Here is a 41,633-nt window from a genome sequence, read left to right as displayed (position 1 = left end):
TTTCTCACCCCCTCGAGGGGGTAAGGCCCCCGGCAGACCACCGGGTTGATAGGCCAGAACTGGAAGTCCGGTAACGGATGCAGGTGACTGGTACTAATAGGCCGAGGACTTACCACAAAGAAGCTACGCGTCCACTGTGCAGTATCTGAAACAACACACAGATACTCATTTCAACCCCACCGGTCACCCAGCAGGGTGCACCCGTTGAGGGAACAAAAGAAATTGAGTGTGTGACAGTTTCATAGAGTTACGGCGGCCATAGCGGAGGGGAAACGCCCGGTCCCATTCCGAACCCGGAAGCTAAGCCCTCCAGCGCCGATGGTACTGCACCCGACAGGGTGTGGGAGAGTAGGACACCGCCGAACATCCGTTACCGAAAGCCCCCCAACCTTGTTGGGGGGCTTTCGGCATTCCAAGGCACGAACACCGATGCCGCACATGTCTTTTCACCCCGGCGCACCGCCGGCCAGGACCTGCAGTGCGCGGGACGCCAGATGCAGATTCAGGCGGGTGTCGACGCTGCGGAGGTCACGCCCGGTCAATTCGTGAATGCGGGACATCCGGTATCGCAGGGTGCTGCGGTGGATCCTGAGTGCCTGTGCGGTTTCGTCGTACTTGCCACCGCATTCGAGGTATTGGGCCAGCGTGGCCGTCATCGTGCTGCGGTGTTCCCGGTCGTAGTCGAGCAACGGGCCGAGCCATTCCTGCACGAATGCCTCGACGTCTCCGGTGCTGCTGTGCGAGTCGAGGATGCGGTAGACGCCGAGTTCGTCGAACAGCGCGACGCCGCGGGGCGACAGCGACTGCTTTCTGATCTCGAGCGCCCGTATCGCGTGGGTGTACGAGTCGGGTAGGCCACTGGGGGACGTGCATTCGGATCCGACACCGATCACTCCGACCGCGGGCCCGAGCGACTTCTCCAACGCCGTGAAGATGAGGTTCACATCTGTTTTTGCGTCCATCACGGCGGCGAGGATCCCGGTTCGGTGTTCGTTACCGTGGACGAGGAGGGCCGACGAGTCGGAGGACGTCAGGTGGCGCCGTAAGGCTTCCGTGACGGACTCGACGGGTGTGTCCGGCCCCCAGTGCACTGCCAGGACGCGTTGCGGGGTGTGCAGGTCGTAGCCGAGTGCGTCGGCGCGCGAGTAAGCGCTGTCGTCGTCGGTGCCGCCGAGCAGGTCGGCGCCCAGGTCGCGGCTGAGCCGCGCCTCCGTCTCGGCCAGTGATCTGCGGTGCGACATGTCGACGGCGAGCATCGTCGCGGCGTGTTCGAGGGCCACCGTGTCGAGATCGGTTGCCCGATGTTCCGGGTCCGACAGGTAGAGGACGCCGAGAAGTGTCTGGCCGGGCCGGACTATCTGCACGATCCGATTGTCGTGCCGGAGCGGGTGCCCTTCCATCGCGGCACGGCGCAGGACGTCGACTCGGTTCCCGCCGCCGATCTTGCGGTACCGCGGGGCCTTGTCCGGGCCGGCCCAGACGCGGAGATTGCCGAAGGCGTCCTCGACTCCGACGGCGAGTCCGGTCATCAGGTGGAGTGTCTCGGCGATGGCGGTCTCGTCGGCGCCGGTCGCTGCGAGGCGCCCGAACGTGTCGTGGATCTTCGCTTGCTCCTCGAGCCGCAGGGCCCGCGCTCCGAGCGCGGTGATCTCGTCCGTGGCCTCACGTAATTGACGTTCGTGTGTGGCTGCCCGGGAGCGAAGCGATGCGGCGCGCAGGGCCGACCCGGTGTGCTGAATGAGCAGCTCGAGGAGGGTGGCCTGCACCGGGGTCGGCGGGTAGTCGGCCCGGAGGGTGAGCGACACCGGCCTCGACCACGAATCGTCGAGCAGCACGCGTTGACGCCAGACGTCGTCGGATTCGTCCGTCAGAACCGACTCGGATTCCACCGTGAAGGGACCGAGTTCAGGGAGAGCTTCGACCAGCAGGGCGAGAATCTCGTCGCGGTTCCCGCAGTCGTGCATGTGCGCGGTGACGGCCACGACCGCGGACAGGTTCGTCGCCCGCGGCGTGTGATCCACCCTCGGGTCTGGGGCTGCTTCCAGATCCATGGCTTGGAACTACCCCGTTTTGCGCCGTCGAAACCGGGACGCTGTCCGCTGAGGCCGGATTTCGGGGGATTCTTTCGTTCCGCGGTGACCATGTGGCGAGACGGATCAGCCGCCAATCTTGGTTACTGAGGGGTGGCACAATGACCCAATCCAATAATTGGCACGATCCCGATCTGAACATGATTCGCGATGTCGTCGCGCACACGTCGGACGGGTGCGAGGGCTGTCTCGCACTCGGTACCCGCTGGGAGCACCTGATGTTGTGCCTGACGTGCGGCTATGTCGGATGCAGTGACGGATCACCGATGCGGCACGCGCGACACCACGCCGAACGCAGCGGTCATCCGATCGTCCAATCGCTTCACGCGGGGGACAACTGGCGCTGGTGCTTCGTGCACGACGCCCAGATCTGCACGCCGTATCCGGCGACCGGGGCCCGGGTGGTCGCACCGAGCCTGGTGCCCGGACCGTCGGAGGACCTCAGACACGGTCTCCGTATCGCGAAATCGCAGTGACGATCGCCGACCAGACGGCGTCCGCCTGAATCTCCGGGGGAGCGTCGTCGAGCCAGCGTGGGCGCACCGGGGTTCCGCCGGAGCACGGCGGCACCGGAAGCGGTCCGGGAACTGCGGAGTAGGCGTCCGACGCCGACACCGGGGAGTGCGAAGCGTCGAACGAGGAACGGGTCGTCTCCTCGTGTGCGCCGTGCCTGAGTTGGAGAACCTCCTGTCCCTCCCGTCCGCGCAAGAGGAAGAAGAGCAGCGGGTCCTCGTCGAGCACCCACGCTGCCTGATACAGCACCGCGGCAGCGTGACGGCACGGCACGTCCCACTCCTCGCAGGTGCACGTCGCGTCGGCATCGAACATCGACGGTACGAGTGACACGTCGACGGCAGCGAGGTCGTCGTCGAGTTCCCGAGGGAGCGTCCCACTCGACAACTGGGCGACGTGACCGCTCCGCGACGCGAGGGTGGCGAGCACCTCGCCCCACTGGCGCTCGTCCAGCTGGTCCACCCGGATCCGCACGTGCAGGCTTTCCTCGTCCGTGTGCACGTCCGCGGAGACGAGCCCGGCCGCGAACGTGAGCGGACCGACCACTCCGCCACGGGCGTAGGCGCGTCCGCGTTTCAGCGTGTCCGAGTCGAGCGCGGCGTGCTCGACGTCGTCGACCCACCGCTGCGCCCACCAGGTCTTGCCGCGGGTGCGTCGGCCCTTCTGCGCCGGGAATCGGGGAAGCGTGACGGCGTCGGTCACAGGTCACCTCCGAAGTCGTAGTCGGGGCTCAGAGCCACCAGCCGGGTGAGTTCGCGGTCGGTCAGTTCGGTGAAGGCGTCGGCGCCGTGTGACAGGACAGAGTTGGCGAGCTGCCGCTTGGAGGCGAGCATGCCGGCGATGCGTTCCTCGATGGTTCCCGCGGTGACGAGCCGGTGGACGACGACCGGGTGGGTCTGCCCGATGCGGTAGGCGCGGTCAGTGGCCTGGTCCTCGACCGCCGGGTTCCACCAGCGATCGAAGTGGACGACGTGATCGGCCCGGGTGAGGTTCAACCCGGTACCGGCGGCCTTGAGGGACAGGATCAGGACGGGGATGTCGCCGTTCTGGAAGCGTTGGACCAGCTCCTCCCGGGCGGCGACGGAAGTGCCACCGTGCAGGAATTCGCAGCCCACCCCGCGCGTCGTCAGGTGCCGCCGCAGCAGCCGCCCCATCGCGGTGAAGTGGGTGAACACCAGCGAACGCCCGCCCTCCGACAGGTTGGTGTCCACCAGTTCGTCGAGCAGACCGATCTTGTGGGAGCGGCCGGTGAGCGCGGCGTGCTCCTCGCCAAGGTACTGGGCGGGGTGATTGCAGATCTGCTTGAGGCCGGTCAGCAGCGACACGATGCTGCCGCGCCGCCCGATGCCGTCGCTCGTCTCGATCTGCTCCATCGCCTCGCGGACGAGGGCCTCGTACATTCCGGCCTGTTCCGGGGTGAGCGTGACATCCAGATCGATCTCCGTCTTCGGCGGAAGCTCGGGGGCGATCCCCGGATCGGACTTCGTGCGCCGGAGGACGAACGGCGAGATCAACGCCGCCAACTCCGCCGCGCGGTCGATTCCGTCCTCAGCGGCCGAGCCGTCGTAGCGGCGGCGGAACTGCGCGTACGGACCGAGGAGGCCCGGTGTGACGCCGTCGAGGATCGACCAGAGGTCGCTGAGTCTGTTCTCCACCGGTGTCCCGGTGAGGGCGACGCGGGCCAGGCCCGGAATCGTCCGCAGGGCCCGGGTGACGGATGCCGCGCGGTTCTTCAGGTGCTGCGCCTCGTCCGCGACGACCAGACCCCACACAGTCCGGGCGAGTACGTCGCCATCGAGCCGCATCGTCGCGTACGTGGTGAGGACGACGATGTCGCCGCCGGGTGTGACCGTCTCACCGGGCGGACGCCGCTTCGGACCGTGGTGGACGAGGACACCGGTGCCCGGTGCGAAGCGTTCGATCTCCCGTCGCCAGTTCCCCAGCAGTGACGCGGGACAGACCACCAAGGTGGGTCCAGCCGTTTCCGGCGTCTGCTGACGGTGCAGGTGAAGTGCGATGAGAGTCAACGTCTTTCCCAGGCCCATGTCGTCGGCGAGACAGGCGCCCAGGCCTCGTGACGTGAGCCCGGCCAGCCAGCGGAACCCGGTCAGCTGGTAGTCCCGCAACTGCGCGCGCAGGGCTGCCGGGGCCGGCACGGCCTCCGGATCCTGGTCGGACAGCTCACGCGCCACCGCCGCGGCCGCGCCGTAGGAGTCGACGCGGACGTCCTCCTCTCCGCGCCGGGCCCGGCCGGTCAGCGACGCCCGCAGGGCCTCGATCGACGTCATCGTTCCGGTCCGCCGCTGGAGGGTCTTTCGTATCAATGCCGAGTCCGCGACGACGTATCGGTTGCGGAGTTTCACGACCGCGCGCTCCGCCGACACCAACTCTTCCATTTCTTCACGGGTCAGAACGTCGTCCCCCACCGCGATGCGCCAGTCGAAGTCGAAGGCGCGGTCGCCGCCGAAAGCGGCTGCGCCCTCGCGGGACCCGGGTTCGCCGAGGATCATGCGGGTCGAGGTGCGCGCGACCAATTCGCGCGGCCAATGGATCTCGACTCCTCGTTCGCGCAGCCGACGGCCGGCGTCCCCGGCGAGGGAGGCCAGGTCGTCGTCCTCGAGTCGGATGCGGTGCGGCGCCTCAGCTCGCAGCAGGTCTTCGAGCGGAGCCCAATCCTGGGCGGCGCGGCGGAGGGCGTCGAGGACCGCGATCCGGGGGTCGGAGGCGAACGCGGACTCGGCGAGCGTCGGATGCCGCCACAGGTCGACGGCGTCGCACACCACCCCGGGGCGCGCGAGACCGTGCACCTGGACCGTGGCGTCGAACTCGCTGTCCGAGAGGTCGCCCTTGCCGGGATCGACGGGGTCGATCCGCAACGACAACGCGATCGCATCGGGTGCCAGGGCGTCCGCCCAGGCCCGGAGTTCGGGCGAGGTCTCGGCGTTCCACCCCAGGTAGGGCCCGTCGTCGGCCGGCGACACGAGTCGCGGGATCGTATCGACGGCAGCGGTGAGGAAGTCGCGCAGCACGTCCACCGCGGCGGGGAGGCGAACTCCGGCGGCGGACGGATCCCCGAGCGGAATGGCGCGCGCTTCCGGCGGGAGCGCGGCGGCCAGCAGCCGCAGATGCGACTCGTCCTCGTCGTCGAGAACGCCCAGCCGCCAGCTGTCGCGGCCACCCGGCGTGACCGCGGGAAGGACCTTGCCCGCCCCGACGTATCCGAGAGCGGTCCGGGTGCAGGCGGCCCAGAACGCGACCGATCGATGGGTTGTCTCGCCGGGTCGCAGTGCCAGGAGCATCGGCAGCGCGTCGGCGAGCGAGACGCTCTGCGTCGGAACGCGTTCCACGGTGCTTCCGATTGCCATCCGGGTGTGGGAATCGATACTCGGTGGCAGCGGCCCGTCCGGGGAATCACGCCAGAACGCCAGGCGGGAGTCGCGCGGAGGATCGGACGGCACGAAGGTGGCCGCACAGGCGGCGAGGATGGGCCCTGCTGTCACTACTGCGCCTTTCGCCTGGTTTACAGTACGCCGTACGTCAACGAGGCGGCGGACGGAATTGTTCCCGGGCGCCGTGGGAAGATCTCGGCATGGGTAGAAGCGCGACACCGGAGGGCGACCCCGCCCGCACCATGGAGCTGCTGTGGGGTGGCGGCAGTACGCCGATCTCGCGCCCCCGCAACGGGAAGCCGAGCCTGACGCTCGACCGGATCGTCGAGGCCGCCATCTCCGTCGCGGATGCGGAAGGGCTGGACGCCGTCTCGATGCGCCGGCTGGCAGCCGAACTCGGCGCCGGCGCGATGTCGCTGTACACGCACGTTCCCGGAAAGACGGAACTGGTGGAGGTGATGCTCGATCGCGCGCTGTCCACACTCGAGCCGGCCGACGACACCGATGCGGGGTGGCGCGAGCGTCTCGCGGCCGCCGCTCACGACTACTTCCAACTGCTGTGCGCCCACCCGTGGATGCTCGGCGTCGTTGCGCTGAGCCGGCCGGTTCTGGGGCCCGGCGGGATGGCCAAGTACGAGCGGGAACTACGTGCGGTCGAGGGGCTGGGACTGTCGGACCTCGACATGGACTCCGTCGTCACGCTTCTCGACAGTTTCGTCGCGGGCGCGGCGCGCGCCGCGGTGGATGCGGCCGCGCTCGCCGCCCAGGGGGAGGCGGACAGCGAATGGTGGCAGCGCGTTGCTCCGCACTTCGAAAAGGTCTTCGACCTCGACCGGTTCCCGCTGGCCGCCCGGGTCGGGGCCTCGGCGGGGGAACACCACGACGCTGCGTACGCGCCTGCCCACGCCTTCGAATTCGGGCTGGCCCGGCTACTCGACGGAGTCGGCGCCCTCATCGTCGACGGCGGAACCGGCGGGGAGTAGTTCGGCGGGAACGGCCAGCGTGGTCGGTTCGACACGGCCGCGCAGGGTGACGGTGTCGGTGAGTTGCCACCGCCTGCGCTCGTCGTCGGATGCCGCGTCGATCGCCCGCTCGGACGCGACGACGTGTCCGGACACGTTCTTGGCGAGTTCGGACAACCGCGCCGCCTCGTTGACCGGATCGCCGATCACCGTGTACTCGAAACGTTCGTGGGCGCCGATGTTTCCGGCCACGGCGCGACCAGCCGCCACTCCGATTCCCGCATCGCACTCCGGTACCTCGGCGGTGAGCCGTTCGCGGAGGGCCCGAGCGGCGGACAGCGCGGCGCCTGCATGGTCGTCGAGCGCCACGGGTGCCCCGAAGATGGCCAGCGCTGCGTCACCTTCGAACTTGTTGACGAACCCGTCTCGCCGATCGACCTCGTCGACGACCACGTTGAAGAAGCGGTTGAGCAGGTCCACGACCTCCCCGGGCGACCGGGTGGCTGCGATCGTGGTGGACCCGATGATGTCGACGAACAGGACCGCCACGTCACGTTCCTCCCCGCCGAGTTCGGGGTTGTGGCGGAGGGCCTGGGACGCCACTTCCTGCCCGACGTGGCGCCCGAACAGGTCGCGGATCCGCTCGCGTTCGCGGAGTCCCTCGGCCATCCGGTTGAACCCGGTCTGCAGCGCGCCGAGTTCGGTGCCGTCGTACACGACGACCTCGGCGTCGAGATCGCCCTCCGCCACCTTCGCCATGCCCAGCGACACCGAGCGGATGGGTGCCTCGGTGGCACGGACACTGATCACGACCAGCAGCAGGCCGAAGAGCAGGATCACACCACCCAGCGCGAGGATCGACACCGCGAGGCTGGTCGGACTCGCCGGCCGGATGAAACTGAAGATCGCGATGAGCATCAGACCGAGCACGGGAACACCCGTCCCGAGGATCCACGCCAGTGCGGTGCGGCCGGTGATGCCCAGGGTTCGGCGGGGTCGCGGTCCGTCCGATCCCAGTGCCCGGGCGGCGATGGGGCGGAGGGCGAACTCCGTCAGCAGGTAGCAGAACGCGGAGACCGTGATCCCGGCCAACGCAATCGTGAACGCGACCTTCGGAATGGTCTGGGGATCGATGATGCCGTACAAAGTCGTGAAGAACACCAGCCCAATGCCCCACAACGCCGCCTGGACACGCGTCAGACGCCACGGTGCGCGAAACGCCGCCGACCGGTCGTGGTCGGTGGGCACGTCGTCCTCCGTCGCCCACCGGAGATCCGACACCAGTCGCTTGGTGCCCCACGTCACGCCGACCAGGACCGCGCACAGCACGAACACGGGCACCGCGACGAAGTTGGCGATCACGAACTCGCTCGACCACACACTCGGGCCGGGGACCACGACACTGACGAGCAGGCAGGTGATCACCGCGCCGACCAGGTTGGTGAACACCAGCGGGGCGGTCAGCAGCAGCTGGACACGGATCCGCCGCCTGCGGGGACTCTCGTCCGGTGACCCGAGCAACCACGACCCCAGCGGGGCGACGGATCGACGGGGGCTGCGCATAGTCATTCGAGACTAGTCGGCGCGATCCCTTAGGGTGGGCGGGTGCGCCTAGTGATTGCCAGATGCCGAGTCGACTACGTAGGCCGTTTGACGGCACATCTGCCCACCGCTCGTCGCCTGTTGTTGATCAAGGCCGACGGTTCCGTGAGCATCCACGCCGACGACCGCGCCTACAAGCCGCTGAACTGGATGAGCCCGCCCTGCTGGCTCGTCGAAGACACCGTGGAAGACGCCGAAGCGCTGTGGGTGGTGACCAACAAGGCCGGTGAGGAACTGCGGATCACCATCGAGGAGATCGAGCACGACTCCCGTCACGAACTCGGTGTCGATCCGGGGCTCGTCAAGGACGGTGTCGAGGCGCACCTGCAGGAACTGCTCGCCGAACACGTCGAAACGCTCGGCAGCGGTTACACGCTCGTCCGGCGCGAGTACATGACGGCCATCGGTCCCGTCGACCTGCTGTGCCGGAACGCCGACGGGGCTTCCGTCGCCGTGGAGATCAAGCGCCGCGGAGACATCGACGGTGTCGAGCAACTCACCCGGTACCTCGAACTGCTCAACCGTGACCCGCTGCTGGCGCCGGTGAGCGGTGTCTTAGCCGCCCAGCAGATCAAGCCGCAGGCCAAAACCCTTGCCACCGACCGCGGAATCCGGTGCCTGGTGCTCGACTACGAAGCGCTGCGCGGCACCGAGAGCACCGAGTTCCGGCTCTTCTGAGGCCTAGGCTGAACCCGTGCCCCGTCGTAAACCGCAGCGGAAGAACACACGCCGCAACGCGCCCCCGGACACGTCCGAGGGCTCGCTGTTCGGTAGTGCAATGATGCGTCAGGAATCCGGGCCCGCGGGCTACGCCGACGAGAGCTTCATCGTGCGCACGATCCCCGGGGCCCGGGCCACCAAGTCGTACCGGTGCCCCGGCTGCGATCACGACATCCGGCCGGGCGTCGCCCACCTCGTCACCTGGCCGGCCGAATACGGCGGAGCCGAGGACCGGCGGCACTGGCACACCGGGTGCTGGTCGGGACGCAGCACCCGGGGCCTCACACGCAGGTGGTCCTAGCTTCCCGTCTTCACGGTCCGCTGATCCGCCGTCCGGTTCGCCGGGTTCTTCTCGACGGTGGACAGCACTGCAGTGTCCTCGTCGGAGTTGTCCGTCTCGTCCGCGGAGTTCTTCCCGGACTCGTTCTGCGCGGACTTCCGGTCCGCGCCACCGGCCGTTGCCGACTTGCTGTTCGTGTTCTCGGTGAAGCGCTTCTCCGAGCCCGATGCCGCGGTGTCGGGCTGCGCGTCCAATAGTTCGCTCTCCCGGTTGACCGACGCCAACATTGCGGGAACGGAATCGAGCTGTCCCCGAATCCCCAAGAGCTGCGCCAGGATCCGGCCGCGGAGTACGCGAAGTTCTTCCGCCAGTTCCTTGGCGTGGGCGATCTTGCGCTCCGACTGGTCGGTGGCCGCCTGCAGCCTGCGCTCCGCCTCGTGTGTGGCGTCCGCGAGACGACGCTGCGCCTCGGCCTTGCTGGTGGACTCGAGCTCGTTGACCGCCGTGATCGTCTTCTGGCGGCGCTCGGACATCGCGAGGTCGAAGTCTTCCTGCACCTGCGATCGACGCAGTTCGGCCTCGGCAGCCAGGCGGTCGCGCTCGGACTGAGCGGCCTCGACGATCTTCGCCGCCTCCGTGCGGGCCTTCGCCATGGTCTGCTCGTGCTGAATCTCGAGAGCGCTCCGGCGGTCTTCGAGTTCCGCGACCAGCGACTCGTACTGGCCACGGAGCTGCGCGCCCTCCTGCTCGGCGACGGAGATCATCTCGGCGGCGTCGGCCTCGGCCTTCGCGCGCACCTCGGACGCCTCGTCCGACGCGAGCCGGAGCATGCGCGAGATACGGTCGCTCATTCCCTCCGCGGTGGTCGGCGGAACGGACAGGCGGTCGACATCCTTGCGCAGATCGTCGATCTCGTCCCGCGCATCGTCGAGCTGCTTGGCGAGATCCCGCGCCTGCGCCGCCGCGGCGTCGCGGTCGGCGGCAGTGACGCGGAGCTCGGCGTCGAATCGCTCGAAGTAGTTGCGTACCTCGTCCCGGTCGAATCCCTTGCGCACGGTGGAAAAGGGAAGGGGGATCGAACCACGGTCCTGCTCGTTTACCATGGCCGCCAATCTACCTGGGCAAAGTAGAACTTGTCTCTGCGCCTGGTACCCGGCGGCCGGCCACAGCTCTAGTGGGTCGCAGACGGCTCGACGAGCTCCACGAGAACTCCGCCCGCATCCTTCGGGTGGACGAAATTGATGCGCGAATCGGCGGTGCCGCGGCGCGGTGCGTCGTACAGCAGCCGTACACCGCGCTCGCGCAACTGGGCGGAGATGGCGTCGATGTCCGTGACGCGGTACGCGAGCTGCTGGAGACCGGGACCGCTGCGATCGATGAACTTGGCGATGGTCGAGTTCTCGTTCAACGGTGCGAGAAGCTGCAGCGCGGTGCTGCCCTCGGGGGAGCCGACCACGCTCAGCATCGCTTCGCGCACGCCCTGCTCCTCGTTCACCTCTTCGTGCGTTGACACCATGCCGAGGTGTTCGGAGTACCACGCGATGGCGGCGTCGAGGTCGGGAACCGCGATGCCGACGTGGTCGATGGCGGTCACCAGGTCCGAGGACAGCGGTGACGTGGTCTGGGTGGGGGAGGACTGTGTCATGCTCCCGACGTTAGCGCTACCGTTTCGGTAGTTCTCGTCGGGATGTGACTTCCGTCGCCCCGCACCTGTCTATTTGTCTCACGCGGAGGAAATCGTGACCAGTTCTGTGATCGTCGCCGGAGCCCGGACCCCGATGGGCCGGTTGCTGGGTTCGTTGAAGGATGTGTCGGGTTCGGATCTGGGTGGCGTGGCGATTCGTGGTGCGTTGGAGAAGGCGGGCGTCGCTCCCGAGCAGGTCGAGTACGTGATCATGGGTCAGGTGCTGACGGCGGGGGCGGGTCAGATCCCGGCGCGGCAGGCTGCGGTGGCCGCGGGGATCGGGATGGATGTGCCGGCCCTGACCATCAACAAGGTGTGTCTGTCGGGGATCGACGCGATCGCACTGGCGGATCAGCTGATCCGGGCCGGCGAGTTCGACGTCGTCGTCGCCGGGGGTCAGGAGTCGATGTCGCGCGCCCCGCACCTGCTGGAGAAGTCGCGGGAGGGTTTCAAGTACGGCGACGTCACGATGCGCGACCACATGGCCTTCGACGGGTTGTACGACATCTTCACCGATCAGGCGATGGGGAGTCTGACCGAGGCGAAGAACGCGGAGGACGGGCAGCGGATCAGCCGCGAGGAGCAGGACGCGTTCGCGGCAGCGTCGCATCAGAAGGCGGCCCGGGCCTGGAAGGACGGGGTGTTCGACGACGAGGTGGTGCCGGTGCCGGTGCCGCAGCGCAAGGGTGATCCGGTGCTGGTTGGCTCCGACGAGGGCGTGCGCGGCGATACGACGGTGGAATCCCTGGCCAGGCTGCGGCCGGCGTTCAGCAAGGACGGCACGGTCACCGCAGGGTCGGCGTCGCAGATCTCCGACGGTGCGGCCGCTGTCGTGGTGATGAGCAAGGCGAAGGCGCAGGAACTCGGGGTGTCGTGGATCGCCGAGATCGGCGCGCACGGGGTGGTGGCGGGTCCGGATTCGACGTTGCAGTCGCAGCCGGCGCGGGCCATCGCGAAGGCGTGCGCCAAGGAGGGGATCGACCACAAGGAGCTGGATCTGGTGGAGATCAACGAGGCGTTCGCCGCGGTGGGGATCGCGTCGACGCGGGAGCTGGGGTTGGATCCGGAGATCGTGAACGTCAACGGCGGGGCGATCGCGATGGGGCACCCGCTGGGGATGTCGGGGGCGCGGATCGCATTGCATCTGGCGTTGGAGCTGCGTCGTCGCGGCGGGGGTGTGGGCGCTGCGGCGCTGTGCGGTGGTGGCGGCCAGGGTGACGCCCTGATCGTGCGCGTCCCCAAGGCGTGACACGACGACAGTCCGTGGTGGTGTATCTCACACCACTACGGACTGTCGTAGATGGTCGGGCACAATGGTCGGCATGGCGAACGTCTTCGATCTCAGCACCACGGCCAAGCGCTTCCGATTTGTCGCAATTCTGGAGGCCTTCACCTGGCTCGGCCTCCTCATCGGCATGGCCTTCAAGTACCTGCCTGCCGACGGCAACGAGATCGGCGTGAAGATCTTCGGCCCCATCCACGGCGGCGTCTTCGTCCTGTACCTGCTCATCTCGCTGTGGACCGCCCGCAAGCTGAGCTGGAATCTGGTCACCACCTTCTGGGCGCTCGTCGCCAGCGTCCCGCCGTTCGGCACCGTCGTATTCGAGGTCTGGGCGGCCCGCACCGGCCGGATGGGCGAACTGTCCCGGTCGAGCGCAGTGAAGAGTGAACCGTCGTTCGTCTGATCCACTCCGCGGTAGGCACGGCCCGCATTCCGGTGCGCGCTCAAATCGTGACAAACTGGTGGACGTGACTCGACCAGGTTCTCGTCCGTCAGCGCGTTCCTCAGCAGTGGCCGCAGCCATGAGCGGAGCAGTCGATCTCTCCGCCCTCAAGGAGCGTGCGGCCGCTCCGCCCCCGCCGGCGCCCGCACCCTCCGGGGACGGCGCCGCTCCGGCCGCATCCGGGAGTACCGGACTCGCCCCCGTCATCGACGTCACCGAGGCGACGTTCGAGGCGGAGGTGCTCGTCCGGTCCCAGCAGGTCCCGGTGGTCGTCGACCTGTGGGCCACCTGGTGCGAGCCGTGCAAACAACTCTCACCCCTGCTCGAAAAGCTGGCACACGAGGCAGGCGGCACCTGGGTGCTCGCCAAGGTCGACGTCGATGCCAACCCGCGCATCGCGCAGGCCTTCGGCGTCCAGTCCGTCCCGACCGTCGTCGCCATCGCCGGCGGACAGCCGCTCGCCGACTTCCAGGGCGCTCAGCCCGAACCTCAACTGCGCCAGTGGCTCGCCGCCGTCCAGCAGGCAACCGCCGGAAAGCTGTCCGGACCGCCGGCCGCGGACGGGAACGCCGACGAGCCCGAGCCGGAGGACCCGCGCTTCGTGGCCGCCGAGGCCGCGCTCGACGAAGGCGACCTGTCGGCAGCCGAAGCCGAGTTCCAGAAGATCCTCGACGAGGAACCGGCCAACACCGAGGCGCAAGGCGCGATCCGCCAGGTGCGTTTCCTCGCCCGCGTGCAGTCCGTCGATCCCGGCGCCGTCGCCGCGGCGGACGCCGCCCCGAACGACATCGACGCCCAGCTGCAGGCCGCGGACGTCGAGGTCTATTCCCAGGCCCCGGACGCGGCGTTCGCCCGGCTCATCGGAGTCGTCGCCCGCAGCGCCGGCGACGACAAGACGCGGGTACGGACACGTCTGCTGGAACTGTTCGAACTGTTCGACCCGGCCGAACCGGTCGTCATGACCGCGCGCCGGAAACTCGCCGCCGCACTGTACTGACGAGAAAACCGGGGTGAGTGCCGACGGCACTCACCCCGGTTTTCTCGTCTGATGGTCAGCTTCGAACGCGCTCCACCCGTCCGACCAGGAAGACGTACGACGCGATCCCGACCGCGGTCACCACGGTCATGTAGACGAATCCCGGCGCGAAGCTGTCGTCGGTGACGAGCAACCCGATCACGATGGGTGTCGCGATCGACGACAGGTTGCCGATGAAGTTGAACATTCCACCGGTGAGCCCGAGCAGTCGTTCCGGCGCGAGTGCCGACACCAGCGACCACGTGATCGACGCGAGCCCGTTGCCGAAGAACGCGATGGACAGGAACACGATCACCATCGCCGTCGAGTCGGTGAAGTTGGCGCCGATCATCGCAACGGTCAGCAACAGTCCCACAATGATCGGGCCCTTGCGGGCGACTCCGAGAGACACCCCCTTGCGTAGCAGGAAGTCGGAGAAGACTCCGGAGAACAGCACACCCACGAGTGCCGCGACGAACGGCAGCGAGGCGAGGAATCCGGACTTGATGTAATCCATGTCCCGGTACTCGACGAGGTACGTGGGGAACCAGGTGAGGAAGAACCACAGCGTCGACGTGAGGCAGAACTGCCCCAGGTAGATTCCCCACAGCTTGCGCCGGCCGAGGACGGTGGCGACATCGTTCCGGGTCACGGCCGGACGTTCGGGCTGCTGCTCGTCCAGGAGGTCGACGAGTCCGCCGCCGTCGCGGATCAGGTCGATCTCGGCGTCGTTCGCCCGCGAATCGCGTGGCTCGCGGTAGAACGCGTACCACACGGCACCCCAGACCGCCCCGATCGTTCCGGTCACGATGAATACCCAGTGCCACGACAGCACGGACTGCAGCCAGGACAGGAACGGCGTGAGCAGGGCCAGTCCGATGAACTGCCCGGACGTGTAAAAGCCGATCACCGTCGCACGTTCCCGCTCGGGGTACCAGGCCGTCGCGACCCGATTGTTGATCGGATACGCGGGCGCCTCGAACACACCGACCAGCAGGCGCAACGCGATGAGCGCCACGAAGCCACCGATGACCCCCATGAACGCGGTCGCGACCGACCACAGGATGAGGCAGCCGGGGTAGAGCAGTCTCGGGGGAATCCGGTCGACCAGCCATCCACCGGGAATCTGCAGCGCCGCATAGGTCCAGCCGAACGCCGACAGGAGAAGTCCCTGCTGCGCCTTGGTGAGGTCCATTTCGTCCGCGATCGCGGGCATCGCGATAGACAGGTTCGCCCGGTCCATGTAGTTGATGACGACGGTCACGAACAGCATCACCGCGATGAGAACGCGCGCCTTCGACGCCTGCGCGGCCACCGTAGTGGACTTGCCGATCTTCTGGGTCTGCACCATTGCCCTCACCACTCCGCGAAGGATCCGTCGCTGTGGCGCCAGACCGGGTTTCGCCAGCGATGTCCTTCGGCGGCCCGCTCGATGACGTACTCCTCGTTCACCTCGATGCCCAGTCCCGGACCGGTGGGGATCCGGACCTGACCGTCCGCGTAGGTGAACACGGACGGGTCGACGAGATAGTCGAGGAGATCGTTCGACGTGTTGTAGTGGATGCCGAGGCTCTGTTCCTGGATCGTCGCGTTGTAGCAGCCCGCGTCGATCTGCAGGCACGTCGCCAGGGCGATCGGCCCGAGGGGGCAGTGCAGCGCGAGTGCCACGTCGTACGCCTCGGCCATGTGCGCGATCTTCCGGGCCTCGGTGATTCCGCCGCAGTGTGACGGATCCGGCTGGATGATGTCCACGGCCCCGGACGCGAGGACGGTTTTGAAATCCCAACGGGAGAACAACCTCTCACCCAGCGCGATCGGGATCGGCGACTGTCGCAGCACGTCGACGAAACCGTCGACGTGCTCGGAGAGGACCGGTTCCTCGACGAACATCAGCCGGAACGGTTCGAGTTCCTTCAGCAGCACCTTGGCCATCGGCTTGTGCACCCGGCCGTGGAAATCGACGCCGATGCCGATGTTCGGGCCCACTGCGTCCCGTACCGCGGCGACGTTGGCGAGGCACCGGTCCACCTTGTCCCAGGAGTCCAGGTACTGCAGTTCCTCCGTGCCGTTCATCTTCACGGCGGTGAACCCCCGGTCGACCACCTCGCGTGCCGCCTTCGCGGTGTCCGACGGGCGGTCGCCGCCGATCCAGGAATAGACCTTGATCCGGTCGCGGACGCGGCCGCCGAGAAGCTCGTACGCCGGCACGCCGAGGGCCTTGCCCTTGATGTCCCACAGGGCCTGGTCGATGCCAGCAAGCGCGCTCATGTGGATGCCGCCGCCGCGGTAGAAACCCGCGCGGTACATGACCGTCCACAGGTCCTCGATCTGCGTCGGATCCTGCCCGATCAGGTAGTCGGACAGTTCCTCCACTGCGGCGGCGACGGACGCGGCCCGGCCTTCGAGCACCGGTTCGCCCCAGCCGACCACGCCGTCGTCCGTCTCGATCCGCAGGAACAGCCACCTGGGGAGTACGGCGTACGTGGTGAGTGACGTGATCTTCATGAGTCCTCCTGTGCGGGGCTGTGGTGGTGGCCCCGGTGGTCGTGGGTGTCGGTTCAGGCGGCTTCGGCCGACCAGATGTTCATCAGGGTGAGGGCGCGGTCGCGGACGGTGTCGGCGCCGTCCCCGGGCCGGTACAGGCAGGTTCCGAGTCCCGCGCCGCCCGCTCCCGCGGCGGCCCACTCGGCGAGGTTGGTGCGGTCGACGCCGCCGACGGGGAGCAATTCGACCTCCGTCGGCAGGACCGCCCGCCAGGCCTGCATCCCGGCTGTCCCGACCGAGTCGGAGGGGAACAGTTTGATGCTGCGCGCTCCCGCACCGACGGCGCGAAACGCCTCGGTCGGAGTGGCGGCTCCCGGATAGGGGCGCAGGTTTCGGGCAACGGCGGCGCCGATGACCTCGACGTCGGTGTTGGGGGAGACGATGATCCGGGAGCCGGCCGCTTCGGACCGGATCACGTCGTCGACGCTCAGCACGGTCCCGGCCCCGATGACGCAGACGTCGCCGACGGCCGCCGCCAACCGCTCGATCGAGTCGAACGGTCGCGGCGAGTTCAGCGGGACCTCGATCGCCGTGAACCCGGCGTCGACGAGGGCCGAGCCGACGGCGACGATCTCCTCCGGGGTGATGCCGCGCAGAATGGCGATCAAACCGGTGGTTGTAGTGACTGTGGTGCTCATAGTGACTCCTTCTCGGGATTCGTGGATGGCGCCGGGTCGACCAGCCCCGCATCGAGCGCCACCCGCCACAGCCCCTGTGCCGCGGCTTCCTCGGCGACGATGTCGGCGGCCACGCCGTGAACACGCAGTCCGGCTGCGTAGCGTCGGCAGAGATCGGCGTTTCCGCACAACAGCATTCGATTCTCGGCGGTGTACTGGGGCAGGAGATGCCGGATTTCGTCGGCGATGATCACGCCGGAGACGTAGTCGGGAAGCGAGCCCGGATCGAGGAGTCCGTCGAGCACGAGCGCGCGTGCGCCGAACAGTTCGGCGGGCAGTCCGCGTGACGGCGTCGACGTTCCGGTGGCGAGGCCCCGCTCGAACGCGGCATCGTCGCGCACGGCGGTGGTGGCGGTGCGGCCGAGGATGCCGTGCCGGATCACCAGGCCGTACAACTCGCCCGACATCGACGTGGCGAACGAGACGATCTTGCGGTTCTCGACTCGTGCCCACTTGGTGTGTGTTCCGGGGAGCACGATCGTCAGTGGGCGGTCGGTCGGGGGGAGCATGCCCAGTGCCCCGATGATCTGCGTCTCCTCGCCCCGCATGACGTCGCCGGCCACAGTGCCGTCGGCCGCGGGGGCGACGCGCAGGCCGGGTACGACGTGCAGAACTCCGCGTGGATGGGCGACCGTGGTCAGGTCGTCGGCGCCGATCGCGAGATCGGTCGGTGTGGTCAGATAGCCGGCTTCGCGCCAACCCTGGGCGCTGCCGACCATGCCGCACGCGATCGCCGGGAGATTGGGGGTGGCCGCGATCCAGTCGCCGCAGGCCTCGTCGAAGGCGGCTTCGTAGTCACGGGTGCGCGATGCGGGGTCGTCTCCGGTGGTGCCGAGCAAGCCGAAGTCCGGCCGGCGAACGTCCAGAATGCGGCCGCCGTCGCCGAGGAGCCAGGCGCGCTGTGACGACGTGCCCCAGTCGAGGGCGATCAGCCGCGGTGCCGAGGGGGCGGGGGTGTTCTGGATCACGCGAACCACTATCGGACGCGAATCCCATAATGACGAACATGGTCCCTATATGTGGGACAGTGGGGTGTGGCGATTCCTCCGTACGACATTCCACCCGGCACGCAGACGCTCGCCCGAGGGCTGGCGGTGGTCCGTGCCGTCTCCGACGGCGCGCAGGATCTCCGCGCGGTCGTCGAGAGCACCGGGCTGGGGCGCAGCACCGCGCACCGTCTCGTGCAGTTGCTGGTCCACGAGGGCTACCTCCGGAGCGGAAGCCGCGGCTACACCCTCGGCCCGACGTTGATCGAACTGGGGTTCAAGGCGTTGCACGGCAACCCGCTGCCCGTCGTCGCGCGCCCGATCCTCGAGGAGCTGTCGGCGCACGTCCACGACACCGTGCACCTGGCGGTCGAGGACGGCGGTTCGGTGCTGTACCTCGACAAGTTGCCGGGGTCGCGGGGTGCCGAGATGCGCTCCCGCATCGGGCACCGCATGCCGCTGACCCGCGCGCCGGGGTCGGAAAGGCTCTGCTGCTGGATTCCGCCGAGCGCTGGGATGCGCTGTACGAGAGCGACGCCGCGCAGGGACAGCGGCCGCCGGGCTCCCGCGGATCGGCGGACTTCCTCGCGCGCATGCAGGACTACGCGCGGCGGGGCGCGGCGATGGACCTCGAGGACAACGAACCCGGAATCCGCTGCGTGGCGGCGCCGGTGCGGGACGCGTCGTGCGCGATCGTCGGTGCGATCAGCGTGTCGGCCACGAGCCCGTACATGCCCGACGAGCGCATGCGCGGACTCGTTCCGGTCGTGTGCCGGGCCGCCGGGCGGATCTCCGCGGCGCTCGGCTACCGGGAAATCTGACGCAGCGGTCGGGGGACGTCACGTGGTGGGACGGTCAGCGGTACCGGCCCTCGCAGGCCTGCTCACCGCCGAGCACTCCGGTGCGGAACGCGTCCACCCGGGAGAATCCGCTCGGCACGGTCTCCCCGTTGACGTCACTGGCCGCGAGTCCGTCGGTGAGCAGCCCCGACACGGCCTCGTCGAGGTCGCCCGGGGACAACCACACGCTGCCTGCCTCCAGGGAAGCGGGACTGTCCGGGCTCAACGCGCTGGTGACGACACCGGACAGGCAGGCGGCTCGCAGCGCGGTCTGGGGTGAGTGCAGATCGTTACCCCGGTCCCGTTGCAACGCCAGGGTGTACCGCGACGCGAGCAGGACGTACGCGTTGTAGTCGCCGGTGAGTTTGGTCTGGAACAGTTCCCGCCTGCCCGGGCGGCCCGGTGTGCCGCGTTCGGCGAGGGCGTCGACACTGACCCCGATCGTGTTGGTGGCCGGGCAGTACGACACCGGTTCGGTCGCGTCGGCGTCGGGGCAGTCGAGGTCGGCGCCGTCGAGTTGCAGCGTGGGGGGATCGCTGAGATCGAAGATCTGCTGGAAGGACGTGAAGAACGCCTCGAGCGACTCCTCGGTGACGGGGAGTTCGCCGTCGTCGCTCTCGTCGTCGAACCGCTGAGGCAGATCTGCGCGACGCGAGACGATCTCCTTCTCGTCGATGCGCGTGCACGGCGCCGGACCGTCCGTGAAACCGATCTGGGTGGCGGTGACACGTTCGAACGCCGAGCCGTGCACGTTGTCGGGATCGTTCGGGTCGGTGTCCCCGATGGCGACCGCGGACGCCAGTACCTTGTTCAGCCCGTCCGACGTGTTCAGCGTGAAGTGGGTCGCCTTGTCTTCCGCGATGTACCGCATGAACGCCCCCGCGAAGCAGTCGGCCTGCTGTTCCCGCACGATGCCACCGCCCACGTTCTCGTCCGCGATTCCCGCCTTCGTCTGCACGGCGTGCCCGTACTCGTGCGCCAGAACGAAGACGGCCGCGACGACACCGAACTTCTCCACCACCTCGGGCAGCAGCAGCGCCCGGTCCCAGCCGATCGTGTGGTCGGTGCTGCAGTAGCCGGCGTTGAGGAGTTCCTCGGTGCGGTCCCCGCAGAAGCGCGGGCCGTCGGAGTCGCGCGGATCCCAGGAGATCAGTTCCTCGACCGGCTCGAAGTTGCGCTGGAACAGCGCGGGGAACTCGGTGCGCCAGTAGTCCTCGATGTCGCTGACCGCGTTGGCGGCCATCGTGTCGATGTCACCGCCGTCGGTGCCGGTGACGGGGAGGTCGGCGTCGGGCACGCCCTTGCGGGCACCGCTCGGACCCGACGTGGCATCGAGTCCCGCCACCTTGAACGGATCGTCGTAAATGGACGCGGCCTCACCGTCCACCGAACGCGTGCACCCGGACAGGACGACCGCAGTCACGGCCAGAACGCCCACGCTCGCAGCCCACTGCCGACGTCGGGTCAGCAAGGCCGTGCCTTCATCAACGCTCCAGACTCATCCAGATCGCGCCGTTCGCGGGCAGTGCCACCTCGGCAGAGGCGGGACGGCCGTGCCACGGCTGCGAAGTTGCCGTCACCGCACCGAGATTTCCCCAACCCGATCCCGCGTAGATCTCGGCGTCGGTGTTGAGAATTTCACGCCATTCGCCCCGTTCTGGCAAGCCCACACGATAATTCGCGTGCGGGGAACCCGAGAAATTGAACAGGCAGGCCAGGATCGACCCGTCGGTGCCGTAGCGCAGGAAGCTCAGGACGTTGTTCGCGGTGTCGTTGGCGTCGATCCAGGAGAACCCGCCCGGCGAGGTGTCGAGAGTCCACAACGCCGGGTGTTCGCGGTAGGTGGCGTTGAGGTCGTGGACGAGCCGGAGCAGACCGCGGTGGAAGCCACCGGTGTACGGGTCGTCCAGCTGGTACCAGTCGAGTCCGCGCTCCTCGGACCATTCCGCGGTCTGTCCGAATTCCTGACCCATGAACAGCAGTTGCTTGCCGGGGTGCGACCACATGTACGCCAGCAGGGCACGAACACCGGCGGCCTTCGCGTAGTCGTCGCCGGGCATCCGCGTCCACAGCGTGCCCTTGCCGTGCACCACCTCGTCGTGACTGATGGGCAGCAGATAGTTCTCGCTCCACGCGTACATCAGGGAGAACGTGATCTCGTGATGGTGATAGCTGCGGTGGACGGGATCGTGCGCCATGAAACCGAGGGTGTCGTGCATCCACCCCATGTTCCATTTCATGTTGAAACCGAGACCACCGACGTTGGTCGCGCGGGTGACACCCGGCCACGCCGTCGACTCCTCGGCGATGGTGACGACCCCGCGGTGCTGCTTGTGGACCGTGGCGTTGGTCTCCTGCAGGAAGGCGACGGCCTCGAGGTTCTCCCTGCCGCCGTGGATGTTCGGCGTCCAACCGCCCTCCGGCCGCGAATAGTCGAGGTACAGCATCGACGCGACCGCGTCGACGCGCAGACCGTCCACGTGGAACTCGTCGAGCCAGTACAGCGCGTTCGCGACGAGGAAGTTGCGCACCTCGCGGCGCCCGAAATCGAACACATATGTTCCCCAGTCGAGTTGCTCGCCGCGCTGGGGGTCGCTGTGCTCGTAGAGCGGTGTGCCGTCGAAACGTGCCAGCGCCCACTCGTCCTTGGGGAAGTGCGCGGGAACCCAGTCGACGATGACCCCGATGCCGGCGGCGTGCAGATGGTCGACGAACCACCGGAAGTCGTCGGGGGAGCCGAATCGTGAGGTGGGCGCGTAGTACGACGTGACCTGGTACCCCCACGAACCGCCGAACGGGTGCTCGGCGACCGGCAGCAGTTCGACGTGGGTGAATCCCGTCTCGGTGAGGTGGGTAGCGAGTTGTTCGGCCATCTCGCGGTAGTTCAGCCCGGGCCGCCACGAAGCGAGGTGGACCTCGTACACGCTCATCGGGGACTGCGCCGGCTCGGTGGCCGCGCGCTGCGCCAGCCATTCGGCGTCGTTCCATTCGTACGTGCTCACCGACACCCGGGACGCGGTGGCGGGCGGGACCTCGGTCGCGAAGGCCATGGGGTCGGCCTTGTCGCGCACACTGCCGTCAGGCCCGTGGACCCGGAACTTGTACAGGTCGCCGACCTCGATACCGGGAACGAACAACTCCCACACCCCGGTGGAGCCGAGTACCCGCATCGGGTAGTTCCGCCCACTCCACCCGTCGAAATCGCCGATCACACTCACTCCGCGGGCATTGGGAGCCCACACGGCGAACGAGGTGCCGGTGACGGTGCCGTCGGGGGTGTCGTAGCGGCGGCGGTGCGCGCCGAGGATCTCCCACAGCCGCTCGTGCCTGCCCTCACCGAACAGGTGCAGGTCGAGTTCCCCCAGCGTGGGCAGGAATCGGTACCCGTCGGCGGAGACGTCGTTGTGGCCACCCGGCCACGTCGTGGACAGCCGGTAGTCCATCAGATCCCGGTACGGGACGAGTGCCCCCCACACACCGTGCGCGAGGTGCTCCAGCGAGAAGCTCGTCCCCCCGATGACGGCGTCGACGGCCTCGGCGTGGGGGCGCAGTGCGCGGATCACCGTGCCGTCGGGGTGCGGGTGTGCGCCCAGGATCGAGTGCGGGTTGTGGTGCTCGCCCCGGGACAGCAGGTCGAGGTCGGCGGCGTCCGGTGCGATGGCGACAGGCGGTTCGACGGTCACTATGTACCTCCGCGGTAGGCCAGCTTCGTTCTGGCCGGATAGGGGATCGACGGTAATGCCAGGATATGGGCCACCGAGCGCCAGGGTTCCAGGCGCACGAAGTTGGTCTGCCCCCAGTGATACTGCTCCCCGGTGACCTCGTCGAGCACGGTCAGGTGGTCGTGCCAGTCGCGGCCCAGCGCGGGCATGTCCAGCCACACGTTGCCCTGCTCGGCGCCGTAGGGGTTGAGGTTGATCACCGTCAGCACGGCATCCCCGGTGGTGGCGTCGAACTTGGAATAGGCGATCAGGGCGTCGTTGTCGACGTGGTGGAAATGGATGTTGCGCAACTGCTGCAGCGCCGGATGCTGCCTGCGGATCCGGTTGAGCGCCGTGATCCACGGTTCGAGGGACTCGCCGCGCGCGGCGGCGCCCTCGAAGTCGCGGGGACGCAGCTGATACTTCTCCGAGTCGAGGTATTCCTCACTGCCCGGTCGCACCGGAACGTGTTCGTACAGTTCGTATCCCGAGTACACCCCCCACGAGGGGGACAGTGTGGCCGCCAGGGCGGCGCGCAGGGCGAACATTCCCGGGCCGCCGGTCTGCAGGCTCTCGTGCAGGATGTCCGGGGTGTTGACGAAGAGGTTCGGGCGCGCCTCGTCGGCCTTGGCGGCGATCTCCTTGCCGAACTCCGTCAGCTCCCACTTGGCCGTCCGCCACGTGAAATACGTGTAGGACTGGGTGAAGCCGCGGCGGGCGAGACCGTACAACCGTGCGGGACGGGTGAACGCCTCGGACAGGAACAGGACGTCCGGATCCGACTTCTTGACCTCGGCGATCAGCCACTCCCAGAAGTCCGGCGGCTTGGTGTGCGGGTTGTCGACCCGGAAGATCTTGACGCCCGCCGCAACCCAGTGCCGGACGACCCGCAGGACCTCCGCGTAGATGCCGTCGCGGTCGTCGTCGAAGTTGACCGGGTAGATGTCCTGGTATTTCTTCGGCGGGTTCTCGGCGTAGGCGATGGTGCCGTCGGGGAGCACTGTGAACCATTCGGGGTGCTTCTTCGCCCACGGATGGTCCGGCGCGGCCTGCAGGGCCAGGTCGATCGCCACCTCCATGTGCAGCTTCCGGGCGGCAGCGATGAACGCCTTGAAATCGCGCATCGTCCCGAGCTGCGGATGAATCGCGTCGTGGCCGCCCTCGTCCGAGCCGATCGCCCACGGCGAACCGACGTCGTCGGGGCCGGGGGTCAGCGTGTTGTTGGGGCCCTTCCGGTTGATCTTGCCGACCGGATGGATCGGTGGGAGGTACACCACGTCGAATCCCATCGACGCGATGCGCGGAAGTGCGGTCACGGACGTGGCGAACGTGCCGTGCCGGGGCTTGCCGTTCTCGTCCCAGCCGCCGGTGGACCGCGGGAAGAACTCGTACCACGACCCGAACAGGGCACGCGTGCGATCGACGAGCACGGTGTGCGGTTCGCTCTTCGTGACGAGATCGCGCAGCGGATGTGCGCGCAGCAGTTCGGTGACGTCCGACCCGAACGCCGGGGCCACACGTTCGGAGAGGTGACGGTCGGAACGCAGCGACGCCGCGACCCCGGCCAGCCGCGAGCGGTCCGCGCGGGGGACGCCCTTCGCGGCACGCTCGAACAACTGCGCACCGATCTCGAGGTCGTTGGCCAGTTCGGCCGGCCCCTGTCCCACCGCCAGCTTGGCCTCGACCGCGTGCTTCCACGTGGTGACTGGATCGCTCCAGGCCTCGATCCGGAACGTCCAGACGCCCTCGCCGGTCGGGGTGAAGGAACCGTCGACGGTGTCGGGCACCGGACCGCCGGTCATCGGAATGCGGAAGGTCGCCGAGCCGCCCGACGCGGCACTGCGCGGTCCCCGCACCGCGAGCGTGGCGGCCACGGCGTCGTGACCTTCACGCCACACGGTTGCCCGGACGGGAAACACCTCACCCACAACGGCCTTGGCGGGATACCGACCGCACCCGATGTTCGGTTCCACGTCGTCGATACCGAGTCGACCTGTCACGCTGGGCTCCGTTCCATAGCCGGAAGTTGCCGGCGGCTCGTGGGCTGGGCCGCCCGTTCAACCGTAATGGAGTCGACCGGTTCCTGTCCGTATTGGAGTTCTGACGTCTACCCGCCCCGACACGGAGCAACGACGCCCGTAGTGCGTTATCGTTCGCGAGGTGAAAGCCTTGCGTCGGTTCACTGTCCGAGCCCACCTTCCGGAGCGGCTCGCTGCCCTCGGTCCGCTGTCCACCAATCTTCGCTGGTCGTGGCATCCGGCGACGCAGGAACTGTTCGGATTGCTGGACGCGGAACTCTGGCGGCAGGTGCAGTTCGACCCGGTCCGCATGCTCGGTGAGGTCGATCCCGCCCGCCTCGACGAACTGGCCGAGGACGTCGCGTTCCTGGCCCGGCTCGACGCCGCGGCCGCCGACCTCGACGACTACCTGTCCCGGCCCCGCTGGTATCAGAACCAGCAGGCCAAGGGAGTGTCGCTCGACGGTGGGATCGCGTATTTCTCAATGGAGTTCGGGGTCAGCGAGGTGCTGCCCAACTACTCCGGTGGACTCGGAATTCTCGCAGGTGACCACCTGAAGGCGGCGTCCGATCTGGGCCTGCCGCTGATCGGTGTCGGCCTGTTGTACCGCTCGGGTTACTTCCGGCAGTCGCTGACCGCGGACGGCTGGCAGGCCGAGCACTACCCGCCGCACGACCCGCAGGGCCTGCCGCTGCGTCTGCTCACCGAGTCCGGGCCGCAGTCGTCGGGTGGGGCGCCCGTCCTCGTCCACGTCGCGATCCCCGGGGGCCGGGTTTTGCGCGCCCGCGTGTGGATCGCCCAGGTGGGACGCGTCCCGCTGCTGCTGCTCGACTCCGACATCGCGGAGAACGACGCCGAGATGCGGGGCGTCACCGACCGTCTGTACGGCGGCGACCAGGACCACCGCATCAAACAGGAGATCCTCGCCGGCATCGGCGGTGTCCGGGCCGTGCGCGCCTACACCCACGCCTACGGCCTGCCCGACCCCGCCGTCTTCCACATGAACGAGGGGCATGCGGGTTTCCTCGGCATCGAGCGGATCCGTGAACTGGTCACCACCGGCGGGCTCGACTTCGACGAAGCGCTCGCCACGGTCCGGGCCGGCACGGTCTTCACCACCCACACCCCGGTGCCCGCGGGAATCGACCGGTTCCCGGCCGACCTCGTGCGGCACTACTTCGGCGGCGACAACGGTGCGAACGAATCCTCGCTGCTACCGGGGCTGACGATCGACCGGATCCTCGGACTCGGCCGCGAATCGGATCCGTCGGTGTTCAACATGGCCCACATGGGCCTGCGTCTCGGGCAACGGGCCAACGGCGTGTCCAAGCTGCACGGCATCGTCAGCCGCGAGATGTTCCAGCCGCTGTGGCAGGGATTCGACGCCGAAGAGGTACCGATCGGGTCGGTGACCAACGGTGTCCACGCGCCCACCTGGGCCGCACCCGAATGGATCGATCTCGCAACCCGCATCCTGGGCCCCGAACTGGTGGAGGAGGCCCGCGGCTGGGAGCGGCTGCAGGACCTGTCCGCCGAGGAACTGTGGTCGACCCGCAACGCGTTGCGCGGGAAACTGGTCGAGGAGGTGCGCCGCCGGGTACGCGCATCCTGGATCGAACGCGGTGCGACGTCCGCCGAACTCGGCTGGACGGACGAGGTGTTCGACCCGAACGTGCTCACCGTCGGCTTCGCCCGGCGAGTGCCCACCTACAAGCGACTGACGCTGATGCTCCGCGACCCCGAGCGGCTCCGGGCCCTGCTCCTCGACGAGAAGCGGCCCGTGCAGCTGGTGGTCGCCGGGAAGAGCCACCCCGCGGACGACGGCGGGAAGGCCCTCATCCAGCAGGTCGTGCGGTTCGCCGACGCCGCCGACGTCCGGCACCGCATCACCTTCCTGCCCGACTACGACATGTCGATGGCGCGGTACCTCTACTGGGGTTGCGACGTGTGGCTCAACAACCCGCTGCGCCCGCTCGAGGCGTGCGGCACGTCGGGGATGAAGTCCGCCCTCAACGGCGGACTGAACCTGTCGATCCGCGACGGCTGGTGGGACGAGATGTTCGACGGCGAGAACGGCTGGGCCATCCCGACCGCGGACGGCGTCGTCGATGAGACGCGGCGCGACGATCTCGAGGCCAGCGCACTGTACGAACTGCTCGAACGCGCCGTTCTGCCGAGGTTCTACGACCGTGCGGACGGCCTGCCGGTGCGCTGGGTGGAGATGGTTCGTCACACACTGCAGAATCTCGGACCCAAGGTGCTCGCGTCGCGGATGGTGCGCGACTACGCCGTCCAGTACTACGCGCCCGCCGCCGAAGCGGCCCGGACGGTGGCGGAAGAGAACTACGCCGGGGCCCGCGAACTCGCCGCGTTCCGTCGTCGCGTCGAGGCCGCCTGGCCGGCGGTGGCGGTCCTGCAGGTCGACGGCGCCGGACTACCCGACACTCCCGAGATCGGCGCCAACCTGGTGCTGCGCGCCCGCATCCGCCTCGGCGAACTGTCCGTCTCGGACGTCACCGTGCAGGCCGTGATCGGAAAGGCCGGACCGGACGAGGAACTCACCGACATCGTCACGGTCCCGATGACCCACTTCGCATCGGAGGAGTCGGGGGAGCTGTTCGTCGCCGACCTGGCCCTGCCGCTGTCCGGGTCGGTCGGATACACGGTGCGGGTCCTTCCGCACCACCGGTTGCTCGTCGCCCCGTCCGAGCTGGGCCTGGTGACGGCGCCGAACCCCTGACCGGCGCTACCGAGCCTTCACCGGCCGACGTCCCGGCGCTGGAATCCGGTGACCGCCGCGAGGAACAGGGCCGCCGCGAGTAGCAGCAGAACCGCGAGGGGAGTAGCCGAGAAACTCTCGGCAGGCAGGGCCGGCGTGTAGTGGAAGGGGGAGAGCACCCCGAACCAGTCGGGGAGCACTTCCCCGAACATTCCGGCGACGAGCACGTAGCCCAGAAATACCCACAACGCCGGCAACGCGCGCGGACTCAGGCCGTAGACGGCCGCGCACGCACCGACGATCACGAGCACGGCAGGCACGGAGTTCAGGGCCGCGCCGATCAACCGGCCGAGCGCCCCGGCATCGGACAGCGTGAACGCCGCGGTGATCCCCATGCCGACCCCCGCCGCCACCGCGATCGCGACCGCCGCAGCGGCGATCACGGCCAGCTGTCCACCGAGCCACGACGCCCGCGACACGGGGGTGGCCAGTGCCTCCTCGGCGCGACCGGACGATTCCTCGGAACGGATGGATACGACGGCGCCGACGGCGTACATCGCCGCCATCACCACCAGGAACACCAGATACAGGGCGAATGCACCGTCGGCCGCCGCCGCGGCGCCACCCGGCAGCAGCTGCGCGAGATCGGGATCCTGGTCGATGAAATCGCTGATCTGCTTGCCGAGTGAACCGATAGGCAGCGACAGCGCGAACACACCGACACCCCAGGCGAGGATCTGACCGCGCTGCTGACGCGCCGCCAGCGCGGTGATACCGGTCAGGCGGGGGGACGCCTCGGCGCGCCCGCCCCGCGGCGGAAGGAGCCCCGCCCCGACGTCCCGGCGACCGATGGCGGCATATGCGCACCCGACGGTCAGCGCCGCTGCGACGATTCCGATCAGCAACGGCCACCAGCGTTCGTCGACATAGGCGCGGGTGGCCTGCGACCAGCCGATCGGCGACACCCACGTCAGCAGGCTCCCGCTGTGTCCCTGCTGCACGTCGCCCACTGCACGCAGCAGATACCCGACGATGATCGCGGTGATCCCGACACCGCTTGCCGTGCGGGCGTGTTCGGTGAACTGGGACGCCAGCGCCGACAACGAGGTGAACACCAGACCCACCACCAGCACACCCGCGGACATGTTCAGCGAACCCGCCGGAGGCAGACCCACACCGAGCAACCCGATGACGAGCAGAAGCGCGACGAACAGGTTTGCGAGCGCCGCGGAGATCAGTCCCGCCGTGATTCCCGCATACCGCCCGACGACGCCGGCGCGTACCAGTTCCGTGCGTCCGGTCTCCTCCTCCGTCCGCAGATGCCGCGTCACCAGCAGCACCGACATGATCGCGACGGCCACCATCGTCATGCCGGCGATCTCGTTGGCCACCATCGCACCGAGCGTGTAGTCGTCCAGCCCGTACCCAGGCCCGGCGAGTGCCGTGGCTGCCGGCGACGAGATGAGTTCGGCACGGGCCTGCCGTGATTCGGCGGTCGGGTAGATGGTCGAGTAACTCGACGCGATCAGGACGGTGAGGCCCGCCACCGCGACCGTCCACACCGGAATCCGGACCCGGTCGGTGCGCACCGCCAGTTCGGCGAGCACACCCGTTCCGCTCAGTCGACTCACTGCGGCCGTCCGATCCCGAGTGCCTCGACCTCGTCGCGGTACTCGCGAAGGAACAGGTCCTCGAGCGTCGGCGGGTTGGCGGTGATCGAGATGATGCCCAGCCCCGTCAGCGTGGTCATGACCGGATCGATCTGATCGGAATCGACGTCGAACGTCACCGTGTTCGCGTCCTCACCCTTCTGCAGGTTGTGCACGCCGGGGACATTCGCGATGGGGGTGGGCTTGATCCGGGTGGTCGCCGTCACCGTGGTGCGGGTGAAATGGCGCAGTTCGGACAGCGTTCCCGCCTGCACGGTCTTACCCGCGCGAATGATGGTGACGGCGTGGCACAGCGCGTCGACCTCGGCGAGGATGTGGCTGGACAACAGCACCGTGCGTCCTTCGCGGGCGAATTCGGTGATGCACTCCTGAAACACCGCTTCCATCAACGGGTCCAGGCCCGACGTCGGCTCGTCGAGGATGAGGAGTTCGGTGTCGGCGGCGAGCGCAGCCACGAGAGCGACCTTCTGCCGGTTGCCTTTCGAATAGGTGCGGCCCTTGCGGGTGGGGTCGAGTTCGAACCGCTCGATCAGCGACGCTCGACGGACCGGATCGAGTCCGCCGCGCAGCCGCCCGAGAAGGTCGATCGCCTCGCCACCGGACAGATTGGGCCACAGGTTCACATCCCCCGGAACGTAGGCCAGTCGCCGATGCACAGGAACGGAATCCTGCCACGGATCGGAACCGAGAACGGACGCCGAACCGCCGTCGGCGCGCAGGAGGCCGAGGAGCACCCGGATGGTCGTGGACTTGCCCGAGCCGTTGGGTCCGAGGAATCCGTGCACCTCGCCCGACTTCACCTCCAGATCGAGGCCGTCGAGGGCGAGGACTTCGCCGAACTTCTTGGTGAGTCCGCGGACTGAGATCGCAAGGTCCATCGGTCGAGCATAGGTGCGCACCCCGTCGCTGTCCGACTCAGTGCGCGGCCGCGGTTCAGGGGCGCGAATCGCGGATCCGCCCCAGTGCCTTACGCACGACTTCCGGATCGGACGTCTCCCAGAACGGAGGCAGCGAGGCGCGAAGGTACCCGGCGTAGCGGGCCGTGGCGAGCCGCGGATCGAGGACGGCCACCACACCCTTGTCGTCGACGCTGCGCAGCAGACGTCCCACACCCTGTGCGAGCAGCAGCGCCGCGTGATTGGCTGCGACGGAGAGGAACCCGTTTCCGCCGCGCGACTCGACGGCCTTCTGCCGGGCGACCAGCAACGGGTCGTCGGGGCGGGGGAAGGGGATGCGGTCGAGAATTACGAGGCTGAGGGACGGGCCCGGCACGTCGACACCCTGCCACAGCGACAGCGTGCCGAACAGCGATGTCGGCTCGTCGCCGGCGAACGCCCGGACGAGGGCGCCCGTCGAGTCGTCGCCCTGGCACAGGATCGGGGTGTCGAGCCGGTCGCGCATGGCCTCGGACGCGGCCTTGGCGGCCCGCATCGACGAGAACAATCCCAGCGTGCGCCCGCCCGCCGCCTCGACGAGTTCGGCGATCTCGTCGAGATACGCGGGGGAGAGGCCGTCCCGGCCCGGCGGCGGAAGCTGCTTCGCGATGTAGATGATGCCGGCGCGGGCGTGGTCGAACGGCGACCCGACGTCGAGGGCGTTCCATTTGAGCGTGCCCGAATCGGACGGCGCCTCGGAGCCGGTGGCCGTCGCCGGATCGATCACGACTGACGATTCGGCAGGAAGTCCCCAGTTGACCGCGAGACCGTCGAACGACCCGCCCACAGTCAGCGTCGCCGACGTCAGGACCACGGTCGATTCGGCGAACAGCCGGGAACGCAGCAGCCCGCCGACCGACAGCGGCGCCATCCGCACCACCCGGCGGATCGAACCGCGATTGTCGTCGGCGGCCAGCCACACCACGTCGTGACGCTTGGCCGGATCCGGCTCGTCGAAGGCGCTGAGAACGCGGACGGCGCTGTCGTGGACTTCCTCGACCGACGCGAGTGCGGTGTTGCGCGCGGCGGCGGCCTCGGGATCGCTCAACGCCATGCCGGGACGGGACGGGCCGATGGCCGTGCGCAGCGACCACGCGGCGTCGCGGACAGCGGCGAGTGCGGGGGCGGCGCCGGGCGGCAGTGCCTCCCACCGTTCCGGCCGCAATTCCTCGAGCAGTGCCGCCCAGCCCTCACCCGCGGCCTCGAGACGGTCCGCGTCCTGCTCCTCGACGAGCTTCGCGCAGCGCCGCGCCGCGGCACTGATCGTCGACGCCGCCAGCTCCGCGGTGGCGACGTTGGTGACCCGGTCGACCAGTTCGTGCGCCTCGTCGATGACCACGACGTCGTGTTCGGGGAGGATCGCGATTCCGGTGATGGCGTCGATGGCGAGCAGGGCGTGGTTGGTGACCACGACGTCGACCTGAGAGGCCTCCGCGCGGGCGCGCTCGGCGAAGCAGTCCTCGCCGACCGGGCACCGGGACTTGCCGAGGCATTCCCGGGCGGTGACGCTGACCTGGCGCCACGCCTTGTCGCTGACTCCGGGGGCCAGGTCGTCGCGGTCGCCGGTCTCGGTGTCCGAGGACCACTCGGTGAGGCGCTGGACCTCGCGTCCGAGCCGCGACACCGCGAACGGGTCGAACAACTCGTCCGTGGGAGGCTCTTCGGCGGATCCGGTGTGGATTTTGTTCATGCACAGATAGTTGTTGCGGCCCTTGAGGATCGCGAAGTGCGGTCGCCGTCCGAGTGAACCCTCGAGCGCGTCCGCGAGCCGCGGCATGTCGCGGTCGATCAGCTGACGCTGCAGTGCGATGGTGGCCGTCGAGACGACGACAGTCTTCCCGCTCTGCACCGCGTGCCGGACGCTCGGCACCAGATAGGCGAGGGACTTGCCGGTGCCCGTCCCGGCCTGGACGGCCAGATGCTCCCCGGTATCGATCGAATGCGCGACGGCGGAAGCCATGGTCAGCTGGTTGGACCGCTCGGCACCGCCCAGCGACCGCACCGCCGTGCGCAACAGCTCGGGGACGTTGGGGAGGTTTTCAGGCACCCGAGCAGGTTACTCGGGACCTACGTCAGAAATCGTCACGCGGTCCGAGGGGGTGTCCGAGTCGCGGCCCACGAGGTGCACCCCGGCGGCCCGCATCGCGGTGATCGCGGCCTCGACGGTCGCGGGGGCGACACCGGCGGTGAGGGGGAGGTGGACGCGCGTCGGGAACCCGGCGGCCACGGCGTCGAGCGCCGTCGCGACCACGCAGTGATCGGTGGCGATCCCCACCACGTCGACCTCGGTGACTCCGGCCGCACGCAGCCATTTCTCCAGGCTCTGGCCGTCGGAGTTCCTGCCTTCGAAGCCCGAGTAGGCCGCCGAGAACTCGCCCTTGGAGAACACCGATTCGATGCCGCTCAGGTCGAGGTCGGGGTGGAAGTCCGCGCCGGACGTTCCCGATTTGCAGTGCACCGGCCACGTGTCGACGTAGTCCGGTTCGTCGGAGAAATGGTGGCCCGGGTCGATGTGGTGGTCGATCGTGGCCGCGACGGCGTCGTACTCGTTCGACGCCAGGAAGCGGCTGATCGCGGCCGCGACCGCGGAACCGCCGTCGACGGCGAGGGAGCCGCCCTCGCAGAAGTCGTTCTGGACGTCGACCACGAGCAGCGCCCGCCGGAGGTCGGTGTTCTCGATGTCGGTCATGGTGCCCTCCTGGGTTCGGGTTCGGCGAAGCGCACCGGGATCGCGGGCTCGCCGTGGGAGAGCTTCAGGCCCTCCCAGGGCAGGCTGACGAGGCCCGCCGCCAAGAGGGATCTGCTGTCCTCCAGGGTAGTCGTGTCGCAGACGGTCTCACCGCCCCGCACCAGCGGGACCAGCAGTTCCCGCGCCTCGAGGCCAGCCGAGCCGGGTGCGTCCGAGTGGGCCGAGTACACGACCTCCTCGACCAGGGTTCCGGTGTCCCGGGCGAATCGCAACGCCCGCTTGGTGCCGCCCCGCGACGCCTTGTTGCTGCTTCTCTTCTCGACGGGGATGCCGTCCACCTCGACGAGTTTGTAGACCATTCCGGCGGTCGGCGCGCCGGAGCCGACGACGACGGACGTGCCGACGCCGTAGACGTCGACCGGTTCGGCGCGCAACGCGGCGATGGCGTATTCGTCGAGGTCGCCGGAGACGACGATCTTCGTCCCGGTCGCACCGAGGTCGTCGAGTTGCCTGCGGACCTGCCGGGCCAGCACACCCAGATCGCCGGAGTCGATCCGGACACCCCCGAGTCCGGGGCCCGCCACCTCGACGGCGGTCCTGACGCCCTCGGTGATGTCGTACGTGTCGACGAGAAGCGTGGTCCCGACTCCGAGTGCCGCGACCTGCGCGCGGAACGCCGCCGCCTCGTCCGGCCCGTCCGGGGTGGTGTGCAACAGGGTGAACGCGTGCGCGCTGGTACCTGCACCGGGCACTCCGTGCCTGCGGACCGCCTCCAGATTCGACGTGGCCGTGAAACCCGCCAGATAGGCGGCGCGGGAGGCCGCCACCGCGGATTCCTCGTGGGTGCGCCGCGAACCCATCTCGATCATGGGGCGTCCGTCGGCGGCGCTGACCATGCGGGCGGCGGCGGACGCGATCGCGCTGTCGTGGTTGAGGATCGACAGGCTCAGAGTCTCGAGCAGGACGCATTCGGCGAACGTTCCACGGACGGAGAGGATCGGGGAACCGGGAAAGTAGAAGTCGCCCTCGCGGTAGCCGTCGATGTCCCCGCTGAAGCGATAGTCACGCAGCCACGCGACCGTCGCCTCGTCGAGGAAGCGGGACACGATCGCGAGTTCCTGCTCGCCGAAGCGGAAGTTCGACAGCGCGGCAACCAGACGGGCGGTGCCGCCGACGACTCCGTACCGGCGGCCGTCGGGGAGCCGGCGGGCGAACACCTCGAAACTGCAGCGCCGGTGGGCGGAACCGTCGGCGAGGGCCGCCGACAGCATCGTCAACTCGTACTGGTCGGTGAACAAGGCGGTGCTGTCTCTGGACACCCGGCCACTGTAAGCCGCGGTGTCGCCCAGTAGAGGAGCGTCGTACCCTGGTGTCATGGCTCATTGCTCGACGACAGCTCCATTCGTGGATGCCATGCCGGCATCGCCGCAGGTCACCCCTGCAGAGTCGGAGGTCGCCGAGATCGATGAAGCCAATGATCGTCCCTGGGTCACCGTCGTGTGGGACGATCCGGTGAATTTGATGCACTACGTCACCTACATTTTCCAGAAGCTCTTCGGGTACAGCAAAGCCAAGGCCACGGAATTGATGATGCAGGTCCATTCCGAGGGGAAGGCCGTGGTGTCGAGCGGCTCCCGGGACAAGGTCGAAAACGATGTACGCAAGCTGCACGCGGCCGGCCTGTGGGCCACGATGCAGCGCGACGGCAGCTAACTTTCCGTTCGGACAGTAAGGAACTCGGTACACGACGTGCGGATGTGGAGCAGGAAGAACTCGCTCGGCGGTGTGAAGCTGCGTTCGGAGATGGACGCGCACGAGGCCACGGTGCTGCGATCGCTGGTCGCCTCCGTCCTCGGTCTCCTCGAGGAGCGGGCCGCGTCCGCCCCGGAGGACGAACTCGCGGCGCTCACCGGGATGCGGACCGGCAACACGGCGGCACCCGACGAGGAGGTCCTCGCGCGGCTGCTGCCCGACTTCCACCGTCCCGACATGGACGCGCCGGACGACGACGAGATCCGCGCCGAATCGAAGGCCGACATCAACGGTGCGCTGCGCGGACTCCACGAACCGGAGATCATCGACGCCAAACTGGCGGCGGGCTCGGTCATTCTCCACACGGTGCCCGAGAACGGCGGCAAGGTGCTGCTCACGCGGGAACAGGCCGACGCCTGGCTCAGCGGTCTCAACGACGTGCGGCTGGCACTGGGCACCAACCTGGGCATCGACGCCGACACGCCCGACGAACTCGATCCCGCCGATCCCCGCGCACCGCACCTCGACATCTACCACTGGCTGACCTGGATGCAGGATTCGCTCGTTCAGGCGCTCGCACCGTGACGGCCACGACGCCGGGCCGCACCGATTCGCTCGTCGATGTGGTGGGCCTGAGCGTCGGGCACCACCACGAACTCGACGCGGACGCCGCGCTCGGACGCGGCGCCGCCACCGGATGCACCGTGGTCCTCGCGCCGCACGGCGCGACCGGTGCGGTCGACGTCCGTGGCGGGGGACCGGGCACCCGGGAAACCGACCTCCTCGACCCCAGTCACAGCGTCCGGAAGGTGCACGCGATCGTCCTGACCGGCGGCAGCGCGTACGGACTCGCCACCGCCGACGGCGTCATGCGGTGGCTCGAGGAGCACGGTCACGGAATCGCCATGGGGGAGCCCGATCAGGTGGTCCCGATCGTTCCCGCTGCCGTGATCTTCGATCTGCCGGTCGGTGACTGGCGCAGGCGTCCCACCGCCGAATTCGGTTACCGGGCAGCAGATTCTGCGTCGCACACCGTGCTCTCCGGTTCGGTGGGCGCCGGGGTCGGGGCGCGTGCGGGCGCGCTCAAAGGCGGTGTCGGAACGGCGAGCGTCGTCGTCACGGACGGTCCGGCGAAGGGCATCACGGTGTCCGCGCTGATGGTGGCCAATCCCGTCGGAACCGTGTTCGATCCCGCGACCGGACTGCCGTGGGGTGTCGCCACCGTGGGTGCAGCCGCTTTCGGGCTCAGACCCCCCGTCGCCGCCGAGGTGTCGGCGGCGCGCGAACTGATCGCCAAGAGCACCGTCCTCAACACGACCATCGGGGTCGTCGCGACCGACGCCGTCCTGGGCAAGGCGGCGCTACGCCGCGTCGCCGTCGCCGGTCACGACGGGCTGGCCCGCGCGATCCGGCCGGCGCATTCGCCGCTCGACGGCGACACGATCTTCGCGCTCTCCACCGGCATCCACCCGGTCCACCATCCGGCGGGAGTGCCCGACGCGTTCCCGCCCGATCTGCCCGTCGTCGACGCCGTCTGCACCGCGGCCGCCGAAGTGGTGGAGAAGGCCATCGTCGACGCCGTCCTCAGCGCCACCCCCGTCGCGGGAATTCCCACCTACCGCGAACTGTTCCCTTCAGCACTGCGTTCCTGAGGTACGCGTTCCTGAGGTACCGGCCGGTCGGTGGCCGACTCGCCGGTGCGCACCTAGGATGGCGCTCACGGAGGTGGATGACGTGCTGGTGATTCGATCGGACTTCGTCGAGGCGATGGTCGCGCACGCGCGCGCCGACCACCCGGACGAGGCGTGCGGGGTCATCGCCGGGCCGGACGGCTCCGACCGCCCCGAACGGCACATCCCGATGATCAACGCCGAGCGTTCGCCCACGTTCTACCGTTTCGACTCGGGTGAGCAACTGAAGGTGTGGCGGGCGATGGACGACGCCGACGAGGTGCCGGTCGTGATCTACCACTCGCACACCGCCACCGAGGCGTACCCGAGCCGGACCGACATCTCCTTCGCATCCGAACCGGACGCCCACTACGTGCTGATCTCCACCCGCGACCCCGAAGTCCACGAACTGCGCAGCTACCGCATCGTCGACGGTGTCGTCACCGAGGAACCCGTCGACGTGGTCCAGAGCTACAAGTTTGCCCACACGTCGGTGGCAGACGTCCCCGACAAGTGACGGTGCCGTCCCTCGCGACGGGCCCGCGGCAGGTAAGACACCCACATCTCGAGGAGCCGACCATGGCTGTCACAGTTTCGATCCCCACCATCCTGCGTACCCACACCGGCGGTGAAAAGCGGGTGGAGGCAACAGGTCCCACACTCTCCGCCGTCATCGACGACCTCGACGGCAACTACGGCGGCATCAAGGACCGCCTGATCAACGACGGCCGCCTGCATCGCTTCGTCAACGTGTACGTCAACGACGAGGACGTCCGATTCTCCGGCGGACTCGACACCGAGGTGGCCGACGGGGACTCCGTGACGATCCTGCCCGCCGTCGCCGGAGGCTGATCGCGGCCGTGGCGCGGTTCGATTCGCTGATCGACACCCTCGGCGACACACCCCTCGTCGGGCTGCCCCGCCTGTCTCCCAGCTGGAACGGTGCTGCGCCGGTCCGCCTGTGGGCCAAGCTCGAGGACCGCAACCCCACCGGTTCGGTGAAGGACCGGCCCGCCCTCCGCATGATCGAGCAGGCCGAGAACGACGGCACCCTGACACCCGGCGCCACGATCCTCGAACCGACCAGCGGGAACACCGGGATCTCGCTCGCGATGGCCGCGAAACTCAAGGGCTATCACCTGATCTGCGTGATGCCCGAGAACACGTCCGTGGAACGCAGGCAACTGCTGACGATGTTCGGTGCGCAGATCATCGACTCGCCCGCGCGCGGTGGCTCGAATCAGGCTGTGGCCGTGGCCAAGGAGCTGTCCGCGGAGCATCCCGACTGGGTGATGCTGTACCAGTACGGCAATCCCGCGAATGCGCTGGCGCACTACGAGACCACCGGCCCCGAGATCCTGCGCGACCTTCCCGAGATCACCCACTTCGTCGCGGGCCTCGGCACCACCGGCACCCTGATGGGTGTGGGGCGCTACCTCCGCGAACACGTCGACGGCATCGAGATCGTGGCCGCCGAGCCCCGGTACGGCGAACTCGTCTACGGCCTCCGCAACATCGACGAGGGCTTCGTCCCCGAGTTGTACGACGAATCCGTCCTCACCTCGCGGTTCTCCGTCGGCCCCGCCGACGCCGTCCGCCGCACCCGGCAACTGATCGACAACGAAGGCATCTTCGCGGGCATCTCGACCGGCGCGATCCTCCACGCCGCGCTGGGGGTGGCGCGCAAGGCCGTCAAGGCCGAACGCGCGGCGAACATCGCGTTCATCGTCGCCGACGGCGGATGGAAATATCTGTCGACCGGCGCATACGGCGGTACGGTCGAGGAAGCAGAAGAAGCACTGGAAGGGCAGTTGTGGGCATGACGGCAGGGGTGTGTGGATCATGACGTCGTCGTTCGACTCCTCGCGATTCGACTCGCCGGTGCCGAGGGGTGGCGCGAAGCCGGCGCCCGCGTCGAAGTCGAAGCCGCTGTGGCTGCAGTCCGCAATCCTCATCGGCACCTTCACGATGCTGCTGTACGTCATCGAGATCGTCGACGTGGCGTCCGACGAGCGACTGGAAGAGAACGGCGTCGGGCCGCGCTCCATTGACGGGCTGTGGGGGATTCTGTTCGCCCCGGTCCTGCACGACGACTGGGCGCACCTGTTCGCGAACACCGTCCCGCTGCTGGTCCTCGGGTTCCTCGTGCTGCTGTCGGGCATCGCCCGCGGCCTCGCCGCCACCGGGATCGTCTGGGTGGTCGGAGGTCTGGGCACCTGGTTGACCGGCGGATCCTATTCCAACCACATCGGCGCCTCCGTCCTGATCTTCGGCTGGCTCGCCTACCTGCTGGTCCGGGGAATCTTCGCCCGCAGCCTCGGCCAGATCCTCGTGGGTGTGGTGGTGTTCGTCGTCTACGGCAGCCTGCTGTGGGGTGTGCTCCCCAGCGCTCCCGGTGTGTCCTGGCAGGGCCATCTGTTCGGCGCCGTCGGCGGTGTCGTCGCAGCCTGGCTGCTCTCCGCGGACGCCAGGAAGCAGCGGGCACGGAAAGCGGTGGGGCCACAATCGTTCGGGTGATCCCCCCGGGGTGAGGCGCGTGCGATGCACCGGCGTGTACCGCGCATCCGACCGCTGCGAGTAGGGCCTGCTGGTAGGCTCCACCCGAGATTCGGGCACCCAGGTACTGCCTAGTTCAGAGCTGTCGACAGTGTCGTCACGGAGGGCCGGTGGAGGTGGTCGAACTCGCGGTTCGCGCACACGCCGTGCCGCCGAGGTCCGGGCGTCCCCAGCGGCGGACTCCGTCGCCGCACCCCACCGCACCCTCAGGAGTTGATCATGGCTGTCACAGTTTCGACCCCCGACGTCGACGGTGAGTGTCCGTCCGTTCGCTGTGTAGTCACGGGAGGCTGATCGCTGCCGTGGCAAGGTTCGATTCGTACATCGACACTCTCGGGAACACACCTCTGGTCGGCCTGCCCCGGCTGTCGCCACGCTGGAACGGCAGCAGCCCGGTGCGGTTGTGGGCCAAACTCGAGGATCACAATCCCACCGGTTCGATCAAGGATCGCCCGGCGCTACGCATGATCGAGCAAGCAGAACGGGACGGCCGTCTCACTCCCGGTGCGACGATACTCGAATCGACCAGCGGCAACACCGGTATCTCGCTGGCGATGACCGCCAAACTGAAGGGCTACCAGCTGATCTGCGTGATGCCCGAGAACACGTCGATGGAGCGCCGCCAGCTGCTGACGATGTTCGGCGCCCGGATCATCGACTCTCCCGCCGCCGGTGGTTCCAACGAGGCCGTCGCCGTCGCGAGGCGACTGTCGGACGAGAATCCGGACTGGGTACTGCTCTACCAGTACGGCAACCCGGCCAACGCGATGGCGCACTACGAGACCACGGGGCCGGAGATCCTGAGGGATCTTCCCGAGATCACCCACTTCGTGGCCGGGCTCGGCACCACCGGGACACTGATGGGTACGGGCCGGTTTCTCCGCGAGCACGTCGACGGCATCGAGATCGTGGCCGCGGAACCACGCTTCGGCGAAATGGTGTGTGGCCTCCGCAACATCGAAGAGGGATTCGTTCCGGAACTGTACGACGAATCGGTACTCACCCGGCGATTCCGGGTACGCCACACCGAGGCGATCCAGCGCACCCGCGAACTGATCGACGTCGAGGGAATCTTCGCCGGCACCTCCACCGGCGCCAATCTCCATGCTGCACTCGACGTGGCGCGGTACGCCCTCGAGACGGGACAGCGGGCCGACATCGCGTTCGTGGTCGCCGACGCCGGATGGAAGTACCTCTCGACCGGCACCTACGACCCACAGGTCCAAGTCCTCGAAGAGGCATGGGAACGGTAACGGCGGCGGATCCGCGGTAGATCGCCATGGTCAGGTCACAGTTCCCCATCGGTTGTGAGGTCGACGCGCCAATTCCGTCGGAAGCTTTTTCCGAAACGGGTCGTCGTGGCAGCATGGCGGGTATGCGCATTACCGTCCTGGGGTGTTCAGGGAGCGTCTCCGGACCAGACTCACCTGCATCGGGTTATCTGTTGACCGCGCCGGACACACCGCCGCTGGTACTCGACTTCGGACCCGGTGTCCTCGGTGCGCTCCAGCGGTTCGCCGATCCCGGCGAGGTCTCCGTCCTCCTCAGCCACCTGCACGCGGACCACTGCCTGGACCTCCCAGGACTGCTCGTCTGGCGTCGCTATCATCCGCACCCGCCGAAGGGGCGCGCACTCGTCTACGGCCCGTCCGACACCGCCCGCCGGATCGGCGTCGCGTCCGCGGAGTGCGGCGGCGACATCGACGACATCTCCGACACGATCGACCTGCACCACTGGACCGACGGCGAACCGGTCACGTTCGGCGACCTCACCATCACCGCGCGCCGGGTCAACCACCCGCCCGAGGCGTACGGGTTCCGGCTGACCAACGGCGCCGGGCGCACCCTCGTCTACACCGGCGACACCGGCATGTGTGACGAAGTGATCGACCTCGCCCGCGCGGCCGACGTCCTGCTCGCCGAGGCGTCGTGGACGCACAGCCCGGACCGGCCCGAAGGGATCCACCTCTCGGGGACCGAGGCCGGTCAGGTCGCACACCGCGCCGGTGTCGCCGAACTGCTGCTCACCCACATACCGCCGTGGACGTCCCGCGAAGACGTCATCGCCGAGGCCAAGGCCGAATTCTCCGGCCCCGTGCACGCGGTGTCCGCGGGCGGCGTCTACACCGTCTGAAGCCGTGTGCCCGCGCCCCGGGCGGGGGCGACTAGGCTCTCTGCCGTGACCACACGAGAAGACGGTAGGGCGGACGACGAACTCCGCGAGGTCAAGATCACCCGGGGCTTCACCACACATCCCGCGGGATCGGTGCTGGTGGAATTCGGAAACACCAGGGTGATGTGCACAGCCAGCGTCGAGGACGGTGTTCCCCGTTGGCGTCAGGGCTCCGGACTCGGCTGGCTGACGGCCGAATACGCCATGCTGCCCGCCGCCACCCACACCCGCAGCGGCCGAGAGTCCGTCAAGGGCAAGGTCGGTGGACGAACCCAGGAGATCAGCCGGCTGGTCGGACGCTCCCTCCGTGCCTGCATCGACCTCGCCGCCATCGGTGAGAACACCATCGCCCTCGACTGCGACGTGCTGCAGGCCGACGGCGGAACCCGCACTGCCGCCATCACCGGCGCCTATGTGGCCCTCGTCGACGCGGTGACCTACCTCCGCGCCGCCGGCCGCCTCGCCGACCCCCAGCCGATCTCCTGTGGCATCGCCGCGGTGAGCGTGGGCGTCGTCGACGGCCGTGTGCGCCTCGACCTGCCGTACGAGGAGGACTCGCGCGCCGAGGTCGACATGAACGTCGTGGCCACCGACACGGGCACCCTCGTCGAGATCCAGGGCACCGGCGAAGGCGCGACGTTCCCGCGGAGCACGCTCGACAAACTGCTGGACTCCGCGCTCGCAGGGTGCGAGCAGTTGTTCGAGATCCAGAAGGCCGCACTCGA

36 protein-coding genes, 2 rRNA genes and 1 pseudogene (1 of these 39 only partly in view) are annotated in these 41,633 nt (G+C 68.4%); 21 read left to right on the top strand and 18 right to left on the bottom strand.

Going from position 1 to position 41,633, the window contains the following annotated elements; all coding sequences use genetic code 11:
• Nucleotides 1-117, top strand: a 23S ribosomal RNA gene (locus tag QM693_RS26515); the annotation flags it as partial.
• A 131-nt stretch (nucleotides 118-248) separates the two neighbouring features.
• Nucleotides 249-365 (top strand): 5S ribosomal RNA (rrf, locus tag QM693_RS26510).
• 81 nt (nucleotides 366-446) lie between these two features.
• On the opposite strand, the gene QM693_RS26505 is transcribed toward rrf, so the two are convergent.
• Nucleotides 447-2,051: a PucR family transcriptional regulator gene (locus QM693_RS26505; RefSeq protein WP_283353814.1), complete on the bottom strand. Its 1,605-nt coding sequence runs from the start codon at nucleotides 2,049-2,051 to the stop codon at nucleotides 447-449.
• A 140-nt stretch (nucleotides 2,052-2,191) separates the two neighbouring features.
• Between QM693_RS26505 and QM693_RS26500 the strand changes: the two genes are divergently transcribed.
• The gene (locus QM693_RS26500) at nucleotides 2,192-2,566 is read left to right on the top strand and encodes a UBP-type zinc finger domain-containing protein (RefSeq protein ID WP_105417186.1); all 375 of its coding nucleotides are present in this window, start codon (nucleotides 2,192-2,194) and stop codon (nucleotides 2,564-2,566) included.
• On the opposite strand, the gene QM693_RS26495 is transcribed toward QM693_RS26500, so the two are convergent.
• Both QM693_RS26495 and QM693_RS26490 read right to left on the bottom strand, forming a co-directional pair.
• Entirely contained in the window at nucleotides 2,532-3,305 is a 774-nt protein-coding gene (locus tag QM693_RS26495) for an SWIM zinc finger family protein (protein ID WP_283353813.1), read from the bottom strand. The two genes, QM693_RS26500 and QM693_RS26495, sit on opposite strands and share 35 nt — an antisense overlap.
• Nucleotides 3,302-6,103: a DEAD/DEAH box helicase gene (locus QM693_RS26490; protein ID WP_283353812.1), complete on the bottom strand. Its 2,802-nt coding sequence runs from the start codon at nucleotides 6,101-6,103 to the stop codon at nucleotides 3,302-3,304. The genes QM693_RS26495 and QM693_RS26490 overlap by 4 nt, the downstream gene beginning before the upstream one ends.
• Before the next feature lie 89 nt (nucleotides 6,104-6,192).
• Here QM693_RS26490 and QM693_RS26485 point away from each other — a divergent pair, with 89 nt between their 5' ends.
• On the top strand, nucleotides 6,193-6,975 hold the full coding sequence (locus QM693_RS26485; RefSeq protein WP_283353811.1) for a TetR/AcrR family transcriptional regulator: 783 nt from the start codon (nucleotides 6,193-6,195) through the stop codon (nucleotides 6,973-6,975).
• Here QM693_RS26485 and QM693_RS26480 read toward each other — a convergent pair.
• A complete protein-coding gene (locus QM693_RS26480) occupies nucleotides 6,922-8,523 on the bottom strand; it encodes an adenylate/guanylate cyclase domain-containing protein (RefSeq protein WP_283353810.1) in 1,602 nt (533 codons plus the stop codon). The two genes, QM693_RS26485 and QM693_RS26480, sit on opposite strands and share 54 nt — an antisense overlap.
• Nucleotides 8,524-8,559: 36 nt before the next feature.
• Here QM693_RS26480 and nucS point away from each other — a divergent pair, with 36 nt between their 5' ends.
• Nucleotides 8,560-9,234 (top strand): endonuclease NucS, encoded by a 675-nt coding sequence (gene nucS / locus QM693_RS26475; protein WP_283353809.1) that lies wholly within the window; start codon nucleotides 8,560-8,562, stop codon nucleotides 9,232-9,234.
• Between the two features lie 16 nt (nucleotides 9,235-9,250).
• Complete coding sequence (locus QM693_RS26470) at nucleotides 9,251-9,577, top strand: Rv1322 family protein (protein WP_105417174.1); 327 nt, start codon at nucleotides 9,251-9,253, stop codon at nucleotides 9,575-9,577.
• Here QM693_RS26470 and QM693_RS26465 read toward each other — a convergent pair.
• Nucleotides 9,574-10,659 (bottom strand): coiled-coil domain-containing protein, encoded by a 1,086-nt coding sequence (locus QM693_RS26465; protein ID WP_283353808.1) that lies wholly within the window; start codon nucleotides 10,657-10,659, stop codon nucleotides 9,574-9,576. The genes QM693_RS26470 and QM693_RS26465 overlap by 4 nt on opposite strands.
• Before the next feature lie 68 nt (nucleotides 10,660-10,727).
• On the bottom strand, nucleotides 10,728-11,201 hold the full coding sequence (gene mce / locus QM693_RS26460) for a methylmalonyl-CoA epimerase (RefSeq protein WP_005248354.1): 474 nt from the start codon (nucleotides 11,199-11,201) through the stop codon (nucleotides 10,728-10,730).
• 94 nt (nucleotides 11,202-11,295) lie between these two features.
• Here mce and QM693_RS26455 point away from each other — a divergent pair, with 94 nt between their 5' ends.
• The 3 genes from QM693_RS26455 to QM693_RS26445 all read left to right on the top strand — a co-directional run bounded on the left by QM693_RS26455 (nucleotide 11,296) and on the right by QM693_RS26445 (nucleotide 13,961).
• A complete protein-coding gene (locus QM693_RS26455; protein ID WP_283353807.1) occupies nucleotides 11,296-12,489 on the top strand; it encodes an acetyl-CoA C-acetyltransferase in 1,194 nt (397 codons plus the stop codon).
• A gap of 64 nt (nucleotides 12,490-12,553) precedes the next feature.
• Nucleotides 12,554-12,925, top strand: a complete 372-nt coding sequence (locus QM693_RS26450) for a DUF3817 domain-containing protein (RefSeq protein ID WP_280784738.1) — start codon at nucleotides 12,554-12,556, stop codon at nucleotides 12,923-12,925.
• 118 nt (nucleotides 12,926-13,043) lie between these two features.
• Nucleotides 13,044-13,961, top strand: coding sequence for a tetratricopeptide repeat protein (locus tag QM693_RS26445; protein WP_283353806.1), 918 nt, complete (start codon nucleotides 13,044-13,046; stop codon nucleotides 13,959-13,961).
• Nucleotides 13,962-14,016: 55 nt separating this feature from the next.
• Here QM693_RS26445 and QM693_RS26440 read toward each other — a convergent pair whose 3' ends face one another.
• The 4 genes from QM693_RS26440 to QM693_RS26425 are packed head-to-tail and all read right to left on the bottom strand — an operon-like array spanning nucleotide 14,017 to nucleotide 18,168.
• Entirely contained in the window at nucleotides 14,017-15,330 is a 1,314-nt protein-coding gene (locus tag QM693_RS26440; protein ID WP_105417168.1) for an MFS transporter, read from the bottom strand.
• A gap of 5 nt (nucleotides 15,331-15,335) precedes the next feature.
• The gene (dgoD, locus tag QM693_RS26435) at nucleotides 15,336-16,484 is read right to left on the bottom strand and encodes a galactonate dehydratase (RefSeq protein ID WP_283353805.1); all 1,149 of its coding nucleotides are present in this window, start codon (nucleotides 16,482-16,484) and stop codon (nucleotides 15,336-15,338) included.
• A 53-nt stretch (nucleotides 16,485-16,537) separates the two neighbouring features.
• Complete coding sequence (locus tag QM693_RS26430; RefSeq protein WP_283353804.1) at nucleotides 16,538-17,161, bottom strand: 2-dehydro-3-deoxy-6-phosphogalactonate aldolase; 624 nt, start codon at nucleotides 17,159-17,161, stop codon at nucleotides 16,538-16,540.
• Nucleotides 17,158-18,168: a 2-dehydro-3-deoxygalactonokinase gene (locus QM693_RS26425; RefSeq protein WP_283353803.1), complete on the bottom strand. Its 1,011-nt coding sequence runs from the start codon at nucleotides 18,166-18,168 to the stop codon at nucleotides 17,158-17,160. The genes QM693_RS26430 and QM693_RS26425 overlap by 4 nt, the downstream gene beginning before the upstream one ends.
• Before the next feature lie 51 nt (nucleotides 18,169-18,219).
• Here QM693_RS26425 and QM693_RS37680 point away from each other — a divergent pair.
• Nucleotides 18,220-19,007, top strand: a pseudogene (locus tag QM693_RS37680) (IclR family transcriptional regulator).
• Between the two features lie 34 nt (nucleotides 19,008-19,041).
• On the opposite strand, the gene QM693_RS26410 reads toward QM693_RS37680, so the two are convergent.
• Genes QM693_RS26410 through QM693_RS26400 form a run of 3 tightly spaced genes read right to left on the bottom strand, consistent with a single transcriptional unit; the run spans nucleotide 19,042 to nucleotide 24,726 of the window.
• Nucleotides 19,042-20,463: a neutral zinc metallopeptidase gene (locus tag QM693_RS26410; protein WP_283353802.1), complete on the bottom strand. Its 1,422-nt coding sequence runs from the start codon at nucleotides 20,461-20,463 to the stop codon at nucleotides 19,042-19,044.
• 46 nt (nucleotides 20,464-20,509) lie between these two features.
• Nucleotides 20,510-22,708, bottom strand: a complete 2,199-nt coding sequence (gene glgB / locus QM693_RS26405) for a 1,4-alpha-glucan branching protein GlgB (protein ID WP_283333536.1) — start codon at nucleotides 22,706-22,708, stop codon at nucleotides 20,510-20,512.
• Nucleotides 22,708-24,726, bottom strand: coding sequence for an alpha-1,4-glucan--maltose-1-phosphate maltosyltransferase (locus QM693_RS26400; RefSeq protein ID WP_283353801.1), 2,019 nt, complete (start codon nucleotides 24,724-24,726; stop codon nucleotides 22,708-22,710). The genes glgB and QM693_RS26400 overlap by 1 nt, the downstream gene beginning before the upstream one ends.
• A 160-nt stretch (nucleotides 24,727-24,886) precedes the next feature.
• Here QM693_RS26400 and glgP point away from each other — a divergent pair, with 160 nt between their 5' ends.
• A complete protein-coding gene (gene glgP, locus QM693_RS26395) occupies nucleotides 24,887-27,484 on the top strand; it encodes an alpha-glucan family phosphorylase (protein WP_280784728.1) in 2,598 nt (865 codons plus the stop codon).
• Between the two features lie 17 nt (nucleotides 27,485-27,501).
• Here the strand turns inward: glgP and QM693_RS26390 are convergent, their stop codons facing one another.
• From QM693_RS26390 to QM693_RS26370, 5 genes are read right to left on the bottom strand one after another with little or no spacing between them, the layout of a single operon-like run.
• Nucleotides 27,502-29,094, bottom strand: a complete 1,593-nt coding sequence (locus QM693_RS26390) for an ABC transporter permease (RefSeq protein ID WP_283353800.1) — start codon at nucleotides 29,092-29,094, stop codon at nucleotides 27,502-27,504.
• Nucleotides 29,091-30,011: an ABC transporter ATP-binding protein gene (locus tag QM693_RS26385; protein WP_280784726.1), complete on the bottom strand. Its 921-nt coding sequence runs from the start codon at nucleotides 30,009-30,011 to the stop codon at nucleotides 29,091-29,093. Before QM693_RS26385 ends, QM693_RS26390 begins: the two co-directional genes overlap by 4 nt.
• 55 nt (nucleotides 30,012-30,066) lie before the next feature.
• The gene (locus QM693_RS26380) at nucleotides 30,067-32,115 is read right to left on the bottom strand and encodes an ATP-dependent DNA helicase (protein WP_283353799.1); all 2,049 of its coding nucleotides are present in this window, start codon (nucleotides 32,113-32,115) and stop codon (nucleotides 30,067-30,069) included.
• 9 nt (nucleotides 32,116-32,124) lie between these two features.
• Nucleotides 32,125-32,757 carry an isochorismatase family protein gene (locus QM693_RS26375; protein ID WP_283353798.1) on the bottom strand — a complete coding sequence of 211 codons (633 nt, stop codon included), beginning with the start codon at nucleotides 32,755-32,757 and terminating at the stop codon, nucleotides 32,125-32,127.
• Nucleotides 32,754-34,133, bottom strand: a complete 1,380-nt coding sequence (locus QM693_RS26370) for a nicotinate phosphoribosyltransferase (RefSeq protein ID WP_283353797.1) — start codon at nucleotides 34,131-34,133, stop codon at nucleotides 32,754-32,756. Before QM693_RS26370 ends, QM693_RS26375 begins: the two co-directional genes overlap by 4 nt.
• Here QM693_RS26370 and clpS point away from each other — a divergent pair.
• The 10 genes from clpS to rph form a co-directional block, all read left to right on the top strand.
• Entirely contained in the window at nucleotides 34,132-34,470 is a 339-nt protein-coding gene (gene clpS, locus QM693_RS26365; RefSeq protein WP_039950843.1) for an ATP-dependent Clp protease adapter ClpS, read from the top strand. The genes QM693_RS26370 and clpS overlap by 2 nt on opposite strands.
• A 36-nt stretch (nucleotides 34,471-34,506) precedes the next feature.
• Nucleotides 34,507-35,094, top strand: a complete 588-nt coding sequence (gene aosR, locus QM693_RS26360) for an oxidative stress transcriptional regulator AosR (protein WP_283333542.1) — start codon at nucleotides 34,507-34,509, stop codon at nucleotides 35,092-35,094.
• Nucleotides 35,091-36,161 (top strand): P1 family peptidase, encoded by a 1,071-nt coding sequence (locus QM693_RS26355; RefSeq protein WP_283353796.1) that lies wholly within the window; start codon nucleotides 35,091-35,093, stop codon nucleotides 36,159-36,161. The genes aosR and QM693_RS26355 overlap by 4 nt, the downstream gene beginning before the upstream one ends.
• 115 nt (nucleotides 36,162-36,276) lie before the next feature.
• Nucleotides 36,277-36,696 carry a M67 family metallopeptidase gene (locus QM693_RS26350; protein WP_283353815.1) on the top strand — a complete coding sequence of 140 codons (420 nt, stop codon included), beginning with the start codon at nucleotides 36,277-36,279 and terminating at the stop codon, nucleotides 36,694-36,696.
• A 62-nt stretch (nucleotides 36,697-36,758) separates the two neighbouring features.
• Nucleotides 36,759-37,031, top strand: coding sequence for a MoaD family protein (locus QM693_RS26345; protein ID WP_009474135.1), 273 nt, complete (start codon nucleotides 36,759-36,761; stop codon nucleotides 37,029-37,031).
• Nucleotides 37,032-37,039: 8 nt separating this feature from the next.
• Nucleotides 37,040-38,002: a PLP-dependent cysteine synthase family protein gene (locus QM693_RS26340; RefSeq protein WP_005262003.1), complete on the top strand. Its 963-nt coding sequence runs from the start codon at nucleotides 37,040-37,042 to the stop codon at nucleotides 38,000-38,002.
• 19 nt (nucleotides 38,003-38,021) lie between these two features.
• Nucleotides 38,022-38,696, top strand: coding sequence for a rhomboid family intramembrane serine protease (locus QM693_RS26335; RefSeq protein ID WP_011594448.1), 675 nt, complete (start codon nucleotides 38,022-38,024; stop codon nucleotides 38,694-38,696).
• Nucleotides 38,697-39,037: 341 nt separating this feature from the next.
• The gene (locus QM693_RS26330; RefSeq protein WP_283333545.1) at nucleotides 39,038-39,988 is read left to right on the top strand and encodes a PLP-dependent cysteine synthase family protein; all 951 of its coding nucleotides are present in this window, start codon (nucleotides 39,038-39,040) and stop codon (nucleotides 39,986-39,988) included.
• 122 nt (nucleotides 39,989-40,110) lie between these two features.
• Nucleotides 40,111-40,869 (top strand): cyclic nucleotide-degrading phosphodiesterase, encoded by a 759-nt coding sequence (locus tag QM693_RS26325; protein WP_283333546.1) that lies wholly within the window; start codon nucleotides 40,111-40,113, stop codon nucleotides 40,867-40,869.
• A gap of 45 nt (nucleotides 40,870-40,914) precedes the next feature.
• Nucleotides 40,915-41,633 carry the 5' portion of a ribonuclease PH gene (gene rph / locus QM693_RS26320; protein ID WP_007296580.1) on the top strand. Its footprint extends 70 nt past the window's final position, so 719 of the gene's 789 nt are visible here — the first part of the coding sequence; it begins with the start codon at nucleotides 40,915-40,917; its stop codon lies beyond the right edge, outside the window.

The sequence above is a fragment of the Rhodococcus sp. IEGM 1305 genome (genome assembly GCF_030058635.1).
Taxonomy (GTDB): domain Bacteria; phylum Actinomycetota; class Actinomycetes; order Mycobacteriales; family Mycobacteriaceae; genus Rhodococcus_F; species Rhodococcus_F opacus_D.
This window is presented reverse-complemented; position numbering and strand designations above follow the sequence as displayed.

What these genes read in the sequence shown, in the direction of transcription:
- QM693_RS26505 (WP_283353814.1), bottom strand. Translation starts at nt 2,051, where the DNA reads ATGGATCTGGAAGCAGCCCCAGACCCGAGGGTGGATCACACGCCGCGG.
- QM693_RS26500 (WP_105417186.1), top strand. Translation starts at nt 2,192, where the DNA reads ATGACCCAATCCAATAATTGGCACGATCCCGATCTGAACATGATTCGC.
- QM693_RS26485 (WP_283353811.1), top strand. Translation starts at nt 6,193, where the DNA reads ATGGGTAGAAGCGCGACACCGGAGGGCGACCCCGCCCGCACCATGGAG.
- QM693_RS26480 (WP_283353810.1), bottom strand. Translation starts at nt 8,523, where the DNA reads ATGACTATGCGCAGCCCCCGTCGATCCGTCGCCCCGCTGGGGTCGTGG.
- QM693_RS26465 (WP_283353808.1), bottom strand. Translation starts at nt 10,659, where the DNA reads ATGGTAAACGAGCAGGACCGTGGTTCGATCCCCCTTCCCTTTTCCACC.
- mce (WP_005248354.1), bottom strand. Translation starts at nt 11,201, where the DNA reads ATGACACAGTCCTCCCCCACCCAGACCACGTCACCGCTGTCCTCGGAC.
- QM693_RS26450 (WP_280784738.1), top strand. Translation starts at nt 12,554, where the DNA reads ATGGTCGGCATGGCGAACGTCTTCGATCTCAGCACCACGGCCAAGCGC.
- QM693_RS26445 (WP_283353806.1), top strand. Translation starts at nt 13,044, where the DNA reads ATGAGCGGAGCAGTCGATCTCTCCGCCCTCAAGGAGCGTGCGGCCGCT.
- QM693_RS26440 (WP_105417168.1), bottom strand. Translation starts at nt 15,330, where the DNA reads ATGGTGCAGACCCAGAAGATCGGCAAGTCCACTACGGTGGCCGCGCAG.
- dgoD (WP_283353805.1), bottom strand. Translation starts at nt 16,484, where the DNA reads ATGAAGATCACGTCACTCACCACGTACGCCGTACTCCCCAGGTGGCTG.
- QM693_RS26430 (WP_283353804.1), bottom strand. Translation starts at nt 17,161, where the DNA reads ATGAGCACCACAGTCACTACAACCACCGGTTTGATCGCCATTCTGCGC.
- QM693_RS26385 (WP_280784726.1), bottom strand. Translation starts at nt 30,011, where the DNA reads ATGGACCTTGCGATCTCAGTCCGCGGACTCACCAAGAAGTTCGGCGAA.
- QM693_RS26375 (WP_283353798.1), bottom strand. Translation starts at nt 32,757, where the DNA reads ATGACCGACATCGAGAACACCGACCTCCGGCGGGCGCTGCTCGTGGTC.
- clpS (WP_039950843.1), top strand. Translation starts at nt 34,132, where the DNA reads ATGGCTCATTGCTCGACGACAGCTCCATTCGTGGATGCCATGCCGGCA.
- QM693_RS26370 (WP_283353797.1), bottom strand. Translation starts at nt 34,133, where the DNA reads ATGACACCAGGGTACGACGCTCCTCTACTGGGCGACACCGCGGCTTAC.
- QM693_RS26350 (WP_283353815.1), top strand. Translation starts at nt 36,277, where the DNA reads ATGGTCGCGCACGCGCGCGCCGACCACCCGGACGAGGCGTGCGGGGTC.
- QM693_RS26345 (WP_009474135.1), top strand. Translation starts at nt 36,759, where the DNA reads ATGGCTGTCACAGTTTCGATCCCCACCATCCTGCGTACCCACACCGGC.
- QM693_RS26335 (WP_011594448.1), top strand. Translation starts at nt 38,022, where the DNA reads ATGACGTCGTCGTTCGACTCCTCGCGATTCGACTCGCCGGTGCCGAGG.
- QM693_RS26325 (WP_283333546.1), top strand. Translation starts at nt 40,111, where the DNA reads ATGCGCATTACCGTCCTGGGGTGTTCAGGGAGCGTCTCCGGACCAGAC.